Source organism: Labrys okinawensis, from assembly GCF_002982075.1.
Taxonomy (GTDB): domain Bacteria; phylum Pseudomonadota; class Alphaproteobacteria; order Rhizobiales; family Labraceae; genus Labrys; species Labrys okinawensis_A.
Map to the genome: position 1 here is coordinate 1 of NZ_PUEJ01000010.1, position 56344 is coordinate 56344.

The 56344-nt window shown below is 62.8% G+C and carries 53 protein-coding genes (1 of these 53 cut by a window edge); 17 read left to right on the forward strand and 36 right to left on the reverse strand.

From position 1 onward, the window contains the following. Positions 1-317: transposase (locus C5L14_RS23335; RefSeq protein WP_146127008.1), on the forward strand; the 317-nt coding region annotated here is incomplete at its 5' end. Between the two features lie 25 nt (positions 318-342). Here C5L14_RS23335 and C5L14_RS23340 read toward each other — a convergent pair. The 6 genes from C5L14_RS23340 to C5L14_RS23365 form a co-directional block, all read right to left on the reverse strand. Further along, positions 343-777, reverse strand: a complete 435-nt coding sequence (locus tag C5L14_RS23340) for a lysozyme inhibitor LprI family protein (RefSeq protein WP_181161306.1) — start codon at positions 775-777, stop codon at positions 343-345. 167 nt (positions 778-944) lie between these two features. Then, positions 945-1763: a carbohydrate ABC transporter permease gene (locus tag C5L14_RS23345; protein ID WP_105864695.1), complete on the reverse strand. Its 819-nt coding sequence runs from the start codon at positions 1761-1763 to the stop codon at positions 945-947. A 10-nt stretch (positions 1764-1773) separates the two neighbouring features. Continuing rightward, positions 1774-2670 carry a carbohydrate ABC transporter permease gene (locus C5L14_RS23350; RefSeq protein ID WP_428832652.1) on the reverse strand — a complete coding sequence of 299 codons (897 nt, stop codon included), beginning with the start codon at positions 2668-2670 and terminating at the stop codon, positions 1774-1776. A 17-nt stretch (positions 2671-2687) separates the two neighbouring features. Continuing rightward, on the reverse strand, positions 2688-4022 hold the full coding sequence (locus C5L14_RS23355; RefSeq protein WP_105864492.1) for an ABC transporter substrate-binding protein: 1335 nt from the start codon (positions 4020-4022) through the stop codon (positions 2688-2690). A 56-nt stretch (positions 4023-4078) separates the two neighbouring features. Further along, positions 4079-4738, reverse strand: coding sequence for a GntR family transcriptional regulator (locus C5L14_RS23360; protein WP_105864493.1), 660 nt, complete (start codon positions 4736-4738; stop codon positions 4079-4081). Between the two features lie 115 nt (positions 4739-4853). Then, a complete protein-coding gene (locus tag C5L14_RS23365) occupies positions 4854-5741 on the reverse strand; it encodes a dihydrodipicolinate synthase family protein (protein WP_105864494.1) in 888 nt (295 codons plus the stop codon). A gap of 215 nt (positions 5742-5956) precedes the next feature. Between C5L14_RS23365 and C5L14_RS23370 the strand changes: the two genes are divergently transcribed. After that, positions 5957-6448, forward strand: a complete 492-nt coding sequence (locus C5L14_RS23370; RefSeq protein WP_105864696.1) for an MEKHLA domain-containing protein — start codon at positions 5957-5959, stop codon at positions 6446-6448. 4 nt (positions 6449-6452) lie between these two features. On the opposite strand, the gene C5L14_RS23375 is transcribed toward C5L14_RS23370, so the two are convergent. Both C5L14_RS23375 and C5L14_RS23380 read right to left on the reverse strand, forming a co-directional pair. Further along, entirely contained in the window at positions 6453-6932 is a 480-nt protein-coding gene (locus tag C5L14_RS23375; protein ID WP_105864495.1) for a DUF2938 domain-containing protein, read from the reverse strand. A 67-nt stretch (positions 6933-6999) separates the two neighbouring features. Next, entirely contained in the window at positions 7000-7530 is a 531-nt protein-coding gene (locus tag C5L14_RS23380; protein ID WP_105864496.1) for a regulatory protein RecX, read from the reverse strand. A 132-nt stretch (positions 7531-7662) separates the two neighbouring features. Between C5L14_RS23380 and C5L14_RS23385 the strand changes: the two genes are divergently transcribed. Further along, positions 7663-8319, forward strand: a complete 657-nt coding sequence (locus C5L14_RS23385; RefSeq protein WP_105864497.1) for an HAD family hydrolase — start codon at positions 7663-7665, stop codon at positions 8317-8319. A gap of 115 nt (positions 8320-8434) precedes the next feature. Here the strand turns inward: C5L14_RS23385 and arfB are convergent, their stop codons facing one another. After that, positions 8435-8860 carry an alternative ribosome rescue aminoacyl-tRNA hydrolase ArfB gene (gene arfB / locus C5L14_RS23390; RefSeq protein WP_105864697.1) on the reverse strand — a complete coding sequence of 142 codons (426 nt, stop codon included), beginning with the start codon at positions 8858-8860 and terminating at the stop codon, positions 8435-8437. 144 nt (positions 8861-9004) lie between these two features. Between arfB and uvrA the strand changes: the two genes are divergently transcribed. Both uvrA and C5L14_RS23400 read left to right on the forward strand, forming a co-directional pair. Then, the gene (gene uvrA / locus C5L14_RS23395) at positions 9005-11929 is read left to right on the forward strand and encodes an excinuclease ABC subunit UvrA (RefSeq protein WP_105864498.1); all 2925 of its coding nucleotides are present in this window, start codon (positions 9005-9007) and stop codon (positions 11927-11929) included. Between the two features lie 271 nt (positions 11930-12200). Next, positions 12201-13001, forward strand: a complete 801-nt coding sequence (locus C5L14_RS23400; RefSeq protein ID WP_210203286.1) for an extracellular solute-binding protein — start codon at positions 12201-12203, stop codon at positions 12999-13001. Here C5L14_RS23400 and C5L14_RS30095 read toward each other — a convergent pair. Beyond that, entirely contained in the window at positions 12921-14003 is a 1083-nt protein-coding gene (locus tag C5L14_RS30095) for a hypothetical protein (protein ID WP_146127009.1), read from the reverse strand. The genes C5L14_RS23400 and C5L14_RS30095 overlap by 81 nt on opposite strands. A gap of 647 nt (positions 14004-14650) precedes the next feature. Here C5L14_RS30095 and C5L14_RS23415 point away from each other — a divergent pair. From C5L14_RS23415 to C5L14_RS23425, 3 genes are all read left to right on the forward strand, one after another. Continuing rightward, positions 14651-14806, forward strand: coding sequence for a DUF1127 domain-containing protein (locus tag C5L14_RS23415; protein WP_082979542.1), 156 nt, complete (start codon positions 14651-14653; stop codon positions 14804-14806). 274 nt (positions 14807-15080) lie between these two features. Then, positions 15081-16493: a methylenetetrahydrofolate--tRNA-(uracil(54)-C(5))-methyltransferase (FADH(2)-oxidizing) TrmFO gene (gene trmFO, locus C5L14_RS23420; protein WP_105864502.1), complete on the forward strand. Its 1413-nt coding sequence runs from the start codon at positions 15081-15083 to the stop codon at positions 16491-16493. 172 nt (positions 16494-16665) lie between these two features. Continuing rightward, complete coding sequence (locus C5L14_RS23425) at positions 16666-17127, forward strand: tetratricopeptide repeat protein (protein WP_105864503.1); 462 nt, start codon at positions 16666-16668, stop codon at positions 17125-17127. A gap of 202 nt (positions 17128-17329) precedes the next feature. Here C5L14_RS23425 and C5L14_RS23430 read toward each other — a convergent pair whose 3' ends face one another. The 5 genes from C5L14_RS23430 to yajC all read right to left on the reverse strand — a co-directional run bounded on the left by C5L14_RS23430 (position 17330) and on the right by yajC (position 21645). After that, positions 17330-18217 carry a phytoene/squalene synthase family protein gene (locus C5L14_RS23430; protein ID WP_245197069.1) on the reverse strand — a complete coding sequence of 296 codons (888 nt, stop codon included), beginning with the start codon at positions 18215-18217 and terminating at the stop codon, positions 17330-17332. Beyond that, a complete protein-coding gene (locus C5L14_RS23435) occupies positions 18214-18594 on the reverse strand; it encodes an Mth938-like domain-containing protein (RefSeq protein ID WP_105864504.1) in 381 nt (126 codons plus the stop codon). Before C5L14_RS23435 ends, C5L14_RS23430 begins: the two co-directional genes overlap by 4 nt. A 6-nt stretch (positions 18595-18600) precedes the next feature. Beyond that, positions 18601-19542 carry a protein translocase subunit SecF gene (secF, locus tag C5L14_RS23440; RefSeq protein WP_245443527.1) on the reverse strand — a complete coding sequence of 314 codons (942 nt, stop codon included), beginning with the start codon at positions 19540-19542 and terminating at the stop codon, positions 18601-18603. Between the two features lie 21 nt (positions 19543-19563). Beyond that, a complete protein-coding gene (gene secD, locus C5L14_RS23445; RefSeq protein ID WP_105864506.1) occupies positions 19564-21162 on the reverse strand; it encodes a protein translocase subunit SecD in 1599 nt (532 codons plus the stop codon). Between the two features lie 132 nt (positions 21163-21294). Continuing rightward, positions 21295-21645, reverse strand: a complete 351-nt coding sequence (gene yajC, locus C5L14_RS23450) for a preprotein translocase subunit YajC (protein WP_105864507.1) — start codon at positions 21643-21645, stop codon at positions 21295-21297. Positions 21646-22028: 383 nt separating this feature from the next. Here yajC and C5L14_RS23455 point away from each other — a divergent pair, with 383 nt between their 5' ends. Continuing rightward, entirely contained in the window at positions 22029-22895 is an 867-nt protein-coding gene (locus C5L14_RS23455) for an ATP-binding protein (RefSeq protein ID WP_105864508.1), read from the forward strand. 92 nt (positions 22896-22987) lie between these two features. On the opposite strand, the gene C5L14_RS23460 is transcribed toward C5L14_RS23455, so the two are convergent. The 14 genes from C5L14_RS23460 to C5L14_RS23525 all read right to left on the reverse strand — a co-directional run bounded on the left by C5L14_RS23460 (position 22988) and on the right by C5L14_RS23525 (position 38180). Next, positions 22988-24784, reverse strand: coding sequence for a peptidoglycan DD-metalloendopeptidase family protein (locus tag C5L14_RS23460; protein ID WP_105864509.1), 1797 nt, complete (start codon positions 24782-24784; stop codon positions 22988-22990). Between the two features lie 318 nt (positions 24785-25102). Further along, entirely contained in the window at positions 25103-26323 is a 1221-nt protein-coding gene (locus C5L14_RS23465; RefSeq protein ID WP_105864510.1) for a cytochrome P450, read from the reverse strand. 289 nt (positions 26324-26612) lie between these two features. Continuing rightward, positions 26613-27299: a protein-L-isoaspartate(D-aspartate) O-methyltransferase gene (locus C5L14_RS23470; RefSeq protein WP_105864511.1), complete on the reverse strand. Its 687-nt coding sequence runs from the start codon at positions 27297-27299 to the stop codon at positions 26613-26615. A gap of 20 nt (positions 27300-27319) precedes the next feature. Beyond that, positions 27320-28078, reverse strand: a complete 759-nt coding sequence (gene surE, locus C5L14_RS23475) for a 5'/3'-nucleotidase SurE (RefSeq protein WP_105864512.1) — start codon at positions 28076-28078, stop codon at positions 27320-27322. 180 nt (positions 28079-28258) lie between these two features. Continuing rightward, positions 28259-29542: a serine--tRNA ligase gene (serS, locus tag C5L14_RS23480; RefSeq protein WP_105864513.1), complete on the reverse strand. Its 1284-nt coding sequence runs from the start codon at positions 29540-29542 to the stop codon at positions 28259-28261. A gap of 38 nt (positions 29543-29580) precedes the next feature. Beyond that, complete coding sequence (gene tatC / locus C5L14_RS23485; RefSeq protein ID WP_105864514.1) at positions 29581-30372, reverse strand: twin-arginine translocase subunit TatC; 792 nt, start codon at positions 30370-30372, stop codon at positions 29581-29583. Between the two features lies 1 nt (position 30373). Beyond that, positions 30374-30835 carry a Sec-independent protein translocase protein TatB gene (gene tatB / locus C5L14_RS23490; protein WP_105864515.1) on the reverse strand — a complete coding sequence of 154 codons (462 nt, stop codon included), beginning with the start codon at positions 30833-30835 and terminating at the stop codon, positions 30374-30376. Between the two features lie 99 nt (positions 30836-30934). Further along, positions 30935-31165 (reverse strand): twin-arginine translocase TatA/TatE family subunit, encoded by a 231-nt coding sequence (locus C5L14_RS23495; protein WP_105864516.1) that lies wholly within the window; start codon positions 31163-31165, stop codon positions 30935-30937. Between the two features lie 123 nt (positions 31166-31288). Further along, positions 31289-31921, reverse strand: a complete 633-nt coding sequence (gene scpB, locus C5L14_RS23500; RefSeq protein WP_105864699.1) for an SMC-Scp complex subunit ScpB — start codon at positions 31919-31921, stop codon at positions 31289-31291. Positions 31922-32090: 169 nt separating this feature from the next. Then, positions 32091-32888: a segregation and condensation protein A gene (locus tag C5L14_RS23505; RefSeq protein WP_105864517.1), complete on the reverse strand. Its 798-nt coding sequence runs from the start codon at positions 32886-32888 to the stop codon at positions 32091-32093. After that, positions 32889-33911: a beta-N-acetylhexosaminidase gene (gene nagZ / locus C5L14_RS23510; protein ID WP_105864518.1), complete on the reverse strand. Its 1023-nt coding sequence runs from the start codon at positions 33909-33911 to the stop codon at positions 32889-32891. A 160-nt stretch (positions 33912-34071) separates the two neighbouring features. Continuing rightward, positions 34072-35760, reverse strand: coding sequence for an SPOR domain-containing protein (locus C5L14_RS23515; protein ID WP_105864519.1), 1689 nt, complete (start codon positions 35758-35760; stop codon positions 34072-34074). Positions 35761-35826: 66 nt separating this feature from the next. Further along, entirely contained in the window at positions 35827-36954 is a 1128-nt protein-coding gene (locus tag C5L14_RS23520) for a DALR anticodon-binding domain-containing protein (protein ID WP_105864520.1), read from the reverse strand. A gap of 5 nt (positions 36955-36959) precedes the next feature. Next, complete coding sequence (locus C5L14_RS23525) at positions 36960-38180, reverse strand: deoxyguanosinetriphosphate triphosphohydrolase (protein ID WP_105864521.1); 1221 nt, start codon at positions 38178-38180, stop codon at positions 36960-36962. Between the two features lie 139 nt (positions 38181-38319). Between C5L14_RS23525 and erpA the strand changes: the two genes are divergently transcribed. After that, positions 38320-38649 (forward strand): iron-sulfur cluster insertion protein ErpA, encoded by a 330-nt coding sequence (gene erpA, locus C5L14_RS23530; protein WP_105864701.1) that lies wholly within the window; start codon positions 38320-38322, stop codon positions 38647-38649. A 4-nt stretch (positions 38650-38653) separates the two neighbouring features. Continuing rightward, positions 38654-39436: an exodeoxyribonuclease III gene (gene xth / locus C5L14_RS23535; RefSeq protein ID WP_105864700.1), complete on the forward strand. Its 783-nt coding sequence runs from the start codon at positions 38654-38656 to the stop codon at positions 39434-39436. 103 nt (positions 39437-39539) lie between these two features. On the opposite strand, the gene C5L14_RS23540 is transcribed toward xth, so the two are convergent. Continuing rightward, positions 39540-40283, reverse strand: a complete 744-nt coding sequence (locus C5L14_RS23540) for a FecR family protein (RefSeq protein WP_105864522.1) — start codon at positions 40281-40283, stop codon at positions 39540-39542. 303 nt (positions 40284-40586) lie between these two features. On the opposite strand from C5L14_RS23540, the gene C5L14_RS23545 reads away from it, so the two are divergent. Next, positions 40587-42731: a CHASE2 domain-containing protein gene (locus C5L14_RS23545; protein WP_181161307.1), complete on the forward strand. Its 2145-nt coding sequence runs from the start codon at positions 40587-40589 to the stop codon at positions 42729-42731. A 382-nt stretch (positions 42732-43113) separates the two neighbouring features. On the opposite strand, the gene C5L14_RS23550 is transcribed toward C5L14_RS23545, so the two are convergent. Together C5L14_RS23550 and betC are read right to left on the reverse strand one after the other, a co-directional pair. Then, on the reverse strand, positions 43114-44010 hold the full coding sequence (locus tag C5L14_RS23550; protein WP_245197064.1) for a tetratricopeptide repeat protein: 897 nt from the start codon (positions 44008-44010) through the stop codon (positions 43114-43116). A gap of 371 nt (positions 44011-44381) precedes the next feature. Then, complete coding sequence (gene betC, locus C5L14_RS23555) at positions 44382-45902, reverse strand: choline-sulfatase (RefSeq protein ID WP_105864703.1); 1521 nt, start codon at positions 45900-45902, stop codon at positions 44382-44384. Positions 45903-46048: 146 nt separating this feature from the next. Here betC and C5L14_RS23560 point away from each other — a divergent pair, with 146 nt between their 5' ends. Beyond that, entirely contained in the window at positions 46049-46756 is a 708-nt protein-coding gene (locus C5L14_RS23560; RefSeq protein ID WP_105864524.1) for an HAD family hydrolase, read from the forward strand. A 35-nt stretch (positions 46757-46791) separates the two neighbouring features. On the opposite strand, the gene C5L14_RS23565 is transcribed toward C5L14_RS23560, so the two are convergent. From C5L14_RS23565 to C5L14_RS23575, 3 genes are all read right to left on the reverse strand, one after another. Next, positions 46792-47391, reverse strand: a complete 600-nt coding sequence (locus C5L14_RS23565) for a dihydrofolate reductase family protein (protein WP_105864525.1) — start codon at positions 47389-47391, stop codon at positions 46792-46794. A 75-nt stretch (positions 47392-47466) separates the two neighbouring features. Then, positions 47467-49053 carry a gamma-glutamyltransferase gene (ggt, locus tag C5L14_RS23570; protein ID WP_105864526.1) on the reverse strand — a complete coding sequence of 529 codons (1587 nt, stop codon included), beginning with the start codon at positions 49051-49053 and terminating at the stop codon, positions 47467-47469. Then, positions 49050-49793 carry a FadR/GntR family transcriptional regulator gene (locus tag C5L14_RS23575; RefSeq protein WP_105864527.1) on the reverse strand — a complete coding sequence of 248 codons (744 nt, stop codon included), beginning with the start codon at positions 49791-49793 and terminating at the stop codon, positions 49050-49052. The genes ggt and C5L14_RS23575 overlap by 4 nt, the downstream gene beginning before the upstream one ends. Before the next feature lie 163 nt (positions 49794-49956). Between C5L14_RS23575 and C5L14_RS23580 the strand changes: the two genes are divergently transcribed. The 3 genes from C5L14_RS23580 to C5L14_RS23590 are packed head-to-tail and all read left to right on the forward strand — an operon-like array spanning position 49957 to position 52343. Next, complete coding sequence (locus tag C5L14_RS23580; RefSeq protein ID WP_105864528.1) at positions 49957-50793, forward strand: ABC transporter substrate-binding protein; 837 nt, start codon at positions 49957-49959, stop codon at positions 50791-50793. Positions 50794-50802: 9 nt separating this feature from the next. Continuing rightward, positions 50803-51570, forward strand: coding sequence for an amino acid ABC transporter permease (locus C5L14_RS23585; protein ID WP_105864529.1), 768 nt, complete (start codon positions 50803-50805; stop codon positions 51568-51570). Further along, the gene (locus C5L14_RS23590; protein ID WP_105864530.1) at positions 51567-52343 is read left to right on the forward strand and encodes an amino acid ABC transporter ATP-binding protein; all 777 of its coding nucleotides are present in this window, start codon (positions 51567-51569) and stop codon (positions 52341-52343) included. Before C5L14_RS23585 ends, C5L14_RS23590 begins: the two co-directional genes overlap by 4 nt. 45 nt (positions 52344-52388) lie before the next feature. Here the strand turns inward: C5L14_RS23590 and C5L14_RS23595 are convergent, their stop codons facing one another. Then, positions 52389-55160: a valine--tRNA ligase gene (locus tag C5L14_RS23595; RefSeq protein ID WP_105864531.1), complete on the reverse strand. Its 2772-nt coding sequence runs from the start codon at positions 55158-55160 to the stop codon at positions 52389-52391. A 519-nt stretch (positions 55161-55679) separates the two neighbouring features. On the opposite strand from C5L14_RS23595, the gene C5L14_RS23600 reads away from it, so the two are divergent. Beyond that, positions 55680-56344, forward strand: the beginning of a protein-coding gene (locus C5L14_RS23600; protein WP_105864532.1) for a glucan biosynthesis protein. 865 nt of this gene lie beyond the right edge of the window; 665 of the gene's 1530 nt are visible here — the first part of the coding sequence; it begins with the start codon at positions 55680-55682; its stop codon lies off the right edge, out of view.

Genomic DNA, 56344 nt, shown 5'->3' on the forward strand with positions numbered 1-56344 from the left:
GCACCTATGTGGAAACCCAACTGGTTCCAACCTTGAAGCCGGGCGACATCGTCGTCATGGACAATCTTGGCTCCCACAAGGGAAAGCAGGTACGCCAAGCCATCCGAGAGGCAGGAGCAAAGCTGCTATTTCTGCCCAAATACTCCCCCGATTTGAACCCAATCGAGCAGTTCTTCGCCAAACTCAAACACTGGCTGCGCCAAGCCGCCGCTCGTTCTCTCGATGAGCTCACGCACGCCATCCAGCACATCTTGCAGCAGACCAAACCCAGCGAATGCGCGAATTTCTTTGCTAACGCAGGATATGATCGAACCTAATTTCATAATGCTCTAGGGGATCGACTTATCGCCCGTAGCTCTGGAGCCAGAGCGTGCGTCGCGCCAGTTCCTCCAAGCGACAACTCCTGTCATCGATCATGGCAGCCTGACCGCCCTCGCCATCCTCGCCGCTATCACACGCATTCCACCGTGATTTCAGCCATTCACGCTGCGACTGGCGCAGTGTCTCCCGGCTGGCTTCATCCTGAAGGCGCCTCAGTACGGCTTGATAGTTGGTATTCAATTTCTTGTCGACGCGCTCGAATTCGTCATCGATGCAGTCCGTGATCTTGGCGGTGACACCTTCGGTCCGGCCTGCGCAATCGTCATATTGCCGGGAATAGACCTTTCCATTGATCTCGTCATGGCTCGGTTTGAAGGCCTCGTAGGCGGGTGCGGCCAGGGCCGGCATCGAAGCGAGGCCGAGAAACAACAGGGAAAATGCAGCGAGTCGTGACATGGTGATCCTATTCTTCACGATTACCGACGGATGACACCGCATTCCGTCGCGCGCGGATATATGTTGTGGAACACCGTCTCGCATGCATGAAGGCAGGCAACGCTGACATATTCCCGCGCTTGGGGCGTCGCTGAGCAAAAACGTCGCCGCCGGTCGGTATGATCCCCCTACTTCACCGCTCCGGCCGTAAGCCCCGCCACGATCTGACGCTGGGCGAACAGGGTCAGCAGCAGCACGGGCAACGTCACCACGAGCGCCGCGGCGGCGAGCGGCCCCCAGCTCACCTGTTCGAAGGACAGCATGTTGTAGACGGCCACCGGCAGCGTGCGCGTCTCGCGGCTGGCCAGCACGATGCCGAAGACGAAATTGTTCCAGGAGAAGATCACCGCCAGGATGAGGGACACCACGATACCCGGCTTGGCGATCGGCAGCGCCACTTTGAGGAAGATCTGCCATCGCGAGGCGCCGTCGATCATGGCGGCCTCCTCCAGTTCCAGCGGCGTGGTCTCGAAATAGCCGATCATGATCCAGATCACGATCGGGATCGTCACCACCAGATGGATGATGATCTGCGGCCACAGCGTACCGAGCAGGCCGAGCGACTGGAACAACAGGAACATCGGGATCAGGAAGGAAAGGCCTGGCGTCATGCGGGCGATCATGATCACCATTGCCGCCTTGTCCGCCTTGATGCGAGCGATGCCATAGCCAGCCGGCACGCCGACGATCAGCGCCAGCGCCGTGGCCGCGCCGGTTACGATCACGCTGTTCCAGAAATAGCGCAGGAAATCATTGGTGGCGAAGATCTCGGTATAGTTCGACCAGGCGAACTGCTCGGGGATCAGGATCGGCGGATAGGCGCCATTGTCGATCTCGTATTTCAGCGAGAGCGACAGCATCCAGATGAAGAACAGCAGCGCCGGCGACACCACGACAAAGCCGAGAAAGAGCGTGCCGGCGAGACGCAGGAGGCGTCGAAATTTCATCATCCTGGCCTCATGTATTCCATTTCGCGCGCTGGCGCAGATGCAGCAGCACCAGCGACATCACGATGATGATGATGAAGAACACCACGGCGATCGCCGAGCCGTAGCCGATGTCGTAATAGGAGAAGGCCACGTTGTAGAGGTAGAGGTTGATGGTCTCCGAAGCCGTGCCCGGACCTCCCTGCGTCATGGCGTAGATGATGTCGAAGCTCTTGAGGGCGTCGATCGAGCGGATGATCACCGCGATCATCATGAAGGGCAGGATCATCGGCAGGGTGATGTAGCGGAACTTCTGCCAGGCATTGGCGCCGTCGATCTCGGCACCCTCGAAGGGTTCGCGCGGCATCGAGGCGAGCCCACCAAGCACGATGAGCATGATGAGCGGCGTCCACTGCCAGGTCTCAACCAGCACCAGGGACGGGATCACGGTGCCCTGCTCGAAGATCCAGGCCTGCGCCGGAATGCCGACCAGCGACAGCAGATAGTTCAGGACGCCGAGCTGGGGATGGAACATCATGGTCCAGACCAGGGCGACGGCGACGGGCGTGGCCATCATCGGCATCACGAAGATGCCGCGCAGCACGCCGCGCAGCGGCATTTTCGAATCGAACACCAGAGCGGCCAGCGTTCCCAGGATCAGCGGCGCCACCACCGAGAGCACAGTGTAGGTGAGCGTGTGCCACATCGACTCCCAGAACCGGGTATCGCCGACCAGGCGGATATAGTTCTCCAGCCCGACGAAGCGCGGCGCCGATCCGACCTGCCAGGCGTTGGCACTCATGCCGACGGTAAACAGCCACGGGAAGACGATCACCGCCGCCACGAGTATGAGCGCCGGCAGGATGAAGGGCCAATAGCCCGGCCGCAGGGGGCCGGACGCATTGGCGTTCGTCTGGACAGACGCCATGGCGGGGCTTTGGACGCTCATTGCGCCTCGCTGCGGGCGAGCACGGGCTTGAAGGCTTCCGTCGCCTTCTTCATTTCGGCCGCCGGATCGGCACCGCCGAGCAGATTGGTCAGCCCGACGCCGATGATGTCGCGGAATTCCGTCACCGGAATGATCACGGGAAGCCCGAGCTGGCTGATCGGCGCCGATTGCGCGACGCAGTCGACCCAGCTGCCGGGCATGGTGACGCCTTCGCGCACCTTGGCGTCACCGAGGATCGAATTGCGGAACGGTACGCCGGCTCCAGCCTGCAGCAGGCGCGCGCCCATCTCCTTGGAAATCGCCCACTGGCAATAGAGATAGGCGGCTTCCTTCTTGGCCGAGGCCTCGGTTACGCCGATGCCGTCACCGAAAGTGGCGGAGGCCTGTGCAGCCGGCCCCTTGGGCATTACGCCATAGCCGACCTTGCCGACCACGCGGGACTTCTGCGGATTTTCCAGCGGCGGGGCAAAGCCGACGCCATCGAGCCACATGCCGACCTTGCCCTGCAGGAAGGCGGACTGGCATTCGGCCCAGTTGAAACCGGTGACGCCGCGCGGAGCCGACTTGGTCATCAGGCGCTGGTAGAGCGCGGCAGCCTCGATCGCCTCGGCGGAATCGGTCTGCAGCGAACCGTCCGCGCCGACGGGGCTCTTGCCATGGCCGAGCAGGAAGCTGGTCCACACCGGCACATTGGCGTTCTTGGCACCGCGCGCTACGAAGCCGGAAATGTTGTTGTCGGCATCTGTAATGGTTTCGGCCGCCTTGACCATCTCCTCGAAGGTCTTGGGATATTCCAGCCCCTTGGCGGCGAACAGATCCCTGTTCCAATAGACGATCCAGTAGTCGACCGAGAAAGGCAGCGCCCCGAAGCGGCCATTCTTGTCCTTGGCGAAAGCGAGGCCCGCGGCGGCGAAATCGCTCTCGACCAGGGAAGGATCCGTCAGTTCCGGATTTTTGAGGAACGGGCCGAGATCGGCCAGCCAGCCGGCCTTCTCGAACTGGCGCTTCTGCACGTGATAGCTGACATGGATGACGTCGAAGCTCGGCTTGCCGGAGGTCAGCTCGATCACCGCCTTCTGGCGTTGCTGCTGTTCGGGCGTCTGCTCGGCATTGACCTTGATGCCGGTCAGCTCTTCGAATTCCTTCTGATATTTCTGCAGCGTATCGCCGCGCGGGCTCTTGATCAGGTTCACCTCGAGCGTGGTGCCGGCATATTTCTTCCAGTCGACAGCTGCGAAGGCAGGCCGAAGGCCGGCAAGGCCAGCGGCACCGAATGCGGCTGAACCGGCCAGAAATTGGCGGCGCGACGGCTTCAACAAATCAAAACTCATAGGTTTCTCCTCCCAAAGCTTCTTATGGATCGTCTGTCTCGCAGATCGTCCCGGCGCTAGACCTTCAGCGCCAGGGCGCGCGCGTTGTTGATGTGTTCGGCAATGGCATCCACCGCCTTTTGCGGCTCGCGGCTCTCGATCGCAGCGAGAATGGTCAGATGCTCGCGCATGACCGGCACCACCCGGCCGTCGATCCGGAAGCGCTCCTGATTGATCAGGCGCATCTTGATGGAATTGACCCGGTAGGCCTTGGCGATGATCTCGTTGCCGACCGCATCGATGATGGTGTCATGCAGGTTCCAGTCGATCGCCTGGGCCTGCTCGACGATCTCGGGTGCGAGCTCTTCGGCCAGCCCCCGGGCGAGCATGTCCTCATGCTCGCGGCGCAGTTTCGCGACCACGGCATCCGATGCCGAAACGGTGAACAGCGCGATCGCCTCCTTTTCCAGAAAGAGACGGAACTGGAAGGCATCGCGGATGAGATTGAGATCGATATGGGCGATCTGGATGCCGCGCTGCGGGATGGTGGAAAGCAGGCCTTCGGCCTCCAGGCGCGGCACGAGTTCGCGTATGGCGCCGAGCGGCAACCCCGTCAGCGCCACCAGTTCGCGCTGCGACACGAACTGGCCGGGACGGACATCGCGCGCCAGGAGATGGCGAGTGAAACTGGCATAGGCCTTTTCCCGCAGTCGCAGCGGCTCGCCTCCCTCGTCCATCCGCCCCTCCCTGATCCGCAGCAGCGCGCGTCGGTGACCGCACGCTTGCCTGCTCCGCCTCTTCGGTTCGACGCTTTTTGCGATTCCTGCCGATTCCGGCAAACCGCAAAACGCTTCAGGCCGCCTTCGTCTGCCCGATACGATCCAACAGCCCGGCCAGTGTCCTGGCGTCATTATCCGCCAGCGCGACCAGCGGCGCCCTCGTGGCGGACCATGCCGCATCGCCGGTGCGATGGGCAACCATTGCCTTGACCGCCGGGATCACCGGATAGCGAACGAGCTGGTCGACAAAGGCGGTCAGCCCGCTGTCGTCCCGCCCCTCCTGCACCATGGGGAGCATGCGTTCGGGGCAGATGTTCGCCATGCCGGAAATCGCCCCCTGCCCGCCCAGACGCACACCGGCAGCCAGACCTCGCTCGTCGCCGATCAGGATGGCAAGATCGCGGTGGGCAGCCAGTAGGGATTGGGTGAATGCCCAATTGCCCGAGGAATCCTTGACGCCGGCCACCACCGCCGGAAAGGCCTGCTTCAGCCGTGCGATCAGATCGACCGAGAGCTCCACCGCGGTGACCGAGGGAATGTTGTAGAGATAAATGCCCCTGGCCTGGGGCCCGATAGTCTCGAACACAGCCGCGAACCAGGCGAACAAACCGTCGTCCTGCAGTCCCTTGAAATAGGAAGGGGGCGCAAGCAGCACGCCGCGGCACCCGGCATCCAGGGCCTGTTTCGCCTGTAATCCGGCATCGGCGATGGCGTTGGCCATCACGCCGATGACGATCTGCCTGGCCTCTACGCCCTCAGCCAGGAAAGCGGCAAGCAAAGCCTGGCGTTCGCTGGCGGCGATCGAAGCGCCCTCCCCGGTGGTGCCGAACAGCGTGACGCTGCTGCAGCCATGGGCAAGGCACCAGCGCGCGTGGGCGACGGCACGGACCGCATCAATCTGTCCCCAGGAGTCGAACGGCGTCGTCAATGCCGCCGAAAGACCAAAACGTTCCTCTGCCATCCCAATAATTCCACCGAAATCTCAATATGCAATCTTCGATAACAGACTGACATGTCAGTCGCAAGACAGGCACTGTGTTTGTCCGAACAATATTTCTGCTCACAGGCTTGACCCGGGAGATTGCGCCAATGGAAATAAGGGCATTGCTCACTTCACGGCTTCGGCTCGGCGCAGCTGCAAGCCGGACCGACAAAGCGCCCCACTCCTGGCCGATCATGATTTCATCCGAAAGGCTCGCCGCCGGCTGGCCCAACCTCGCACGCAATGCCGATTTCGCCGCCTTGCTCGATCGCAGCCTTCATCGCCTTACGGGCCAAGGCCTTCTTCCGGATCGCTTCGAAAACCAGGCTGCCGCCGATTGGCTCTATGCCGAGGCACCCTTCTGCCTCCTGGCTCACGACACCAGGGCGGATCCCATATTCATCTATGGAAACAAGGCTGTACAGGCATGTTTTGAATATGATTGGGAGGAATTGACGCAACTTCCATCCCGCCTGTCAGCGGAATTTCCAGATCGGAGCGAACGCCAGCGCTTGCTCGACACCGTGAAGAAGCAGGGCTTCATTTCCGACTATCGGGGCATTCGTGTCGCCAAATCCGGCCGCCGCTTCCTGATCGAGAACGCCATCGTCTGGGAAATATTCGACGACGCAGGCAACCGCCATGGCCAGGCTGCGACATTCTCATCCTGGCGCAATGTGAGCTGATGCTTCAGCGAATGAGCAGCGCCGTTCCCCACAGTCCGAGCGCAAACACGGTGTGCGCCATCAGGTTGAGCAGGCGCGCCTTGTTGGGATTAGGCGTCTTGGAGGCGGCCCAACCGATGCCGAGCCCTGGCTGCAGCAGGAACCAGCCGGCGCCGACCGTGACGATGCCCCAGATCCAGGCGGGAAGGAAGGTCGGGTTCGCCAGCCAGGAACTGCCCATGAAAACGACCAGGATGATGCCGTAGAGAATGCCCACGACATAATGGCCGATCCAGCCCAGCGCCAATTCATGATCATAGGGCGACGCCTTGGCGATATCGTCATGGAAGACGCGGCCATACTGCAGGTGCCAGAACCAGCGGCCGACCGGAGCCCAGTTCGGCAGGTTCTGACCGAAGAATTTGTGCAGCACGAGCGCCCACAGATCCATCAGGACCGTTGCACCGATACCGATCGCGACGCCGCGCCAGAGAAGCTCGAACATACCGAATCCGCAAAGCCCACCGTGAATTCATCATACAAAACACCGGGCGACTGGCCGGCGCAAGCTCTCAGGCCTCGAGAAGAGCGCGGATTTCGTCGGGATCGCCGGTGATGATACGGCGGGACAGCGAAATGCTGAAACCGCCGCGGGCCAGCACGGCAATCTCCTTCTCGATCTCGAAAGCCCTTTCCTCACGGCGCCAGGGACCGATCCGCCGGCGCTGCGCCAGGCGGGCAGCCGCCCTTTCTTCCGCGTCATGCCGGTCCTCGCCCGCGAAAACTTGTGCCATCAGGGTGCGATCGATCCCCTTCGCCGCCAAGGCTGCGCCGATGCGGCGTGCGGAAAGCCCCCGACTGCGGCCGGCATGAAGGCGAGCCTCCACGAAACTGGTATCGTCGACGAAGCCATATTGCCGGCAATAGTCGATCGTGCGTTCGATCATTTCGGCGACATCCACGTCCGGCCCGAGCCTGCGGCGCGCCCGCCGCTGCAAGACCTGGCGAAGATTGGCGACGCTGGTCGACCGCTGACCGAGATAATGGAGCGCGGACTTGCGCATCCAGCTTTCTTCGCGGCTCAGCGACGGGATGACGGACATGGCGGCCTCGAATCGTTGGAAAGAACTTGCCGGAACTCATGGCCGCGCGCCATCATCACCAAGCTCGGACCTGGCTTGACAAGAATCGCGGCACGCCGGCCTCTGCACGTCTTCTCGGATCAGGCGGTTCCCATGTCCTTCTCTCTGGTGATTTTCGATTGCGACGGCGTTCTCGTCGATAGCGAGATTCTGTCGGCGGAAGTCGAAGCCGAAGCCCTGTCGGCCCTCGGCGTAGAAGTCACCGCCCATGACGTGATGCAGCGTTTCCTGGGCCTGACCCAGGAGGCCTTGGAGGAGCGCTTCGAGCAGGATTTTGGCGTCAGGCTGCCGCCGGACCATGCCGAGACCACGCGTCGCATGCTTCGGGCGGCCTATGTAGCCCGTCTGGAACCCATTCCAGGCGTGCGCGACGTGCTTCAAAGCCTGCCGATGCCCTATTGCGTCGCCTCCAACAGCCCCCCTGCCAAGCTCGGCCTCGGCCTCAGCATCACCAACCTGTTCGAACTGGTCTACCCCAACATCTTCAGCGCGCAGCTGGTAGCGCAGGGAAAACCGGCGCCGGATCTGTTTCTTCATGCGGCAAAGGTTCTCGGGGCAGAACCCGCGGATACCGTGGTGGTCGAGGACAGCGTGGTCGGCATCAAGGCAGCCAAGGCCGCCGGTATGACGGCGATCGGCTTCGTCGGCGGGCTGCATCATATGCCGCCCAGCGAAAAAACCCTGGTCGCGGCAGGCGCCGATCACATCGCGCACACGATGGACGAGGTGAAGGCACTGATCCTGGCGTGAGATCGGCGGCTGTTGTCATTGCCGGTCTTCGTCCCGGCAATCCAGCGTCACAATCTCGACAAGGGGCGGCTGCTGGATGCTCGTGGCGAGCCCTCACATGACAAAAGCCCCGATCTCAATCCATCGAAATCTTGCCGCCGCGCAGCGATTTGACGTTGGAGCGACGCGATTTCGACTCGAGCCGCCGCGCCTTGGCGGCCTTGGAAGGCTTGGTTGCCTTGCGGGGGGGCGGGGGCGGCGTGGCGGCCTCGCGCAGCAGCGCAACAAGTCTCTCGCGGGCATCTTCGCGATTGCGCTCCTGGGTGCGGAAACGCTGGGCGAGGATGACGACAATCCCCTCCTGCGTCAGCTTGCGCCCGGCGAGCTTCTGAGCGCGGATGGCGACATCGTTCGGCAGCGAGGGCGAAGTGCGGATGTCGAAACGCAATTGCACCGCCGTCGACAGCTTGTTGACGTTCTGTCCGCCGGGACCGGAGGAGCGAACGAAGTCCTCGATGATTTCGCGCTCGTCGATGGACAAACTGGGGGTAATTTCAATCATGAGGCCTGCATAGCGCATGACTTTGGGCCATGCCGCTAAATTCTGCGGATAAGTTCACGAATTGTTCTTGTATTTTCAGAACCCCTCCTTCAATTTGCGAGCCAAAGCGCCTATCTCAGCCCGAAAGCCCACAGGATCGTCCGTATGTCTGGCCGCCCCACCTCCGGCAGCGCTGTTCCATCGCCTGCCGATCGCCGCTTCATTACCGTACGCGGCGCTCGCGAGCACAATCTCAAAAATGTCGATCTCGAAATCCCGCGCGATAAGCTGGTGGTGTTCACCGGCCTTTCCGGCTCGGGCAAGTCATCGCTCGCCTTCGACACCATCTATGCGGAGGGGCAGCGGCGCTATGTCGAGAGCCTGTCGGCCTATGCGCGCCAATTCCTCGAAATGATGCAGAAGCCGGACGTCGACCAGATCGACGGCCTGTCGCCCGCCATCTCGATCGAGCAGAAGACCACCTCGCGCAATCCGCGCTCGACGGTGGCAACGGTCACCGAGATCTATGACTATATGCGCCTGCTCTGGGCCCGCATCGGCATCCCCTATTCGCCGGCGACGGGACTGCCGATCGAAAGCCAGACGGTCAGCCAGATGGTGGACCGCGTCATGGCCATGCCGGAGGGCACCCGCCTGTTCCTGCTCGCCCCTGTCGTACGCGGGCGCAAGGGCGAATACCGCAAGGAACTCGCCGACTTCCTCAAGCGCGGCTTCCAGCGCGTCAAGATCGACGGCACCTTCTATGAGATCGCCGACGCTCCTGCCCTCGACAAGAAGCTCAAGCATGATCTCGACGTGGTGGTCGACCGTATCGTGGTGCGCGCCGACATCGCCAGCCGCCTGGCCGACTCCTTCGAGACGGCCCTCGAACTTGCCGACGGCATTGCCGTGGTCGAACTGGCCGACCAGAAGGAGGCCGACGGCTCGCCCAGGCGCGTGATGTTCAGCCAGAAATTTGCCTGCCCCGTTTCGGGCTTCACCATTCCGGAGATCGAGCCGCGGCTGTTTTCCTTCAACAATCCCTTCGGCGCCTGTCCGTCCTGCGATGGTATCGGCACCGAGATGACAGTCGATCCCGTCCTGGTGGTACCCGACGAAACGCTGTCGCTGCGCAAGGGCGCACTGGCGCCCTGGGCGAAATCGACCAGCCCCTATTACAGCCAGACGGTCGACGCGCTCGCCAAGCATTACAAATTCGGCGTGACCACGCCCTGGAAGGACCTGCCGGAAAAGGTACAGCAGGTGTTCCTCTACGGCTCGGGCGAGGAACAGATCGTATTTTCCTTCGATGACGGCCTGCGCTCCTACGAGACCCGCAAGGCCTTCGAGGGGGTGGTGACCAATCTGGAGCGGCGCTGGAAGGAGACCGATTCCGAGCAGGCCCGCGAGGATATTTCGCGCTTCATGGCGAACACGCCCTGCAAGGCCTGCGCCGGTTTCCGCCTCAAGCCGGAGTCGCTGGCGGTCAAGATCACGCACAAGCATATCGGCGAGATCTCGGCAATGTCGGTGCGCCAGGCCCAGCACTGGTTCGAAGCGCTGCCCGCCGAACTCAGCGCCAAGCAGAACGAGATCGCCGTCCGCATCCTCAAGGAGATTCGCGAGCGCCTGCGCTTCCTGGTCGATGTCGGCCTGGATTACCTGACGTTGGCCCGCAATTCCGGAACCCTGTCGGGCGGCGAGAGCCAGCGCATCCGCCTCGCCTCTCAGATCGGATCCGGTCTCAGCGGCGTGCTCTATGTGTTGGACGAACCCTCCATCGGCCTGCATCAGCGCGACAATGAACGCCTGCTCGAAACGCTGCGGCGCCTGCGCGAGCTCGGCAACACCGTGATCGTCGTCGAGCATGACGAAGACGCCATCCTGCAGGCCGATCATGTCGTCGATGTCGGCCCCGGCGCCGGCGTGCATGGCGGGCGCATCGTGGCCCAGGGCACGCCTTCGGAGGTGATGGCCAATCCGGCGTCCCTTACCGGCAAATATCTGACCGGTGAACTCTCCGTCCCCATGCCGGCCGAACGCCGCCGGCGCCAGAAAGGCAAGGCTCTGAAGCTCACGGGCGCCCGCGGCAACAATCTCAAGGATGTCTCGGTCGAGATCCCGCTCGGCCTGTTCACCTGCGTCACCGGCGTATCGGGCGGCGGCAAGTCGACCCTGCTGATCGATACCATCTACAAGGCCGTTGCCCGCAAGCTGAACGGCGCGCTGGAGCACCCCGCACCCTATGACAAGCTCGACGGCCTGGAACTGATCGACAAGGTCATCGATATCGACCAGTCGCCGATCGGCCGCACGCCGCGCTCGAATCCGGCGACCTATACCGGTGCCTTCACGCCCATCCGGGAATGGTTCGCCGGCCTGCCCGAAGCAAAGGCGCGCGGCTATCTGCCGGGACGTTTCTCCTTCAACGTCAAGGGCGGGCGCTGCGAGGCCTGCCAGGGCGACGGCGTCATCAAGATCGAGATGCACTTCCTGCCCGACGTCTATGTCACCTGCGACGTCTGCAAGGGCAAGCGCTACGACCGCGAGACGCTGGACGTGCGCTTCAAGAACAAGTCGATCGCCGACGTGCTCGACATGACCGTCGACGAAGGAGCCGAATTCTTCAAAGCCGTGCCGACCATCCGCAACACCATGGAAACGCTGGCGCGGGTAGGCCTGGGCTATGTCAAGGTCGGCCAGCAGGCGACCACCCTGTCGGGCGGCGAGGCCCAGCGCGTGAAGCTCTCCAAGGAATTGTCGCGTCGTTCCACCGGGCGAACGCTCTACATCCTCGACGAGCCGACCACCGGGCTGCATTTCCACGACGTCGCCAAGCTCCTGGAAGTGCTGCATGAGCTGGTCGAACAGGGCAACACCGTGGTGGTGATCGAGCATAATCTCGAAGTCATCAAGACGGCCGACTGGGTCATCGACATGGGGCCGGAAGGCGGCGACGGTGGTGGCGAGGTGGTTGCCGAAGGCACGCCGGAGGCGATCGTCCGTGAACCGCGCTCCCATACCGGTCGCTTCCTGCGCGAGGTGATGGAGCGTCGCCCCCAAGGGCGCCGGGGCGAAGCCGCGGAATAGCTTGCCTGGAAGGCGGGCCCCTCACCCGTGAGCCTTGGCGGCAGCGCGGGCTTGGAGGGTCGATCTCCAGATCGACCCTCTTGAACATGCCGGGCGAGGAAACTCTGCCAGGAGTGCCGCCAACGATACCGGGCTGCCGGCTGCGCGCCGCCTTCCGTTGCCAATCTCCCCTCGCAGCAAAACCATTGCCAAGCGGGCGTTTTGACGGCTAACGCTATAGCTACCTATATATAACGAGTCGGCACAGCCGTTCCGTTTCCGGGAGATGCACATGCTCAGGGTCCTGCTCACCTCTTGCCTGCTCTTCGGCGCCGCCGCCGCCCGGGCTGACGAGGTGGTGCTCTATGGCGCCGGCAGCCTGCGTGCGGTGTTGAGCGACATCGTGCAGGATTTCAGCCGGAAGAGCGGCATCAAGGTGCGCACCGACTTCGGTCCTTCGGGCCTGATGCGGGAAAAGATCGAGCAGGGCGACAAAGTCGACATCCTGGCCTCGGCGGACATGGCCAGTCCCGTCAAATTGCAGAAGGATGGCTTGGCGAGTGCCGTCGTCATGTTCACCCGCAACCGGCTTTGCGCCTTCGCCCTCCCGGAAGCCAGGCTCTCCGGCGCCAATTTTGCCGAACGCCTGCTCGATCCAGCCGTGAAGCTCGGCACGTCGACGCCCAAGGCCGACCCCGGCGGCGACTACACCTGGGCGATGTTCCAGCTGATCGACAAGCGAAACCCGGGTGCCTTCGTCAAGCTGGAAGCCAAGGCCAAGAAAATCGTCGGGGGCTCGGCCGCCCCCATTCAAGCCGGGGAAGATCCGATTGCCGACGCTTTCAAGTCCGGCCAGATCAATGTGATGATGGGCTATTGCAGCGGCGCGGCTCAGCGCAAGGCAGCCACACCCAAGCTGGATGTCGTCGAGGTTCCTGAAGCCTATGAGACCGGCCCCGAATATGGCCTGGCTCTGGCGCGCACCGACAATGCCGCTGCGGTGGCGCTGATGCTAGCGATTCTCTCGCCGCAAGGTCAGGCCACTTTCGGCAGATACGGTTTCGCGCCAGTCGGCCTGCCGACTCGCCCCTGAACGAAGCGACACAACCGACGTCGGCATCCGCTGCCCTGCACTGTCTATCGGCTTGCGTGATGGGCGAGCGCCCTGGGCGACGTATGTCTCGGCGGGTTCCATCGGAAATCGCGTGCGGACATTCCCGGCCGCTCCCCGCCACAGATGGCGCCAATGAACCAGGATGGCACGCAGGCGCCCCGTCACCGGTCTGCGCAGGGGCGCTGCCGCCAGCAGGATAAGGGCCCCTAGCAACAGGCTCGTACGCCCCTTCGTGACGCGCCCCGACCGGCCGATGGCGGAGAATGGTGTGGCCCGCAGCCAGGGTATGCGAAACAGCGCGAGAATGGCGTGAATATCGTCCTCATAAAGACGCCCGTCGGCAAAGCCGTTGGCGCTCTTGTTGCCGCCGACCGGCTCGGTATGCCGAACCGGGAATTCGTCGATCACGGCAAAATCGCGCGGGTCTTCCGCCACAAGGTTGCACCAGATGAGGTCGATGCCGCTTTCATATCCCAGGGCATAAAGCGGCGCGATCCGTTCGAGAATGTCGTGCCGGAAGACCGGGCACATCATCTCCACGAAATTGACATAGCGCAGAGCATATCGCTTCCGCTGCAGCAGGCAGGCATAGGTGAAATGGCTATCCCAGGTCAGCGCCGGCTGCGCGATCTTGAGATTGTACTCATCGCAGCGTGAAAAAATCCCGTTGATGCAAGCGGGAGACGCCTCGATATCGTCGTCGAAAAAACATATATATTTATACCGAGCCAAAAAATCAGCGTGCTCGCGCAAGAAACCAGCATAACCTGCGACTTTGCTGCCCCCGCGATATTCGAGATAGACACCGTCCTCGCGAATTGCGGGCAAGTTGGTGTCGTAGCTGCTGAGGAAGACGTCGTAATTTCTTTCCACGCCGGCGGCCAACCACTGGGCATGAAGACTCTTCGGCCCGATCCGCGCGACCAGCAGATATTTTCGGTCGCTTTTCTCCGGGCCATCTCCTGAACCGTTCGTCGTCATTGCTCCAGTCTCCCGCTAACCTTCCAAGGGTTCGGTGCACTTCGGCGTCACGTAAGCTCAGGACCCAACAAAAATAAATAAATGACTTCGAAACAAATGGGCTATGCAATATTTATCAGGATTTACGAAATTTTATATTTGAATATATCTTTAATGTACGCGCCGTAAAACGCACCATAGATTTTTCATTATTCCTACTTTGTGGGCTCCCTATAGCATATCAGCACCTCAGGAAGCCAAGTCCAACTTTGGTGTATAGCGGTACTACTGGTGGGTAAGGCCTGCTAAGTCTCAACAGGCATTCCTGGGGGCAGATCAGCGCTGCTCCCTGCCAATTATGCCTAGCGGTATGATCATGTTTGTCTGGTGGTATTAGGCCGATACCACCACTTGTTTTTCAGGCGCCCAATCCCGAAATCTCGTATGGGGCCAGGGCCTCAAGAGATATGCACAGCACGCATCACGGTAATTTCAAGGAAGCCGTTCTTGACGGTTTTCTGACAAAGGCGGCAATGCGGCATGCAAAAACCGCATGATTGTTGTGCAATGCAACATCTACCTCGTTCGGCCAAAACCGGGCATATAGAGAATGTGAACGGTGTTGAGGAATTCGCTTCAACGCAGGTTCACAGAAGAGGAACCTTATCATGTTGTTCGCAGCTTTGATCGAACGTGTCCGCATCTGGCGCCGTGAGCGCGAGACGCTGGCCGAGCTCAGGCGCTTGAACGGACGCGATTTGGCCGACATCGGTATCAACCCTGCCGACGTTCGCGCAATCGCGCGTCAGGCCGCCCGCGCCTAATCTTGCAGGTAATGACCAATGGGCTGCATGGCTCATTGGTGCAATTTCGACGATCCGCCCGCGTGTCCATCTTTTGCAGTGGAAAGTCGTATCGCTTTTGCCAGCTGGTGGCATTCCGGCCGGCGATCGGGCTACGTTGATATCGTGCCTAAGCGAAAAGTCGTAGGTGCCGTCTCGCAGGACCGAGGCCGAGCGCCAGATAGCCGCCCTTCCAGGGCGGCTTTTTATTGTGCCGGAGCTTCAATCGCGAAGCCCGATGGTCTAAAAGCCGGTCATGACCATCAGCCCCATTCATATCATCGGCGGCGGCCTCGCCGGTTCCGAAGCCGCTTGGCAGACCGCCCAGGCGGGTGTCCCCGTCATCCTCCATGAGATGCGCCCCGTGCAGCCGACCGAAGTCCACAAGACCACGGACTTCGCCGAGCTCGTCTGCTCCAATTCCTTTCGCTCGGACGACGCCGAGACCAATGCCGTGGGCCTGCTCCATGAGGAAATGCGCCGGCTGGACTCGGTGATCATGGCCTGCGCAGACATCCATAAAGTCCCGGCCGGCGGTGCCCTGGCAGTGGACCGGGACGGCTTTTCGGCCGCGGTGACGCAACGGCTGACGGCTCATCCCTTGATCGAGATCCGGCGCGAACATGTCGACGGCCTGCCGCCGGCTGATTGGGACAATGTCATCGTCGCGACCGGTCCCCTCACCTCCAAGCCGCTTGCCGATGCCATTGCTGCCCTCACCGGCGAAACTTCGCTCGCATTCTTCGATGCGATCGCACCGATCGTGCATCGCGAATCCATCAACATGGACATCGCCTGGTATCAGTCGCGCTACGACAAGCCGGGCCCTGGCGGTACGGGTGCCGACTATATCAACTGCCCCCTCAGCAAGGAGGAGTACGAAGCCTTTCTCGACGCCGTTCTTGCCGGCGACAAGACAAGCTTCAAGGAGTTCGAGGGCACGCCCTATTTCGATGGCTGCCTGCCGATCGAAGTCATGGCCGAGCGCGGCCGCGAAACCCTGCGCTTCGGACCGCTGAAGCCGGTCGGCCTCACCAACCCCCGCAATCCCGACGTCAAGCCTCACGCCATCGTGCAGTTGCGCCAGGACAATGCGCTCGGCACGCTCTACAACATGGTCGGGTTCCAGACGAAGCTGAAATATGCCGAACAGGTGCGTGTCTTCCGCCTGATTCCCGGGCTCGAAAATGCCGAATTCGCTCGTCTGGGCGGCCTGCATCGCAACACCTATCTGAATTCGCCGGTGCTGCTGGATTCGACGCTGCGCCTGAAAACGCAGCCGCGCCTGCGTTTTGCCGGCCAGATCACCGGATGCGAAGGCTATATCGAAAGTGCGAGCGTCGGCCTGATGACGGGCCGCTTCGCCGCGGCTGAACGCCTTGGCCGGCCCGTTACGATACCGCCAGCCACGACGGCTCTCGGCGCCCTGCTCAACCACATCACCGGCGGCCATCTCGTCAGCGAGGACGCAGGACCACGCTCCTTCCAGCCGATGAACGTCAATTTCGGCCTGTTCCCGCCTTTGGAACTCGCCCCCAAGGGGGAAGGCGGAAAGCGGCTGCGCGGCAGCGAAAAGGCCCTCGCCAAGAAAAAGGCAATGAGCGCCAGGGCCCTGGAAGCCCTGGAAGGCTGGAAGAAGGCGTCCGCCGGCGAGCATCTTCCGGCCTGAGCATCGCAGGTTGCCGAGGCGCTTGCCGTCCTGGACCAGGAAGCAGGATGGGCAGCGCCTCGATAAGGATGTAGCCTGCTTCCGGCTCCTGCCCGCCCCATATCATGGCAGGAACCGGAGATCCGATCGACGTTTCTAATCCCGCCTCGTCCTCTACGAACAGGATCCTGCCATGCCCCGCCTCCATGGCCTTGCGTCCGCCTTGGCCCTGCTTCTCGCCACCGGCCCGGCCTCGGCTGCCGACACCTCGTCCGACGCCCCTGCTGCTGCGGCGACGCCCGACCTCGCCTCCATCCGGGCCCAGATCAAGGTGGAGGACTACAAAGCCGCCATAGCGGCCCTCCAACCCCTGGCCGACCAGGGCTCGAAAGATCCCGACGTCTACAATCTGCTCGGCTTCAGCCTGCGCAAGAGCGGCGACCGCAAGACCGCGCAAACCTTCTACGAGAAGGCGCTCGTCATCGATCCCAACCACAAGGGCGCCCTGGAATATCAGGGCGAGCTCTTCATCGAAAACGGCGATCTTCCCAAGGCCCAGCAAAATCTTGCGGCCCTGGTCAAGCTTTGCCCCCAGGGCTGCGAAGAGCGCGAAGACCTCGAGAAGGCGCTGGCACAGGCCGCCAAGCCGAAATAGTCAGTCCCGCCTGACCCGTTCGGGCCAGCGCCGATGCAATTCCCTTAAGCGCCTTCGAGTTTGCTCGAGCTTTGTCATTGCCGGGCTTGACCCGGCAATTCAGCCTGGGTCTCCGCGTTGCGCGGGGCAGCTTCCGAAGAGTCGGGTCAAGCCCCGCTATGACCATTCGGAACGCTTCCTTCCTACATGAGCTGCATTGGGTCTAACGCAGCTTGCGCGAGAAACGCCACAGATGCCATTGGCTGCGCCACTGCGGCAAGTCGGCTTCGTGGCGAAACCGGTCGAAACCAGGGCGAGCCATACGCCTGAGCAAAGGGTCGACCAGCCCGAGGCCGATATAGGCGGGCGCCACCGTGACGGGCGCGGCTGGCAGCAATTGCTCGGCCGTATCCAGATGATGCCGCGCCACCCCGGCGAGCTCGGCGAACATCGCACGCATCTCTTCGGTATTGCGCCCGTTCAGCAGGTCCTCGCGAGCCATTCCGTGCTTGAGCACGAGATCGGCCGGCACGAAAATCTGCCCCCGCGCCGCATGCCGGGCGGCCTGTTTCATCAGGGAGGCGATACCATAGGCCACACCGGCATGCCCGGCGAGATCGGCACTGCCGGGATCCCCGCCATCGGCAAGGATGAGGCTGGCCAGTCGAAACAGGCTGGAATAGGCCTCGCCGCAATAGCCCTCCAGATCGCCGATGCTCTGCAGCAGATCGTCATAGAGATCATGCGTATGGGCATCGATCAGGGTTGCGAGCGCGGAAACAGGCAAATGGTAGCGGTCCACGGCCGCGAGCAATTCGGAGGCAACGGGATGCCCCGATACATGTCCCCTCGCCTGCCCCTCCAGCAGGTCCCGCCACCATTGCAGGCGGACCTCGCCCGGCAGGGGCTCCGACACCATGTCCCGTATGCGCTCGATTTCGCTGTTGAAGGCGTAGAGCGCATTGAGGCCGCGCCGATGCTCGGCCGGCGCAAACAGATTGGCAAGCCAGCGATTGCGATCATGTTCGCGTAGCAGGCTCGCGCAATAGGCTTCGTTGCTCATGCTGACATTGGTATTGGCCAGGGAATTGGCCGGTCGATCGGCGCTCATGGCACGGCGATCAAGGCAGCAGCGACGCGCCGATCCTCGGCGAGCAAGACGTTCCAGGTGCGTGTGGCCGCGCCCGTCGGCATCGCGTCGACGACGATCTTCAGATCGCGAAAACGCCAGCGCAGCGCCTCGGGGAAAAAAACAACATCGGGGCCGGTGCCGACAAGCAGGATCTCGATGGCATCGGCTTCCGCGAAGACCGGCTCGAAGGCCTGGACCGAGAACTCGGCCGCGCTCGTCACCGGCCAGGCATGCATGCCCGAAGGCAAGCAAAGAAGCGAGCCGCGATGCGACATTTCCGCAAAGCGGAAACCGCCGGTGCCATAGGCATCGATCGGCGCCACACGCGGCAGGAAGCGCCGTTCGCCTCCGGTCATGGCAGCTTACTCCGGCTTGTCGCCTCCGGCCGTCTCATGGCTGCCCGGACGCAGGCCCAGATAGATCAGGACGGGCGAGGCAATGAAGATCGAGGTGTAGGTACCGACCAGCACCACACCGAACAGCATGGTGGCAGTGAAGCTGTGAATGGCGTGGCCCCCGAACAGAAGCAGGGCGAGCAGCGCCAATGCCACGGTGACATGGGTGATCACCGAGCGCGACAGCGTGGCGTTGATCGATTCGTCCAAGAGCTCATCCATCGGCTTCTTCTTGTACTTGCGCAGGAGCTCGCGGATACGGTCGTAGATCACCACCGTGTCGTTGAGCGAATAGCCGAGGATGGTCAGCAGCGCGGCGACGCTGGTGAGGTCGAAATCGATCTGCGTCAGCGACATGAAGCCGATGGTCAGCACGATATCGTGCACGTTGGCGATCATGGCGCCGACGGCGAATTGCCAGTCGAAGCGGAACCACAGATAGATCAGAATGCCCAGAATGGCGACGAAGATGCCAACTGTGCCGACCGTCACCAGTTCCTGCGAGACGCTCGGACCGATGATCTGGATCTGGTCGTCCTTGCCGGAAATATAGTCGGGCGCAAGGGTCTGCTTGACCTTCTCGGCTACCGCATTCTGCTCCGCGTCGCCGCCCGGCTGCAGGGCGATGCGCATGAGCACCTGCCCCTTATCGCCGAAACTCTGGATCTGGACCTCGCCCAGCCCGAGCGGGGCCAGCTTGTCGCGAATGGCCTGCACATCGGCCTGCCCCGATTGAGCCGTGACGCCAAGGGCGATGCCGCCCTTGAAATCGATGCCGTAATTCAGGCCATGGGTAAAGAAGAGCACCAGAGCCAGGATCGACAGCACAGCCGAAATCGGAAAGCTGATACGCCGAAACCGAATGAAGCCGAAGCTGGTGTTGTCGGGAACAATGCGAAGATGGCGCACCGCGCTCACTCCATCAATCTATCAAATCGGGATGGAACGAGGCTTGACCCCGCGATACCACCAGGAAACCAACAGGCGCGTGACCGTGAAGGCAGTGAACACCGTGGTGATGATGCCGATTCCCAGCGTCACCGCGAAGCCCTTCACGGCGCCGGTGCCGACGAAATACAGCACGGCAGCGGCAATGAAGGTGGTGATGTTGGAATCGAGAATGGTCGCCAAAGCTCGGGCAAAGCCGGCATCGAGCGACATCAGCACGGTTCGTCCGGCCCGAACCTCCTCCCGTATGCGCTCATAGATCAGCACGTTGGAATCAACCGCGATGCCGACCGTCAGCACGATGCCGGCGATACCCGGCAAGGTCAGTGTCGCACCGAGCAGGGATAGAATGCCGAAGATCATGCCGACATTGAGGGCCACGGCGATCGAGGCGATAATGCCGAACAGGCCATAGCTGGCAATCATGAAGCCGACGACCAAAAGAGAGCCGACCAGGGCCGCCATCTCGCCGGCACGAATGGCCGCCTGCCCGAGGCCCGGGCCGACCGTCTGCTCCTGAATCACCGTCATCGGCGCGGGCAAGGCGCCCGACCGCAGCAGCAGCGCCAGATCCTGCGCCTGCTGCGTCGTGAAGCTGCCGGAGATTTGGCCCGAACCGCCAGTGATCGGTTCGCGAATGACGGGCGCCGACAACACCTTGCCATCGAGCACGATGGCGAAAGGCTTGTTGACATTCTCCGTCGTGACACGGCCGAACTGGCGAGCGCCATTGGTGTTGAAGCGGAAGGAGACCACGGGCTCACGCGTATTCTGGTCGAAGCTCGCCTGGGCGTCGGTCAGTTCGTCGCCGGCGACCATCACCTGGTCTTCGATCAGATAATTCTGGCCTCCGTCCGCCGACGGCAGAACCGTGGAGCCCACGGGCGGCCGCGTGCGCATAGCCTGGTCCACAGGCATGCTCAGATCGACCAGGCGAAACTCGAGCTTGGCCGTCTGGCCCAACAGATTCTTGAAGCGATCAGGATCTTCCAGCCCTGGCAACTGCACCACGATGCGATCTTCGCCCTGGCGCTGAATGATCGGCTCGACCACACCGGTCTGGTTGACGCGATTACCGACGATCTCCACCGAACGCTGGACGATGCGGGTCATGCGGTCACGCAGGCCTTCATCGGTCAGTGCCACGCTGACCTGCCCCGGCGTCGAGGATGTGATGGTCGCGGTGCGGTTGCCGGTGCCGAACAGATTGCCGTCGGCGGGGTTGCCCAGCACCTGCAGCAGCTGAACGGCCTTTTCGGTGTCGGCCGGATTGGGCAGCGTCACCAGGATGCCGCGCCCCTGCAGGGCGGCCTGGCTGCGGATCTTGTTGTCGTTCAGGATCTGGCGCGCCTGCGAGCGCAGGCTGGCGACCTGTTCCTTGATCACCGCATTCCTGTCGATCTCGAGCAGGAAGTAGGAACCGCCCTGAAGATCGAGCCCGAGCGTCAGCGTCTTGTGCGGCAGCCAGGACGGCATCGCCTTGACCCAACTGGCCGGCATCAGATTGGGTGCGGCGAGCCATAGACCGATCAGCAAGGTGAGAAGAACCGAAGCCGTCTTGGCGGGAGAAAAGTGCAGCATAGCGGAGCAATTCCGAGCCTTGACAGGCCATTCTCAGGACAGTCGGGAGATGAAGAACCGCGCCGACCCTATCCTGAGTCTCTTATCGTGTCTTGTGATCGAAACCAAAGAAGGGCGTTACCCCTGCAGGCCTCAGGCAGCTTCGGTCTTCTTCACCGGCTCGGTCTTGGAGCGGACGGTGACCACCATCTCGCGGATGACCTTCACGCGGACTCCTTCGGCGATTTCGGCCTCGATCTCGGACTCGCCTTCGACCGCCTTGGTGACCTTGCCGATCATCCCGCCCGACATCACGATGGTATCGCCACGACGGATTGCCTTTAGCAGAGCGGCCTGTTCCTTCGCCTTGCGCTGCTGAGGGCGGATCAGCAGGAAATAGAAGATCACGAACATCGCGATCGGCAGCAGCAGCGTGCCGCCGAGACTGGAGAACAGGTCGCCGCCGCCCTGGGCTGCCTGGGCAAAGGCTGGTGTCGTGAACATGGGATCGCCTCTCAAGAGAAGCGGCCGGGACAGCCCAGCCGCGAATTCGCGCGGAATATAGTGAACCAGCCACCGAAAGCAAACAGAACGCCACTTTCGCCTAGCACATGACGAAAAATTCATGGCTAACGATGTGGGAAACCGTCCGTTCGGCTATCACGGCCTTTCGTCACGGACCAAGCGCCGGCGGGGAATCGCGCTCCCTGCGTCAAGGGAGCAGCCGGCTGGTCACGCCCCTGCCACGATCGGCGTCCGCCGGCGCCAGCCGTTTTGCGGCCGGTATCAAGCCTCGTCTGAGGGCGGGCGCGGCATGGCGCCGCTTTTCAGCGCCCCGCCGGCGCGTTAGAGACGAAGAGCCCCGAAATTCATTTCATCTGGTTGCCATGACAAACGTTTCATCCAGCGAATTGCCGCAATTGCTCGCCCGCATCGCCGAAGCGCTGGAGCGGCTGGCGCCGCCCGCCGCCATCAAGGCCGACTTCGATGCCGCCGAGGCCTTCATCTGGCAGGCCAGCGAAAAATATCTGCAACCCGTGCCGAAGGTGAACAGGGTTGCCATGCCGCTGCTCAAGGGCATCGACCTGGTGCGCGATCTCCTGGTCGACAATACCGAGCGCTTCGCCCGCGGGCTGCCTGCCAACAACGCCTTGCTCTGGGGGGCCCGCGGCATGGGCAAGTCGTCGCTGGTGAAGGCATCCCATGCCGACATCAACGCCAAGGTCGGCGGCATCCTGAAGCTGATCGAGATCCATCGCGAGGACATCGACAGCCTGCCCGAACTGATGAACCTCACCCGTCGGGCTCCCTATCGCTTCATCGTGTTCTGCGATGATCTCTCCTTCGACAGCGACGACACCTCCTACAAATCACTCAAGGCGGCGCTGGAGGGGGGCGTCGAAGGGCGTCCGGACAATCTCATCTTCTACGCAACCTCGAACCGTCGTCACCTGATGCCCCGCGATATGATCGACAATGAGCGATCGACGGCGATCAATCCCGGCGAGGCGGTGGAAGAGAAAGTGTCGCTCTCCGATCGTTTCGGCCTGTGGCTCGGCTTCCATCGCTGCAGCCAGGACGATTACCTCGACATGGTCTATGGCTATGCCGATCATTTTGGCCTCGATCTCGATCGCGACACCATGCGGGCCGAGGCCCTCGAATGGGCGACGACCCGCGGCGCCCGCTCCGGCCGTACGGCCTGGCAATATGTGCAGGATCTCGCAGGTCGACTGGGCAAGACCCTGAACTGAACGGCTTCCTTCGGCGTAATGAAAAGTGGCCCGACATCACTGCCGGGCCACTCGAGCTGCTTCGGGGTCTCGCGGAGAAGCAGATTTCGTTATCAGGTGCCGGAAAGATAGCGGGTCGGATCGACCGGCGCTGCACCTTTGCGGACTTCGAACAGCACCTGCGGCGAGGTCACGTTGCCGGTCTGGCCCGCTGTCGCGATCGTCTGGCCTCGCCGGACGGTTTCGCCCTTCTTGACGTCGAGCTGCTTGGCATGGCCATAAGCCGTGACATAGCCGTTGGCATGGCGGATGAGGATCAGATTGCCATAGCCTTTCAGTTCGTTGCCGGCATAGGCGACGACGCCATCCTCGGCAGCCTTCACCTCGGTTCCTTCCGGCACGGAAATATTGATGCCGTCGCTGTTGCGGCCGAAGCTCTGGATGATGCGCCCCTTCACCGGCCAGCGGAACTCCGGGCTGCCCGGAGTGGCGGCATTGGCGTCCTTCGGCAGTTCCGCGGCAGGAGCAGCCGGTAGCTGCGCGCTTGCGGCGGGCGGGATCGTTCCGGTCGCGACCGGCGCAGGCTGGCTGGCTTCGGCAGGCTTGACCGGCTTGGCGGCTGCCACCTGAGCGGGCTTGCTGACCGGCACCTTCTGCTTGGCTGCCGCCAGCTTCTCGGCCTTGAGCTTGCTCGCTTTGACCGCATCGGCCGGCTTGGCAGCCGCCACCTGGGCAGGCTTGGCCTTGACCTCGGCCGGAGCAACCCTCGCCGTCTGAACCGGCTTGACGGCAACCGGCTTGACGGTCGCGGTTTTGACGGTCTGCCCATGCGGCGCGGCTACCTGCATAGCCTCGGCGGCAATCGACTTCTGCGTCTTGGTGGTCTTCACCGGAGCCGGGGCGGCTGCACGTGCTGTTTGCACCGGCTTGGGCGCTGCCACAGGCCGCGGCTGCACGGCCGCGGCGACCGGCACGTCACGAGGCGGACGGTTGTCAACGACAGCTTCGGCCGCCGGTGCCGGCGCAGCGGCGTGGGCGGTTCCGCGTACGACCAGTTTCTGGCCGATTTTGACGCTCATCCATTCATCGATACCGTTCTCCTTGGCCAGACGCGGACGCGTCGTGCCATAGGCCTTGGCGATCGACGTCAGCGTCTCGCCCGGCTTGACGACGTGAACGCCGGAGGCAGCAGCGACAGGAGCCGGCTTCGGCTTGGCGCCCGCTGCCGGCGTGGTGGCGACAGGGCGAACCTTGACCTCGCCAACGCTACCGCGCGACGTTTCAGGCGCATCGCCGGGATAAGGCTGGTCGGTATTCGCGGCCACCGTCGTCACCGCGGCATTGCCATTCTGGGCCGCATTGTAGACGGGAATGATGACTTGCTGTCCCGGTGTCAGCGAACGGGAAGTCAGGCCATTGACCTTCATGATCGCATCGGAGGGCACGCCGTAGCGGTTGGAGAGCGTGTTGACGGTCTCTCCTGCGGCAGCGGTGACCGGCGTTCCGCCCGTGGCGGTCCAGCCACCGGCCTTGAAGCCACCAATCTGCGGCGCTGGCGTCGAGATCGCGCCGGTCACGATCGGCTGCTCGCCGCGCGCCAGGCGATATTGCGTGGAGGGCGTGCTGCGTTGCGCCACGGCGCCGACCGGCGGCAGAGGCTGCGAGGCAACCACACCCGCCGCGGGCACGGTGTTGACGGCGTAGCCGGAGTTGTCATAGCGCGGCCTCGCCTTGGAAGGCTGGGGCTGGGCGTAGGCCAACTGGTTGTCGCTCGAGGTGAACGGATTGGAGAAGGGATTCTCGGCGAACCTCGATGTGTCGCTGCAGCTTGCTGCGAGGCCTGCCACCAGGGCGATCACGGCGACGCGCGACAAGTGGCGCGAACGGATCAATTCGATCGGAAAACGCATAGGACGCTCACACCCACGCTTGAGAAGAAGATGGGGTGATTAAGCCTCTATTGGGGTAAACAACGCCTTAAGAGCCGGACTCAATTTGGACAGAATTTGGAAAAGGGGCCCGATTGCACGGGGGCGTACAGGCTGCCCTGCGCGCGCCTCATCTCATTGAGATCGCTTTACTTTTCAGCCTAGAACTTCACGCTCCAACCTGTGTCCCGGCAGGAGTTCACAATCGAGGGACAGGATCGCTCCCGCCTCAGGCGTTAAAGCTACGCCGCGCCGGCATGCGCAGGGAATCGGCATCACCGGCGCGACTCACGAAGGGCGTCAGAGTGTCCATTCCAGACGGAGATTCTCGGCGCTGCGAATGCCGCCATGGCCCTCGACCTTCAGCTTGCCGACGAGCCTGGCCTGCGGAACACGACTGACGAGCGCCGCCAACCCTTCTTCCAGTTCGGCTTTTGCCAGGGCCTCGCCCAGACAGCGATGGGCGCCGCCGCCGAAAACATAATGCCAGCGCGTGTGATCGGTCCGCCTTATGTCGAATCGGTCGGGCTCGCCGAACACATCGGGATCGCGCAGAGCCGACATGGTGGAGAGCATCAGCAGCGACCCCGGCGCCAATGTGTGGCCGCCGATCTCGATGTCCTCCAGCACCAGCCGAGGCAGCGACGCCACCGAGGGCTCGAATCGCAGAGCTTCGGAAACCGCACCGGGAATGAGGCTGGGGTCGTCGCACACAGCCTGCCACTGTTCGCGATGCTCGAGCAGAAGCGCGGTCTGGATCGCCATCGAGGCCCGCGTGGTATCGCTGCCGCCCAGCACCACGATGATGATCTGCATGATCGCCTCGAGGGGCGTCATCTCGGGATTCTCATCAATGGCGGCGATATAGTCGGACAGGAAATCACCGCGAGGGTTCTGACGGCGTTCCGCGACCAGCTCATACATGTAGTCCGTCATCTGACGGCAGGCATCCTCGAGCTCAGGAATGTCCTTTTCTGTCCAGGACGTGCCCAGGCTGCGGGCAATGATATAGATCCAGCGCGCGAATTTCGGAATGTCGGCCTCGGGCATCCCGAGAATGGCGGCGACAGTATGGGCCGGAATGATTGCGGAATAGTCCTCGAACAGGTCCATCCCGCCAGCCTCGTAATGCCGATCGATCAGTTTCTCCGCCATGGCCCGCACTTTGGGGCGGACCTCGGCGACCATCTTGAAGGCGAAGGTTCGCGCCATCGGCCCGCGACGCCTCTTATGAGCGGCCCCATTCGAAAGCAGCATGCATTTGTCATAGAAGTCGAAGAGCGGCCCGGAGGTGACCCCTCTCAGCTGCAGGAGTTCCGTTTCGATCTGGCGCGTGCGCTCGTCGGTGGTGAGGCTGACGACATCCTTGGCGCGCAAGATAAAAAGCGGGCCGTCGTCCCGTCGGATGAAAGGCGTCTCCGGTCGAAATTTGCGGAACAGGGCATGCGTGTCCTGGTCCAGTTCGGCAATGCTGAATGTTGGAATATCTGAATAGAATTGTTGTGCTGCCTGTTCGGTCATCTCAAATCCCCCAACCGACGTGCTGTTAGACCGATCGGCCAGGAGCGATCTTAAAATCAGACCTGGGCTGCCAATCCCGCGCCGTCGGAAACGCCGCATACTGCACGGGATGGCGGTATCCCGCCATCCCTCCGCGACCTGAATTTGCTGCGATCCACCAGGGCCGATACTTCGCCGTCGCACCGACAACCCGGCGACCGAAGTCTAGTCGGCACGAAAGACTGAACTGTCTTGCAATAATTGCGTCGACGGGACGAAAAACCGGGCCGGCCTTAGATTCGGCAGAGGCTCAAAGCCGGTCGGCCACACCCAGAATCATGGATGCGGCGCGGATATCCATCAGGGGCGTATGATGGAAGCCGTCGGCGTCGCGCACGATCATGGTCAATTGCTGCTCTTCGCCCGGCGGGCCGATAGGCGCTATCATGCGCCCTCCCAGGGCCAATTGATCCAGTAGCTCTTCGGGGATCTCGCTCATCGCCGCCGTGGTGACGATACGATCGAAGGGTGCCTGCTGTCGCCAGCCGGAACTGCCATCGGCCACCATCATGGTGACGTTGAGAATGGTGACGGCCCTCAGCCTCTCCTCGGCCTCGGTGACTAGGGTGCGCCAGCGGTCGAGCGTGAGGACACGCTTGGCGAGGCGTCCGAGCACCGCCGTCAGATAGCCCGAGCCCGTGCCGATCTCCAGCACGCGGTGCAGCGGTTCGACATCCAGGCGTTCGGCGATGGTGGCTGCGAGCACTGGAGGGGTGATGGTCTGGCCGCACTGGATGGGAAGACTGAGATCGCGCCAGGCGAACTCGGCGAACTCCGGCAGCACGAAGACCGGGCGCGGCAAGGTGGAAACGGCATTCAGCACCTTCTGGTCCGTCAACCCGTGACGGCGCAGGCGCAGGATGAAGGCCATCATCTCCTGCGCATGTTCGTCGTCGGGATTCACAAAGGGCTCATAGTCCGTCATGTTGTCCGTCATGATGTCGGTCTTGGCACCGTTTAAAAGGCATCCGAAAGGCGTTTCAAAGCCGGCACGTCCGTCAGGTTGAGATGAAGGGGCGTGACGGAAATGCGCTTGTTGAAGAGAGCGTCCAGATCCGTACCTTCGAGCCGGGGCGGCGTTTCACGGCGCGGAGCCAGCCAGTAATAGGGGCCGCCGCGAAAATCCTGTCGCTCGACCACGTCCACCAGGGCGGCGTCGCGCTGTCCCTGCGTGGTCACGGCAATTCCTGCGACTTCGTCGGGCTCGCAATTGGGAAAATTGACGTTGAACAAGGTTCCCTTGGCGAAACCATGGGCCAGGAGCTTGCGGATCACGCCGGGTGCATGCTGTTCGGCACAATCCCAACGCATGCCGTCCCTCCCCCCGATGCCATAGGCCTGGCTGAGCGCGATCGAGGGAATCCCGAGAACGGTACCTTCCATGGCAGCAGCCACCGTGCCGGAATAGGTGACGTCTTCGGCGATGTTCTGGCCGCGATTGACGCCGGACAGCACCAGATCCGGCTGCTTGCCCTTGAGCAGATGCTGCACGCCCATCAGCACGCAATCGGTCGGCGTCCCGCTGACCGCATAGCGCTGTTCCTCGATCTGGCGCAGGCGCAACGGCGTGCTGAGCGAAAGGGAATGGGAAACGCCGGACTGGTCGGTTTCGGGCGCTACGACGATCACGTCGTCACTCAGGCTGCGTGCGATCTTCTCAAGCGAAACCAGGCCGGGCGCGTGGATGCCATCATCGTTGGTAATCAGAACTCGCATCCGCCGTCCGTCCTTGCTCGCTGAGTCCACGCCAGTGTGCCACAGGAAAAGGAGCTCCGGCGAGAGTTTGTCTTACACAATCCCCTGCCGCTGCAAAAATCCTTGCAGAAACAAATGATTGCTGCGCCCTTCCTGATTCTGGAATCAGGAAGGGCGCGGCAAGATAAGCAGAGGCGGGGCTTATTGTCTTTCGATCCGGCGCAGGCCGCCCATATAGGGAACCAGAACGTCCGGAACGGTGATGGAACCGTCCTCATTCTGATAATTTTCCATCACGGCCACGAGCGCACGGCCGACCGCCACGCCCGATCCGTTCAGCGTATGCACGAAACGAGGGGCGCCTCCGGATTTCGGGCGGGTGCGCGCGTTCATGCGGCGCGCCTGGAAGTCGCCACAGACCGAGCAGGAGGAGATTTCGCGGAACAGCCCCTGTCCCGGCAGCCAGACCTCGATGTCATAGGTCTTCTGCGAGGCAAAGCCCATGTCGCCGGTGCACAGCGTCATCACCCGGTAATGCAGATCCAGCCCCTTCAGTACGGCTTCGGCACAGGCGAGCATGCGTTCGTGCTCGGCCCGGCTCTGTTCGGGCGTGGTGATCGAGACGAGTTCGACCTTCTGGAACTGGTGCTGACGGATCATGCCCCGAGTATCGCGCCCCGCCGCGCCGGCTTCGGCCCGAAAGCAGTGGGTCAGCGCGGTGTAGCGCAGCGGCAGCTCCTCCTCGGCGGTGATGGCGTCGCGCACGAGATTGGTCAGCGAGACCTCGGCCGTCGGAATCAGCCAGAAGTCGCCGGGCTGTACGCGGAACTGATCCTCGGCGAATTTCGGCAGTTGGGCGGTGCCGATCATGGCATCGTCGCGCACCAGCAAGGGCGCAGCGACCTCCGTATAGCCGTGCTCGCCGGTATGCTTGTCGATGAAATACTGACCGATCGCCCGCTCGAGCCGGGCCAGGCTCTTCTGCAACACCACGAAGCGGGAGCCGGAGAGCTTGGCGGCAATCTCGAAATCCATCAGGCCGAGCGCCTCACCCAGTTCGAAATGCTCCTTGGGGGCGAAGGTATAGGCTCGCGCCACGCCATGGCGGTGGTGTTCGACATTGCCGTGTTCGTCGGCGCCGGTGGGAACCTCGTCGAGCGGCAGGTTCGGAATCGAGATGAGCTGGTCGTAGAGAGCCTTGTCGGCGAGTCGCAACGCTTCCTCGTCAGCCGGCATCGAGGCCTTGAGAGCATTGACCTCGGCCATAAGCGCCTGTGCCCTGGCTTCGTCCTTGGCCTGCTTGGCAGCGCCGATCTCCTTGGAGGCGGCGTTACGGCGCTCCTGGGAAGCTTGCAGCCTGGCGACGAGCGCACGGCGGCTCTCGTCGAGCTCGAGTATGGTGGCGGCCAGCGGCTCGAGCCCTCTGCGAACTCGGCCTTGGTCGAAGAGACCCGAGTTCTCGCGGATCCACTTCACATCATACATCAGATCAACTCCAGAACGGACGTCAGGACACCGACGGGCTATTCCGAAGTCTGAGCATCGCTTTCCGCGCGCTTCTTCTCAACCCACCGGACCGAATAGATCGAGAGTTCGTAAAGGAGCACGCCCGGCACGGCAAGCGCGATCATGCTCCAGGGGTCGGGCGGCGCCAGAACGGCGGAGATCGCCGTGACGATGACGATGGCATAACGCCGTTTTTCCTTGAGGAAGGTGGAATCGACCACCCCGATCCGCCCCAGTAGCGTCAACACCACCGGCAGCTGGAACACCAGCCCGAAGGCGAAGATCAGGTTCATCAGCAAGGAAAGATAGCCATCCACCGTCGCCAGCAATTCGATGGTAGCGATCCCACTGCCGCCGATCTGCTGCATGCTCAGCGCGAAATGCATCACCGCCGGCATGGCCAGGAAATAGACCAGCAACCCGCCGAGGAAGAAGAACAGAGGCGTGGCGATCAGATAGGGCACGAAGATGTTTCGCTCGTGCCGATAGAGACCGGGCGCGATGAACCGGTAGATCTGGATGGCGAAGAAGGGAAAGCCGATGAAGGCGGCGGTGAAAAAGGCCACGCGGATCTGGGTGAACAGGAAATCCAGCGGGTGAGTATAGATCAACTTCACCTGGCCGGCGGGATAGCTCGACGCAGCCCATTCGTAGGGCCAGAGGAGAAAATTGTAGATCGTTTTAGAAATCGCGAAAGCGCCGATGAACAGGACGATGAACGCAATGCCGGATTTCATCAGGCGCGAGCGCAACTCGATGAGGTGGTCGAGAAGCGGCGCCTTGGAGGCGTCGATGTCGTCTTCGGTCATCTTAGGATTTGAACACTGCGAGGGGCGCGAAGGCGGAGGGGATTTCGACCCCGACGAGTTTGGCCGCCAAGGAGGAAGGGTTGGGGCCGGCAATGGAAGGCTCGAGCACCGCGGCGCCCCCTGCTCCGCTCTCCACAATCGGTGCGATTGCGGCCGGGCTGAGCGGAGGTTCCGAATCGAACACGGACGATCTCAGGGCGTTACGTGCCAGCCCTGCCGGACTGCTGATGCTGCTCAAGGTCGCCGCGGATTGGCGCAGCGTGTCGAATTCCTTTTTGACGTCCTCGAGATTGGCTTCCTTGAGCGCCTCGTTGAACTGCCCCTGAAACTCGCCGGCCATGCGGCGCAGCTTGTTCACGCCCCGACCGAGAGAACGCATCGTGCTGGGCAGTTCCTTGGGGCCGATGACGACGACAGCCACCGCCCCCACGATCAGGATATGGCTCCAGCTGATATCAAACATGCAACGCTCGGTCTGGCGAAACGAAATGCTCCGCGTTCATACGCGGAGCCAGGAAGACTCAGTCTTCAGGGTAAGATCACCGGCGCGAACCGCACCGGCTCACCCCGCCTTGGTCTGCTCTGCAGGATTGACGGTGGTACCGGCCTGGGTGTCGATCGTCTTCACGGGCTGCTGGGCAGCCGCCGGTTCGTCGTCCGCAATGCCCTTCTTGAAGGATTTGATGCCCTTGGCAACGTCACCCATCAAGTCGGAAATCTTGCCGCGTCCACCAAACAGGACGAGTACGACGACAGCCAGAATGATCCAGTGCGTAATACCCCATGTACCCATGATACCCTCCAACGCGGCAAAGCCGATTGCAACAACACTACAACGGCGCCGCACGCGACCCGATGATCCCACCGGAATCTAGGCGGGCTTCACGGCAAAAACAAGAAGGTTCGGTGTTGTTACTCAACCTTCATGTTCGGGTTCCGGTTCGGGAAATGCAAAGGAAAGGTCGGCGGACTCCAAGGGCTCCTCATCCGGCGTCAGGGCACTGTCGTCATTGGGCATCGGCACGCTGAAGCCGGGCGGCAGGCGGCCGTCGAGCAGGCCTGCCCCCTTGAGTTCATCGAGTCCAGGCAAATCCCCGACCCCATCCAGGCCGAAATGCTCCAGAAATGCCGGTGTGGTGCCATAAGTCACCGGACGTCCCGGCGCGCGCCGCCGCCCGCGCAGACGCACCCAGCCGGTTTCCAAAAGCACGTCCAGCGTGCCCTTGGAGATCGAAACCGAACGGATGTCCTCGATCTCGGCGCGTGTCACAGGCTGGTGATAGGCGATGATCGCCAGGGTTTCCATCGCTGCCCGCGACAATTTGCGCGTCTCATAGGCATCGCGCGACAGGATCCAGGCCAGGTCGTCGGCGGTGCGGAAAGCCCAGCGCCCGCCCAACCTGACCAGATTGACACCGCGCGTGGCATAGTCCGCCTGCAAGGCGCCGATAGCGGCGCCGATATCAGCCCCCTCGGGCAGCCGTGATGCCAGCGTCGCCTCGTCCAGCGGTTCCGTCGCCGCGAACAGCAATGCCTCGATCAGGCGCATATGCTGCTGCAGCTCGGTCTGGGTCGCGACTTCCGGTTGGAACGATGCAATTTCGCCCAATGCCTAATCCTTCCCTATGCAGGCCGCGCCCAAAAAGTGGCACCGGCCGCATGGCCTGCCAAAACCCATCCACGATCCAGCGGATTCTTCCCGATCGAGCCGCGGCCGATCAGGAGGACTCCGCCTGGCCGGCATCCCCGCGCGACCGCAGATAGATCGGCGAGAAGGGAGTTGCCTGGCGCAAATCGAGCTTGCCTTCCTTCACCAGCTCGAGGCTCGCCGAGAAGCTAGAGGCCCGAACCGTCGCCCGTGTCGAGGGCTCGGCCAGATAGTCCACCAGAAATTCGTCGAGACTGAGCCAGTCCGCTGCCGGCCCGATCAGCGATTCCAGCAATTCACGCGCTTCGGCCAGCGTCCAGACATTGCGCTCGGGCAACCTGACATAGCCGACCATGGCGCGCTGGCGCTGCTGGGCATAAGCCGTGAGCAGATCATGCAGCGTCGCCTCGAAGCGCCCGTGATTGTTGAGCCTGATACCCTCGGGCATGCCCCGCTTGAATACGTCGCGCCCCAGGACGGCCCGCTCCTGCAGCTGGGCGGCGGCATTGCGCATGGCTTCCAGGCGCTGCAGGCGGAAAGCAAGGGCAGCGGCGAGCTCGGCCGCCGGCGGTTCTTCGCCCTTGGGCGATTCCGGCAGCAGCAGGCGCGACTTGAGATAGGCCAGCCACGCGGCCATCACCAGATAGTCGGCCGCCAGTTCGAGCCTGAGACGGCGAGCCTCCTCGACAAAGGCGAGATATTGCTCGGCGAGGGCGAGGATGGAGATGCGCGTGAGATCGACCTTTTGACGCCGCGCCAGTTCCAGCAGCAGATCGAGGGGACCTTCGAAGCCATCGACGTCCACGACGAGCGTGGGGTCGCTGACCGCCTTGTCCACCCTCACCTCCTCCTCGAATTCGTCGCTCATTCAGACCATGTCTCCGTCGGCGAGCGCGGCCGCCAGCCGTTGGCGCGCCTCGTCGATATCGAGCGGCTCCGGCAGATGCCGGATGCGGGCCAAGGCGGCGTCGGCGCGCCGACGTGCCTTGCCTGCCAGACTCGGAGCGGCACGGGCCACCCCCATCATCTCATCCATCTTGCCGTTGCAATGCAGGCCGAGATCGCACCCCGCGGCAAAGGCCGCCGCGGCCCGTTGCTCCAATGTTCCCTCGAGAGCCTGCATGGAAAGATCGTCGCTCATCAGGAGACCATCATAGCCGATTGCGTTCCTGATCACATGGCGGATCACCTTTTTGGACGTCGTAGCTGGGGATGACGGGTCCAAGGCCTGGTAAACCACATGTGCGGTCATCGCAGCGGGCATGTCGGCAAGCATGCGGAAGGGCAGGAAGTCGAGTGATTCGAGCTCGGCCCGGCTCGCGGATACGATCGGCAGCGAGAGATGGCTGTCCACGCCGGCGCGGCCATGGCCGGGCATATGCTTCATCACGGGCAGCACGCCGCCGGCGATCATGCCCTCGGCCGCGGCCCTGCCGAGCGTGCCCACCGTGGCCGCGTCGAGGCCATAGGCCCGGTCACCGATAACGTCATGAGCGCCAGGTACGGGAATATCGAGTACGGGCAGGCAATCGACATTGATGCCGACCTCCAGGAGGTCATGCGCGATCAGCCGCGCAGCCAGCCGGGTGATCTCGCGGCGCGTCACCGGATCGTTGGCATGGATCTGGCCATAGCGCCGTGCCGCCGGATATTTCTGCCAATGGGGAGCCGTCAGACGCTGGACCCGTCCGCCCTCCTGATCCACCAGGACGGGCGCATCGCGTCCCACCGTCTCACGCAGCGAATCCGTCAGGGTCCGTACCTCGTCCGGCGTGCCGACATTGCGCCGGAACAGGATAAAACCCCATGGATCCGCGTCACGGTAGAAGGCGCGCTCGTCGGGGGTGAGCGACAGGCCGGAACAGCCCAGGATCAACGCCGATTGGGGCATGACAGTCTCTTCGGTTTTCGGAAAAATGTGTGAAGGACGGCCAGGCCCAACTGGATCGGGGCGATCGGAACCCGGCTCCGATCGCCCCGATCCAGTTGGGCCTGGTCGAAATCTCTGGAGGGCTGAGCCCCGGCGCGGCCGGGCTCGAACCGGCCGGCAATCAATTGCGGGCGATCACGCAATCCCCGCCCGCAGCCTTGAGCTTGCCGCAGAAGGCCGTCGCCTCGGCGGGGGTCGACCAGCCGCCGACACGTACCCGGTAATAGGTGCCGCGGTCAGGCAGATCGACCTTGCGGATCGAGGGCTTCATACCACCCAGCACCCCGGCGAAGCGGCGCTGCAGCGACTGGAAGGCGTTCTGGGCATCAGCCGGCGAGCGTTGCGAGGAAACCTGGACGACATAGCTGCCATTGGCGACCGTCGCTGGTGCGGGCGCTGCTCCGGCGGCAGGCTCGGCCGACGCCACCTGCGCCGGCTTCGGCGCCGGCGGCATATGGCGGGGACGTACCGGCGGCACTGCAGGCGGCGCCACCTGGGTCTGGGTCGGCTCGACGACCGTGGTGGCACCGTCCTCCTCGCCCGGCAGGGCCTGCGCCGACGCCTGCTCGTCCGGCGATGCGGCGGCGGAGTCGGCGGGCACGGTTGCGACCGGGGCAGCGGAGGCCGGAGGCGAAGCCTGGCCCGCCTCGCCCTGGACGAGCGGCGCGGCCTCAGGGGCAACAACCGGAGCCGGCGGTGCCGCTTCAGAAGAGGGCTGGCCGGAAGGAGGCGTCGGAGCCAAGGCCGAGACATCCACGGAACGGGTCTGCGGGGCGCGCGGCTCGGCATTGGTGATCGGCGCTTCGCCCGTCACCACCGAACTGTCCGGCATGATCTTGATGGTCTTTACCCGCCGCGGCTCGTCGGGCGCCTGGGCAATCTGGGTTTCCGACGCATTGCTGGCGGTCTGGTCGGGCGCGGCAGTGCCCTCGGGGTTGGGGAGCACGATGTTGCTGGTCGTCACCGGACGCGTCGCATCGGCATCGGGTGCGGCCGGAGCCGCCGCCCCCTCCGGACGGGTCGGCACCACTGCGACGGGCTGCTCCTCGTGACGAACGAGACGTTCATCGGCCACGGAAGCGGTCTGGCTGCTGCGGTTGAAAATCTCATGAGTCGGCTGGCTTGCGACGGTGGCCGTCTCGGCTGGCTTGATCTTGACCGGATCGGTGCTTGCCTTGATCAGCGGCGGCTCGCTGCCGATTCCCGGGATGTCGCTGCCGACGAAGCCACCTTTCTTCCAGACATAGGCCATACCGCCGCCAATGCTGGCGACGAGAACGAGAGCGGCAAGGCTGACGGCGCTGCCGCGAGACTTGCGCCGGGGTACCCGGGCCTCGGCGCGAGGAGCCAGATATTCGTCATCGGCCGCCGGCGCGTAGCGATCCTCCTCACCCTCGGGATAGGCCTCCACATAGGGATTGCCGTCGCGATCGACCCAGACACCGCGCTGCTCGTCATAAACCCATTCGGGGCCCTGCTCCTCGCGCTCGTCATCGAAGACATAGGACTTCGACTGGCGCGTGGCGACATCCTGGTAGTCGCCGTAATAATCGTCCTGATAGGCGTGCACCTGCTCCGCCTGGGCGTGTTTCGACACGGTTTCCGGATGACCATCACGAAGCTCGTGCCCATTGCGATCATAGCGATCCGTCATGCCCGCCTCCCGCGAACGCAAAACGCCGGCCGCAGCATAGGCCTTTGTGTCACGCCTTTCAGCATAAACATCGCGATCGCCGCCTGCGGTTGCCAGATCGGCCAGCCATTGATCGCTGCTGCTGGCTGCGACACGGCGATGTTCGGTTTCAATCATGACTCGTTCCTGACCAGGCTGGTCGATCACCGGGGCGATCTATGGCCAAAAGCGGCCGATCTCGTTTCAGCGCATCTCGTCCGGCGCAGAACTGCCGAGCAAGCCGAGTCCAGACTTAAGAACCGTCTCGACCCCGCGCACCAACGCCAAGCGGGCGCCTGTTAACAATCGATCATCATCCCTAATGAAGCGTAAATGTGGAGCCCCGAGACTGCGATAATATTGCCGGTGCAACTCACCGGCGAGGCCACACAGATACTGGAGCAGCCTGTAGGGTTCGCCCCGCCTGGCGCCGAGATCGATTTGACTTGGATATAAGACGAGCAGCCGCAGAATCAACCGAGCACCCTCATCCTCGAAAGCGCGAACATCCCAACGCCCCGCGTCGAGATCGCCATGCCCGCGCCCTTCGCCCTGCTGGCGCAGAGCACAGCAGCGAGCATGGGCATAATGCAAGTCAAAGACAGGGTTGGCATGGCTCCGATCGAGCAGGAGATCGAGGTCGAGCAGGAGAGGAGCGCCGGCAGGCTGCATCAGCATGCCCAGTCGAGCCGCATCGTCACTGATGACGCCGGCGATCGTCGAGAGATCGAGATCATCAGGGGGGAGGCCGGCCAGTATGGCGGAATCTCGTCCCTGGAAGCGCAGATTAGATCCGAGCCGGACAACGACATCGGCTTCCTCCGAACCTGCGCAAAAGCGCCTGTCCGCGCGAAAACCAAGATGGTCCAGCATATTGGCCAAGGCGGTCCCGACCGCTTCGCGGCGTGCCTCCGGCAACGCCCCGGTGCTCTGCGGGTCTATGGCGCGAAAGCCGATCGTAATGTCGCGTGACCGTCCGCGCTCGCTGGCGCCGTAGCTCCCATCGGCCTTCAGCACGGCGGCAAGCATCGCCGCCCAGGCGCCTGGAGCCAGGTTCAGGTTCAGGAAGCCGGGCCCGGCAATTTCGACGCCGGCGATGCCCTCGAAGTCCTCCAGTATTCCGGCAATGAGGCCAGCCAGGGTCTGGGAGGCCATTCCCGCCGGCCGGGCCAGCATGAGGGCGGCGTTGCAGGTGAAATCTCCCCGCCCTTCCTGATCCGACATCCCGATGCCGATCGGGGTGGGAGCGAGATCAGCCGGCAGGCGGCCCGCAGCCTGAAGCGAGGCGATAGCGTCCTGCACGCCACGCCTGAGCCATTCGATCGGATCCATGGCGGTCAGCGCAGATCCGGCGCTGAGCCGAACAGGCGCCGATGCTCGTTGATAGCGAAAGTATCCGTCATGCCGGCGATATAATCGGCGACCCGGCGCGCACGCTTGTCCTCCCGCGCACCCTCCAGCCCCTCACACCATTCGGCCGGCATCTGGCCGATATCGGCGAACAGGCGATCGAACAGGCGGGTGACCATTTCTGCGGCATGCATGCGCACGCGCATCACCCGTTCGTGCCGGTACATGTTGGGATAGAGAAAGCCCTTGATGCCCTTGTCGGCCAGCGCGACGGCTGGCGAAAAGGTAATGAGCATCTTGCCGGCAGCCCGCACATCCTCACTCGATCGATAGAGTCCGGAAGTGAAGGCGGCCCTGCCCATCCCGATCACATCTTCCACCAAACGGGTGATTACGCGGCGCATCAATTCGTGCGTGGTGCGGCTGCGGTCGAGCCCGGGGTGCTGTTCGCCAATCTCGGCGAGCAATTCTCCCGCCAGCGGTACCTGCTGCATATCCGAAAGCTCGAACAGACCGGCACGCAATCCGTCATCGATATCATGGGCGTTATAGGCAATGTCGTCGGCGATGGCGGCGGCCTGCGCTTCGGCACTGGCGAAACTCTCGAGCTCGAGATTCTGCTGGGCCTGATATTCCAGGATGGCGACGGGAATGCCGCGCTCGCGATAGCGCGCGACAGGACTGCCATCCGCCTGCAGCAGCGGCCCGTTATGCTTCACCAGCCCTTCCAGCGTTTCCCAGGCAAGGTTGAGCCCGTCGAACTCGGCATAGCGTCGCTCGAGGCGGGTGACGATACGCAGCGACTGGGCGTTGTGGTCAAACCCGCCATAGGCGCGCATCGCTTCGTCCAGCGCATCTTCGCCGGTATGGCCGAACGGCGTGTGGCCGAGATCATGCGCCAGTGCCAGGGCCTCGGCCAGGTCTTCGTCGAGCGCCAGCGAGCGGGCGATCGAACGGGCGATCTGGGCAACTTCGATCGTGTGGGTCAGCCGGGTGCGGTAATGGTCGCCCTCATGCGCGACGAAAACCTGCGTCTTGTGCTTGAGGCGGCGGAAGGCAGTGGAGTGAATGATGCGATCGCGGTCGCGCTGGAAATCGGTTCGCGTCGGCGACTGCGGTTCGGCGAACAACCGCCCGCGCGATTGGGGCGCCACGGCCCACGGACCGCGAGGCCGGATCACGCAATCGGGTATCTCGAGTTCGGCCATCGCGCCTCACGCCTTGCTCGCGCCTGCATAGAGGTTGCCACGTGCCAAGGCAAAGCTTCTTTGCGACGTGATCGGCATTGAACCTTTGGTCCTTCGCACATATTTTCGGTTCAGGATGCAGACAAGTTTGCAGGATGTCATGACCAGTCCCGTTTCCGTGAGCGACCGCGCTGCGCGCCGGATCGCCAAGATCCTCGAAAATGAACCATCCGGCTCGATGCTGCGCATCAGCGTGGAGGGCGGCGGCTGCTCCGGCTTCCAGTACAAGTTCGTGTTCGACACCGAACGCCATGAGGACGATCTGGCGATCGCCAAGGAAGGCGCCACGGTGCTGATCGACGAGATGTCGCAGCAATATATGGAAGGCGCCGAGCTCGATTATGTCGAGGATCTGATCGGGTCCGCTTTCAAGATCAACAACCCGCAGGCCACCGCCGCTTGCGGCTGCGGCACCAGCTTCTCGGTGTGACATGGTGCGCATTGCCAGCTGGAACGTGAATTCCATCCGCCAGAGGCTTCCCCATCTCACGGGCTGGCTGAAGGACGCCCAACCGGACGTCGTCTGCCTCCAGGAAATCAAATGCGTGGACGAGGCATTTCCCGCAGCCGAGATCGAGGCGCTGGGCTACAACGTTGCCGTCCATGGCCAGAAAACCTTCAATGGCGTGGCCATACTCTCCAAGCACCCCTTCGACGAGGTGAAAACGCGGCTGCCGGGCAACGATGATGATGAACAGGCCCGCTATATCGAGGCCGTGATCTCCACCGCGTCGGGAGCACTGCGGGTCGCATCGATCTATCTGCCGAACGGCAATCCGGTCGGCACCGAGAAATACCCCTACAAGCTCGGCTGGATGGAGCGCCTCAGGCTGCATATCAGCCGCCTGCTCGCGCTGGAGGAGCCCTTCGTGATGGCGGGCGACTACAACATCATTCCGCAGGCGGCCGACGCCAAGAACCCGGCGGAATGGGTAAACGACGCCCTCTTCCTGCTGCAGAGCCGCTCCAAGTTCCGCGAATTGCTGGCGCTCGGGCTGACAGATGCGTTCCGGGCCTGCGAGGATGCAGCCGGACACTACACCTTCTGGGACTATCAGGGCGGCGGCTGGCAGCGGGACAATGGCATCCGCATCGACCATCTGCTGCTGTCGCCGCAGGCAGCCTCGCGCCTTCAAGGCTGCGCCATCGACAAGGCGATGCGTGGACAGGAAAAGGCTTCCGACCACGTGCCGATTCGCTGCGACCTCGCTCTCTAGAGGAAAGCACCTTCAGGCCTGAACGCGCTCTCCCCTAACTCTTTTTTGACGCGCCTTGGCTATTTTCGGTGACTATATCTCGCAAACGCTATCGGGCGTGTCGTCAGCCTCGCTGCTGCGGCGGGTTGAAGGTGGGGAAATTGAAGCCCGGCCGCCGCTGGCCACGGTTCTTGCCGCCACCGCCGCCATAGCGGCCGCAGAGTTGCGCCCCCGCCCCGGCCTCGGCGCAACGGGGTGAGAACACCACCGGCGGCCCGCCACGGCGCGACTTGCTGCCGGGGAAGATGGTGATCGTGTCTCCCCGCCGTTTCAGAAGCGGGCAACGCCGCCGGCGCTCTTCTTCGACCGAAAGCCCTCTCTGACGCGGACAAACCTCGATAACGCCTTCCCAAATGGTAAACCGTTCATAACTATCGCTGATTTCAGCGGTGAAATTGGTCCCTCTCACGCCGATTCCGGCGAGCGGCGTCCGGATCCAATAAGCCTTCTTGGCGGAGACGCCGGTGGCAAAGCGAAACACTCCCTTCGACAGGCCGATCACCACGTCACGGGCCTGGCCACCCGAATAGACGAAGCGGTCGAGCTTGGCGGACGACGAAGAGCCGAGCGCCAGGCGCGTCTGGTCGAGAAACCTGATTTCGAGCGTGCCGGAAGGCCCGGTGCGTACCGTCTCGTCGCGATAGACAGCGACATCGACCCCGAGGTCGCCCGACACCGTGCCGATCGCGGCCGGCGTAACGCCGACGGCGTTGCCAACGGTCTCGGCTGCCACAGCGGGTGCAAGGGCCCACCCGCAGGCGACAATCAGTCCGAAGAGGCGGAAAGTCAGAAAGCGCGGTCGTGGCATGCCGATAGTCCGCCCTGTATACGGTCACTGAGTTGTTGTTGGCGAAAACCGGCCTCCGACCGTCGGCGCTCCAAGCGAGCGAGCCGAAGGGGTGACAGCGATGCCGAGACCATCATGACGCATTCGTTTCCATGATCAAGAGGCGAGACTTTTGCGGCCCACAACCTGTCGTGGCGGCTGCCGCAAGGGAAAAGCCGATAATTCACTGGCCGAGCGGGGCGAATTCCTCCAGTAGTACTTTCTGTGCCGGAGTATGAGCGTGACATCGACATGCGGCTGAAGCGCTTTTTTGGATATCCGTTGGTGGTGGCTCTGCCGCTGCTGATCTTCGGCCTGTTGACTTTGCTTGGCCCGGCTCCCCTGCCCCGGCTGCAGGACATCGTGTTCGACACGTATCAACGCTGGCACGCCAAGGGACGCGACCCCGATTCGCCTGTGCGCATCGTGGCCATCGATGAGAAATCGCTGTCCGAGATCGGCCAATTCCCCTGGCCACGCAGCGTGATCGCGACGCTCACGCAAAAGCTGGCCGACGCTGGCGCCGTCGTCGTCGCCTTCGACGTATTGTTCAGCGAGGCTGACCAGACTTCGCCTGGACTGCTGGTCAAAAAACTACCCACCAGCGCCGAACGGGAAGCGCTGGAAAAAGCCATGACCGCCTCCACCGCCTCCTATGATGTCATGTTTGCGCAGACCATGGCGAACATACCCGTCGTACTCGGTCTTTTGGGAACCGACGTCGGCGAGCCGGCCAAGATCAAAAGCGGATACGGTCAGGTGGGGGACGATCCCGTCAATTTCCTGCCCTCCTTCCCGGCCGCCAAAAATCCTCTCCCCGTCCTTTACGAGGCGGCGCGCGGAGCCGGCGCCATCAACTGGTTTCCGGACGGTGACAGCGTCATCCGCAAGGTGCCGACTTTCGTCGCCATCGGCGGCAAGGTGGTCCCCTCCCTCTCGCTCGAGACCATTCGCGTCGCCATGGGTGCCGACACCATCATGGTGCGCGCTTCCAATGCGAGCGGCCAACCTGCCTTTGGCGCCCAAAGCGGCATCAACACGATCCGAATCGGCGATGGCGACAGAAGCATTTTCATCGACACCGACAGCAATGGCGAGGTCCGCCTGGTTGCGCGCCAATCGGAGCCGTCATCCTGGATTTCGGCTGCCTCGATCCTCGACGGCAGCTTCAATCCGCAGGACATCAAGGATCACATCGTCTTTGTCGGCGCCGTCGCCATCGGGCTGCGCGATCAACGCAGCACTTCGGTGGAAGAGGCGATCCCCGGCGTCGAGGTGCATGCCCAGATCGTCGAACAAGTGCTTGCAGGCGCCAATCTGGTACGCCCCGACTGGATGCGGGGCCTGGAGGCCTTCCTCATCCTCGCCCTGGGCAGCCTGCTGGCCTGGATCTTGAGGCGCACCCGCAACATGCCGCTGGTTTCGACGGTGGCGGGCCTCTCCATCCCGATCATGATCGCCTGCTGGAGCTGGATCCTCTATGTGCGGCAAGGCGTGCTGTTCGATGCGGTCATGCCGAGCGTGGGTATTCTCTCGGTCTTTCTTGCCGCCACGGTCTATCACTACCAGGAGGCCGAGCATCGGCGGGCCGAGGTGCGCTCGATGTTCGGCCGCTTCGTGACACCGGCGGTGGTGGAACGGCTGGTCGAGGCTCCGGATCGCATCGTGCTCGGTGGCGAGATCCGCGAACTCACCATCATGTTCTCCGACGTGCGCAACTTCACCGGCATCGCCGAGACCCAGTCGCCGGAGGGCGTGGTGTCGCTGATCCGTCGCATCCATACGCCGGCGACGGAGGCCGTTCTTCGCCACAGCGGCACCATCGACAAGTTCATCGGCGACGGCATGATGGCGTTCTGGAATGCCCCCCTCGACATGCCGAACCATGCAACGCTCGCCTGCAAGGCCGCGCTGGATATCGCCGTCATGGCACGTGAGTTTCGCGATCCGCCGATCCAGATGGGTATCGGATTGCATACGGGCGAGGCCTGCGTCGGCAATCTCGGTTCGGAGCAGCGGCTCGAATATTCGGCTCTCGGCGATGCGGTCAATCTCGCCTCGCGCCTGGAGGCCCTCACCAAGCTCTATGGCGTTGAGATTCTCGTCACCGAGGCCACAAGCCAGGCGGCGACCGGCATGCCATTCCTGGAACTGGATCGTGCCATGGTGCGAGGCCGGCAAGGTGCCATCGGCCTCTTCGCTCTTCACACCGGCACGGCGGATGCTGACTTCTTCCGCCTGCAGGCCGCCCAAGCGGAAATCCTGCCCCCCTATCGAGCCGGCGATTTCGTGCAGGCCCTGGCCCTACTGGAAAAGAACAAGGCGGCCTATCAAAATGGCTATCAGCGATTGTTCGAATATTATTCAAAACAATTCAATAGATTGATGGGGGATCCTAAATTTGTCTGGCAAGGTGTGACGCAGCTTTGACAAGTGCACGCTTGTCGTTGCGAGACGCTCACCATGGCAAGGAATAAGTGCAACGGCTCGACTGCAGAGACAGAAAACAACGGCAATGCTCAAGAGAATCTGAAACTCGATGAGCCTGTTTCGACGGGCGACGCGCCGCCTCGGAACGCGCAACCTGACCACGCTATTGAGAGACCGCTGCAACACGCGATCATGGCGCGACGACAGGAACGCCGGACCGCTGAAGAAAAAGAGAGAGGCGCTGACGTCTGTTGCTGCAACAAATCACTGCTGATACGACGGCGCCGCCGGCCCGCCCGTTCCCCGAACGGCGTGCGGGATAGACAGAATGTCAGCGTCTGGCCGCCCTCAATCCCGTTCGAATGAAACAGCGACCGTCGAACTATGAATGATCCTTGAGGAACTGCGCCAGATAAGTCAGGCACATCTCGCGCTCGTCCGGGGTCGCCTTGGCGAAGGCATCGTCATAGAGGTCGATGATCCACTGGTCGCGCTCGCCGTTGGCGCCGTCACGCGCCAAGGTCAGATACATCAGGCCGCGCGCGCCCTGGCGCGGCATGTCGTTGCCCGACAGCAGGAGATGGCCGAGCACGGCCTGTGCCTGGCGATGGCCCTTGTCGGCGGCCAGACGCAGCCAGCGGCCGGCCGTGATGGCATCGCGCTTTTGCACGGCATTGCCGTCGAGATAGATGCGGCCGAGATTGTACTGCGCATCGCTGTCGCCGAAATAGGTGGCGGCATACTGGAACAGTTCGGTCGCGTGCCTGGGATTGGGCTTCACCTCGTTGGGAATGCCGGAAACGTAATAGGAGCCGAGCGCAACGATCGCGCTGGAGACGAAGCGGGCCTGGGCGGTATCCGGGCTGTCCTCGCCATGGGCGTCGACGATGGCCTGATAGTAGTCGAACGCCTTCTTGTCGTCGCGGGGAACGCCGTCCCCTTCCGAATACATGCGCGCAAGCTTCCACTGGGCCAGGGCATGGCCCTTGCTGGCAGCGAATTCCAGCGCCTGGGACGCACCGGCGAGATCGCCGGCCTTATAGGCCCTGGTGCCATTGCGGAAGGCCTGCATCGGGGAAGGGTCGTCCGCCGGCGTCTTGGTGCCGTCGAAAGCCTGTGCTGCCACGCAGCCCAGGGACAGGAAGAGGCCAAGGCCGCTCGCACGCAGAAGACAGCGCATCCTGGCAAGCGATTTGCCATGGCGCACCGGGACCCGATCGAGGGATCCGCCTGCCTGCCGGTCGGCCAAGAGAGAAATCTGGTTCATAGTGAAGGACATAGCCGACACTTCTGCCGATTCTTTGACCGATTCACGGCGGCTCTTCTGCCAAAGCCGCAAAGTTGATGGCTTTTTCGCGACGGCACCGTTCGGCCGGCGGAATCCCCCGGGCACGTGGACACGACCACGGGCCAATCCGGCGCTATCCATTGCGTGTTCGCGAAAAGCTCTATCCAAGTTCGACCGCCACTCAAGCAACTCAACTACGTCCGGCACGCTGGAGAACTTGACGCTCCAAAATGCAGGCTGAATTCAGCGGTTACTTTGTGGCAGGAACGCGGCCAAGTCGACGGCCCAAAGCCGTCAACGCAAGACTTCGAATCCGTGTTGCTCTATTGCCACACTGGACAGCGAAGCATTAACCATAGCATTTACGGCCGTACGCGAGGATAACGTGCCATCGCTTCCAGGTCGTCAAGGTCTATGGTGTTGCGCATATACTGTTTGGACGCGTCCTTGAAAGGTTGAAAGTCCCAAGAAGTCGCTTTTCCCGAGTTCAAGGCATCGTCAACCACGCGCCTGCGACGTTGGCTGGCGCGAACATCGGCATCAATAGCAGCAAGGTCCCAGCGCGTTTCTACGTCCTTACGGAAACCCGCGACGATTTCGGCATGGGCCGGATCAGCCGCAAGATTCGTCAGTTCGGCAGGGTCGGCAGTCAGATCATAGAGCTGATCGGGATCGGCAGGCGAATGCACGAATTTGAGGTTGCCGCGACGGAGCATCATCAAAGGCGCGATGGCCCCCTCGGCGAGATACTCGCCGCGAACCTCGTCATGTCCGCCTTCCCCGAGACAATGCGGCACCAGGCTGGCTCCGTCGATGCCGTTTAGCTCCGCAGCCGCTCCGGGCTCGGCCATATCCACCAGCGTCGGCAGGATGTCGACCAGCGATACGCTGGCCTCGACCCGGTGCGGGCGATAGAGTTGGGGCGCGGTGATGATCAACGGCACGCGGGCCGAGCCCTCGAACCAGCTCATCTTGTACCAGAGGCCACGCTCGCCCAGCATTTCGCCGTGGTCGCCGGTGAACAGAATGATCGTGTCCTTGTCGAGGCCCGTCGCTTCCAGGGCCTTGAGCAGCTTGCCGACATTGGCGTCGACATAGGAGATCGCGCCGAAATAGGCATGCCGGGCATTGCGGATGTGCTGGTCGGTGATCTCCGCCTTGTCCATGTCGCAGACATGGCGCAGGCGCCGGGAGTGCGGATCGAGCTCCTCGACTGGCACTACGTGGCCCGGCAGGGGAATATCCTCATTGCGATAGAGATCCCAATAGTCCTGCGTGATCGCATAGGGATCGTGCGGATGGGTCAGCGAGGCCACCATGCAGAAGGGGCGCTTGTCGGGGCTGCGCACATGTTCATAGAGCGCCCGCTCGGCCGCGAATACCACCTCGTCGTCGAAATCGAGCTGGTTGGTGCGCACGCACAGGCCAGCATCGGTCACCGAAGACATATTATGATACCAGCTCGGGCGCTCCTGCGGATGGTCCCAATCCGGCGTCCAGCCATAGTCCGCCGGATAGATGTCGGTGGTCAGCCGCTCCTCGAAACCGTGCAACTGATCCGGCCCGCAGAAATGCATCTTGCCCGACAGCACGGTGCGATAGCCCGCGCGCCGGAGATAATGCGCCCAGGTCGGAATGTCGGCGCGGAATTCGGCGGCATTGTCGTAGACGCCCGAACGGGACGGCAATTGCCCGCTCATGAACACGGCCCGCGAGGGCGAGCACAGAGGCGAGTTGCAATAGGCGCTGTCGAAGACCACGCCGCGCTCGGCCAGGGCCGTGATGTTGGGCGCCTTGACGAGATCGAAGCCGTGCACCGGCAGGAAAGCCGGGGCGAGCTGATCCACCATGATGATGAGAATATTGGGCTTGGACTGGGACATGACGAGCCTGACGCTGGGCTGGATTCGCAAAGGGGAATAGCAATTGTCGGAACACATCGCGAGAAGGCCTTGCTCGCATCCGACACGGGCTGGCCTCAATGGTGCATTTGGGCTTATACGGACGGCCCTATTTTCGGGAGATCGTCATGTCCCCTGCCCGCCTCACCACCCTTGCCTTCGACGCCGACGACACGCTCTGGCAGAACGAGCAGTATTTCAGGACGGCCGAGGAGGAATTGGCAAGCCTGCTCGCCGATTATGCCGATAAAGAAACCCTGCAGGCGCATCTTCTGGAGGTCGGCAAACGCAATGTCGTGAGCCATGGCTTCGGCATGAAGACCTTCACCTTCTCGATGATCGACACCGCCATCGAGATCAGCAACGGCCAGGTGCCGGCGCCGGTGATCGGGCGCATCCTGGCACTCGGCAAGGAAATTCTCAACCATCCGGTCGAGTTGCTGCCGGGCGTCGCCGACACGCTGGAAAGCCTGGCGGGCAGCTACCGGCTCATCCTCATCACCAAGGGCGACCTGTTCCACCAGGAAAACAAGATCACCCAGTCCGGGCTGCGCGGATTGTTCGAGGCGGTTGAGATCGTCAGCGAGAAGAGCGCCGATACCTATGCGCGGGCCTTCGCCCGGCATGGCGAGGGCCCCGAGGCCTCCATGATGATCGGCAACTCGCTGAAGTCCGACGTGATTCCGGCTCTCCGGGTCGGCAGCTGGGGTGTCTATGTCCCCCACCCGCTGACCTGGGCCTTCGAACACGCGGAAGCGCCGCTGCACGAGCCCCGCTTTCGCGAGATCGAGGTCCTGACGCAGACCGTCGACCTGATCCGGGCGATTGAGGAATAGGAATGCAGCGGGCCGCCCCCGACGGGCCTGCGACCTCACGCCGGCCTAAAAATCCGCGCCACCGAGCCCCCCGGAAAAGTGGTCGAGCTGATGGGCTTGAGGCGCCTTGGCAAGGTGATGTCGGAAAAGATCGACAAGCCCTTGCCGAGAGCCACCGGATGCACCAGCAGGAAGTATTGATCGACCAGTTCCCGGGTGATGAGGCTGCGCGCCAAGGCGGCACCACCATGGGCGATGATCGGCTTGTCGTCGCGGGCCTTCATCCTGGCGATCTCGTCGGCCAGATCGCCGCCGGCCACATAGGCTTCGCCCCAACTTTCCGCGCCCGGCTGCAGCGGTTCAGTTTGGCTGCTTTCGGCGGTGGCCGCCTTCAGGATTGCCGGCCCCTGTTTTGAGAAGACCGCCTTGGGAATCTGGTTCATCGGCGGCGCGAACACGGTGGTGGAGGTCGGCCAATAAGAGGCCATGACCCGGAAGGTATGGCTGCCCATGACGTGCAGGCTGGCATTCCAGACATTTTCCAACTTCCAGGCCATGGCCTCCTGGTCGCCATCGAATATCCAGCCAACTTCGCCGTCGGGGCCGCAGACGAAACCATCGAGCGACATGGTCATCGCCAGGATCAATTCTCTCATTGCGTTCTCCTCGTGCCTATCCGCCCCAAGGACGTATGAGATCGACCGGTCCCGACACCGCAGGGAGTCGGGGGCTCAATAACCGATGGCAAGCCCGTCCTTTCTCGGATCGGAGCCGCCGGTCAGAGTTCCCCTGTCCCAATCGACAAGAACCATCTGTCCGCCGCCAAGCGCCTCCTCGGCAGGGCCGACCTTGTGGCCGCGAGCCTCCAGCGCGCGGAGCGTGGCCGCGGGAACACCGCGCTCGGCGATAAGTTCGCCCTTCTGGTAGAAAACCCGCGGCAGATCGATCGCGGCCTGCGGATCCATGCCGTAATCGAGCAGATTACTCAGCACATGGACATTGCCGAAAGGCTGGTAATCGCCTCCCATCACCCCAAACGGCGCGACCACGCGGCCATTGCGGGTCGCCATGCCGGGCATGATGGTATGAAGGGGGCACTTGCGCGGCGCGATGCAGTTCGGATGACGGCGGTCGATGCGAAATCCCTTGCCCCGGTTCTGCAGGACGATGCCCGATTTCGGGCCGACCAGGCCGCTGCCGAAGGAATGATAGGTCGAATTGATGAAGCTGACCGCATTCCGATCGCGGTCCACCACCGAGAGATAGACGGTATCCGATGGTTCCATCACCGCCGCCGGCAGTTCCGCGTTGGCGATGGCCGGATCGATCCTGCCCCTCAACCCGTTGGCATAGGACGAGGACAGCAGGGCGTCGACGGGAACCTCGACATGATCGGGATCGGCAATCAACTCGTCCCGGATCCCATAGGCAAGGCGCCCGGCCTCGACCTCCAGATGCAGCCGCTCCGCCCCCAGCGGGTCGAGCCCGGCGAGATCGAAACCAGACAGCAGGTTGAGCATCACCAGGGCCGTCAGCCCCTGGTTGCTCGGCGGCATCTGCCAGACATCGGTGCCGCGATAGCTGGTCCTGACAGGCTCTACGTACTCGCCGCCGGCGGCAGCGAAGTCGTCGAGGGTGTGCAGTCCTCCTATCTTGCGCAGATGGGCTACCAGATCCTCGGCAAGTTCACCCTCGTAGAAAGCCGCCCGCCCGTTGGCGGCGATGAGGCGTAGGCTCCTGGCGAGTTCCGGCTGGCGATGGACGTCGCCCGCCCTGGGAACGGCGCCGCCGGGCAGAAAGATGCGGGCAGCCGTGGCATCTTGCGCCAACAGGTCCTTCGCTTCGTGCCAATCGGCCTCGACCCGGTCATGGATCACATACCCCGCCTCGGCATAGTGGATGGCGGGGGCCAGCACGCGCTCGAGCGGTGTGCAGCCGTGATCGGCCGAAAGGCGGCACCAGGCATCGATTGCGCCGGGAATGGTGACGGCATGCGGACTGTCGGCCGGTATTTCCGTAAAGCCCTGCTCCTCATACCAGTCGATGGTAGCCGCTCCTGGCGCCCGGCCGGCACCATTATAGGCGAGCACCGAGCCTTCTCCGCCGGGCACATAGAGGCAGAAACAGTCGCCGCCAATTCCCGTCGACTGCGGCTCGACCACCGCCAGGACAGCGGAGGCGCAGATTGCCGCGTCGATGGCATTGCCGCCCTCCCGCAACAGGGTCAGGGCGGCCGCGCTGGCCAGGGGGTGGGAAGTTGCGACCATGACGTCCATGGCGCGGACGGGCGAACGGCCCGGAAGCTGAAAATCCCTCATGGTACATCTTCCTGAAACGGGTTGGGCAGAAGATCGATCGGCGCGTCGTCCCCATCGACGGTCCCCGCATCGGCGTCCTCGAGCAGCAAGGCATGCTGGACCGAGCGCAGGTGCCGTCGCATGGCGGCCTCGGCCGCCGGCGGATCATGCCGGGCAATGGCATCGACGATCTGGCGATGATGGAGCGTGAGATCCTCGAAGCGCTCGGCTGTGGTGGGATCGTTGCGCAGACGTCGCCAGGCGCCCTCCTCCCGCACGGCGTTCAGGCTGTCGAACACGGCGAGGGCAAGGGCATTGTGCGTCGCTTCGGCAATGGCCCTATGCAGGCGCACATCCCAGATGTCCCAGGTGGCGGCATCGCGGGCGGAGGCGCTCTTGTCGAGGAGATAGCGCAGATTGTCGATATCCATGCGACTTGCCCGCATGGCCGCGACCCGGGCATAGGTCGGCTCCGTCCACAGGCAGAGGTCCATGAGTTCGGCCGGGCTGGTGCTGGCGGTGATCAGCGACATGCCCAATTCCCGTTCGGGCGGGCGAGTGCCGACGAAAGTGCCCTTGCCGACATGCCGCCACAGGCGCCCTTCGGCTTCCAGCTGCGCCAGTCCGAGCCGGAGCGCGCGGCGGCTCAACCCAAGCCGCAGCATGAGATCGCGTTCAGGCGGCAGGCGACTTCCGGGAGGATAGGCGCCTCCATTCAACAGGCTGCGAAGGCTCTGGGTGGCTTGCTGTTTGCTATTCATTGCGTAACCAATTTAAGTATTGGTTCCATAGATTAGTATTGATTTTCTGGGATTGTCCATACGATTCTTCTTGCTGGCATGCCAATGTTATGTCCCAATATTGGTATCAATTAAAAAATTGGTCCCAAACAGGGGCCGGAAACAAGCCATCCGGAGCAACACCATGCGCGCATTCCGTGCCGTACTGCCTCGCCTTCGCCCTGACTTTGCTTTCCTGTCGGCCAGCCTTTTGGCGGTGAGCATAACCACCACGGCCTGGGCACAGCCTGTCCAGCCGCCCGCTGCCATTGCCGAAGCCAAAAAGATGGTGATCTGCGCCGATATCGGATCGCCGCCGCTTTCCTTCTACAAGGACGACGGTTCGTTGGCCGGTGCCGAGATCGAGCTCGGCAATGCCATCGCCAAGCAACTGGGCGTCAGCGCGGAATGGAAGCAGGTACAGTTCGACGGCATCATCCCCGCTTTGATCGCCAAGCAGTGCGACGTGATCATGTCCGAGCTTTACGACAAGCCCAAGCGCCGCGAGGTCGTCGATTTCGTCGACTATCTCGCCTCCAGCCAATCCCTCGTGGTGTTGAAAGGCAATGCGAGCCATATCTCAGGGCTCGCAGACCTTTCCGGCAAGAAGGTTGCTGTGGAGAACGGCACAACGATCCAGTCCCTGGTCGACGACGAGAACAAGAAGCTCGCCGGCGAAGGCAAGGCGCAGGCCCAGGTCGTGGTGTTTCCCAAGGACACCGATGCCTTTCAGGCCCTGCGTATCGGCCAGGTCGATGCCTATGGCACCACGATCAAGACGGCCGGCTATTATTTCAAGCAGGCACCGGATCTCTTTGAAATGGGCGGCGAACCCTTCGCCCAGGCGATCATCGGCGCTGCCTTCCGCAAGGATGACACCGAGCTGCAGAAGGCCTTCGCCGCGGCGCTCGATGCCGTCCGCAAGGACGGAACCTACAAGAAGATCCTGGAGAGCTGGGGCATCGAACGCGACGCCTTGTGAGGTCTTGCCATGAACTTCAACTGGGCCTTCTTTTTCCACTATTTGCTCGAACCCTCCAGCATCTATCTGCACGGTCTCTGGCTGACGCTCAGCATCAGCATCGTCGCGCAGATCGTCGGCACGAGCCTTGGTCTGTTCGTGGCCCTGGGGCGGCTGTCATCCTGGCGGATCCTGCAGGCGTTCGCCGCTTTTTACGTCTGGGTGATGCGTGGCACGCCGCTGCTGGTGCAGATCGTGTTCATCTACACCGCCCTCGCCGCCGCCGGCATTCTGCGCTTTCATGACATCGATTTCGGCTTCATGATGCTGCCGGGCAATGTCCAGGCGGGCATCATCGCCCTCAGCCTCAACGAAGCCGCCTATATGGGCGAGATCATCCGCGCCGGCATCACTTCGATCGATCGAGGGCAGACCGAAGCGGCCAAGTCGCTCGGCATGACGCCCGCCAAGCTCCTGCGGCGCATCATCCTGCCCCAGGCGGCGCGGATCATCATTCCTCCGCTCGGCAACAACTTCAACGGCATGCTGAAGAGCACCACGCTGCTCAGCGTGATCGGCGTGCCCGAACTCCTGCTGGCAACCCAGATGGTGACGTCGGCGACCTTCCGCGTCTTCGAACTCTATTCCGTGGTCGCGCTCTACTATCTCTCGCTCACCACCCTCTGGGGTTTTCTCCAGCGCATTATCGAGGCCCGCTTCAGCACGCCTTTTGCCGAGACGCGCAGCAAGGCGCCGCGCCGGCGGTTTCTCACCAGCCTGTTCGGAGCCAGTTCATGAGCACCGCGCAGACCCAATGGACCGTCGAAGCCACAGGCGTCGAGAAATGGTTCGGCTCGATGCAGGTGCTCAAGGGCGTTTCGCTCAACGTCCGGCGTGGCGAGGTCGTCGTCATCGTCGGCGCTTCCGGGTCGGGCAAGACCACCTTCGTGCGCTGCATCAACCATCTGGAGAAGATCCAGAACGGCCGCATCCGCGTGAACGGCCATCTCATCGGCTATCGTGAGAAGAAGGGCCGCCTCGTCGAGGACAGCGAACGCAACATCGCCCGCCAGCGCCGTGACATCGGCATGGTCTTCCAGCGCTTCAACCTGTTCCCGCATCTGAGCGCGCTCGGCAACATCATCGAAGCCCCGACGCAGGTGCTGGGCATCGACCCGGCGACGGCCCGTCGCGAAGCCATGGCACTGCTGGCGCGCGTCGGCCTCGAGCAGAAGGCGGACTCCTATCCGGCCCAGCTCTCGGGCGGCCAGCAGCAGCGCGTGGCCATCGCGCGGGCGCTGGCGATGAAGCCGACATTGATGCTGTTCGACGAACCGACCAGCGCGCTCGATCCCGAAATGGTCGGCGAAGTGCTGGAGGTGATGAAGGAACTCGCCCGCGACGGCATGACCATGATCGTCGTCACCCATGAAATGGGCTTTGCCCGCGAGGTCGCCGACCGTGTGGTGATGATGGATGATGGCCTCGTCGTCGAGGAGGCGGCGCCCGAGATTTTCTTTACGGCGCCGCGCTCCGAGCGCTCGAAGGCGTTCCTAGCGCGCGTGTCGTGATCGGCCTTATTGATGTGCCGGTCTGAAGACCGGCACACATTTTCATTACAGGCCGGCCAGGGCATCCTGCAGCTTGGCACGGCGGGCTGTGGCTTCTTCGAGGCGCTCGCGGTTTTCCTCGATCACCTCTTCCTTCGCACGGGCGATGAAATCGGGATTGCTGAGCTTGGCATTGATCTTGGCGATCTCGCCGTCGATCTTGTCGGTTTCCTTCTTCAGGCGTGCCTTCTCGGCCTCGATGTCGACCACGCCCTCCAGCGCCAGGGCCGCCACCGCTCCGCGGGCGATGATCTGCACCGAGCCCTTCGGGGCTGACGGCGCGAAGCTGATCTCGCTGATACGGGCCAGGCGCTTGAGCGTCTCGCCATGGGCAGCGACCCGTGTCTCGATGGCAGGAGAGGCGTTCACCATGACCAGCGGCACCTGCGCGCCGCCGGGCACACCGACTTCGGTACGGATCGAGCGGATCTCGGTGACGAGGTCGACCAGCCAGCCGATCTCCTCGTCCGCCGCCGCATCGAGCAGACCGCCAAGATCCGGCCAGGCGGTCAGCGCCGCCATCTGAGCCCGCGGGATTGATCCCGCCGTTACCGACCAGAGCTCCTCGGTCATGAAGGGCATGAAGGGATGCAGCAGGAGCGTGGACTGATCGAGGATAAAGGCGACCATGGCGCGCGTTTCGGCCCGCGCCGCCTCGTCCTCGCCCTCGATGATCGGCTTGGCGAGCTCGACATACCAGTCGCACACCACGTTCCAGATGAAGCGATAGACCGCGTTGGCGGCATCGTTGAAACGATAGGCCTCGATGGCGCGCTGGATTTCGCCGGTGGCCTTCTCGGCCTCGCCGGCGATCCAGCGGTTGAGGGCGATCTTCGCCGATTTCGGGTCGAAGTTGGGATCGCGCACGCAGCCCTTCATCTCGGCAAAACGCGTGGCGTTCCACAGCTTGGTGCCGAAATTGCGATAGCCCTTGACCCGGTCGATCGACAGCTTGATGTCGCGCCCGGGAGCCGCCATCGCCGCCAGGAAGAAGCGCAGGGCGTCGGCGCCATAGCGCTCGATGCCGTTCGGATAGGCTTTCCGCGTCTCCGAGGTGACATGGGCGACATCGGCCTTGTTGGCCAGGGCCGAGGTGCGCTTGGCGATGAGGGCTTCGAGCTCGATGCCGTCGATGATATCCAGGGGGTCCATCACGTTCCCCTTTGATTTCGACATTTTGGCGCCCTTCTCGTCACGGACGAGAGCGTGCAGATAGACATCCTTGAAGGGCACGTCGTTCTGAGTGAACAGGCCCGTCATCATCATGCGGGCGACCCAGAAGAAGATGATGTCGAAGCCCGTCACCACCACGGAGGTCGGGTAATATCTGGCGAGTTCCGCCGTCTTGTCCGGCCAGCCGAAGGTCGAATAGGGCCATAGGGCCGAGGAGAACCAGGTGTCGAGAACATCCTCGTCGCGGGTGATCGCAGCGCCTGCGCCCCATTTTTCATCGGCCTTGGCGCGCGCTTCCTTCTCGTCGCGGGCGATGACGTAGCCGCCATCCGGGCCATACCAGGCCGGAATCTGGTGTCCCCACCACAGCTGGCGCGACACGCACCAGGGCTGGATGTTCTCCAGCCAGTCGAAAAAGGTCTTCTCCCAGTTCTGCGGCACGAAGCGCGTCTGGCCGCGACGCACGGCCGCCAGGGCCTCCTCGGCGAGCGGACGGACGTTCAGATACCACTGGTCGGTGAGCCAGGGCTCGATCGGCACCCCCGAACGATCGCCATGCGGCACCTGGTGCTTATGCTTCTCGATCTCGACCAGGCGGCCTTCCGCCTCCATGTCCGCGACGATGCGCTTGCGCGCCTCGAAGCGCTCCAAACCGCGATAGGCCTCGGGTGCGTTGTCGTTGATCCGGGCCTCGGCCGTGAGGATATTGATCACCTCGAGGCTGTGCCGCCTGCCGACTTCGAAATCGTTGAAGTCGTGCGCCGGCGTGATCTTCACCGCGCCGGTGCCCTTCTCGGGATCGGAATATTCGTCGGCGACGATCGGAATCAGCCGGCCGACCAGCGGCAGCCGCACTTTCTTGCCGACCAGATGGGTATAGCGTTCATCCGAAGGATGCACCGCCACGGCGGTATCGCCGAGCATGGTTTCCGGGCGCGTGGTGGCGACGGTGATCGTCTCTCCGGTTTCCTTGCCCGCCTCGTCGACCACCGGATAGGCGAAGTGCCACAGACTGCCATTCACCTCGATCTGCTCGACTTCGATGTCGGAGATCGCGGTCAGGAGCTTGGGGTCCCAGCTGACCAGGCGCTTGTCCTTGTAGATCAGGCCCGCCTCGTTCAGGCGCACGAAGATCTCGATCACCGCCTTGGAGAGGCCCTCGTCCATGGTGAAGCGTTCGCGCGACCAGTCGCAGGAAGCGCCAAGGCGTTTGAGCTGGTTGACGATAGTGCCGCCCGATTCCGCCTTCCAGGCCCAGACATGTTCGAGGAACTTCTCGCGTCCGATCTCGCGCCGGTGAATCTGGCGTTCCTGGAGCTGGCGTTCGACCACCATCTGGGTTGCGATGCCTGCATGGTCCGTGCCGGGCTGCCAGAGCACATCCTTGCCGCGCATGCGCTCGAAGCGGCAGAGGATATCCTGCAGCGTGTTGTTAAGTGCGTGGCCCATATGGAGCGAGCCGGTGACGTTCGGCGGCGGAATCACGATCGAGTAAGGTGCGGCGCCGGCCCGATCGGGGCGGCCCGCGCGGAAGGCCTGCGCCTCTTCCCAGGCCGCGGACACGCGCGGCTCGACGCTGGCGGGGTCAAAGGTGGTCTCGATCATGATCTTCTTTCAAGGCAAGTCAGATGGCGTGGGCGGCAGGCACAGGCGCCGGCGGCTCCGTGATTCGGCCTGCCGGCATGCCCACGCGTGAACAGCCCACGCAATTCACGGCCGGTAGTGGCAGAAACGGGCCCTCAAAGTCAACGAAACAAGCGCCATCGCTGCTGAACTTGGCCGCTTTGCGGGATTTCCCGGCCCCCCAAGGCGATCTCGATCACACCCTCCCCTCTTCCCGGCCCGGCATCGAGCTTCACGTGCGGGAAAGGACCGGCCCGCGCAAGAAAATGGAAAGTTTCTCCTTCTACATCATGAAGTCGTCACGATTCTTCGGTTGAAGCCGACAGCTCGGGCGTGGGGATGATCGGGGCACGATGTCGCGAATACACCCGCCAGTTGTTGCCGGCGACCGTATCACCTATGGTGCCCCGATGAAGACCCGACGCTTCCTCCCGAGGGACGTGGTGCCGTTCCTTGCCCAGCCACACCTATTGCGCCTGCCGAAAGCGCGTTAAGAAGACCATGAACAGACGCGACTTCTTGAAATTTGCCTCCATAGCCGCCGGTGTGCTGGCCTCCCCGCAGGGAGCCCGGGCAGCGATCGACGCCCCCGGCCTGAAGGAAGGCGAGGTCTTCTCCCGCGACAAACTCCTGGAATATGCAAGGAACCTGGCCAAGGCCCCCTATCAGGCTCCGGACGCCACATTGCCGTCCTCCCTGCAGAATCTGGACTACGAGCAATATGTCTCGATCCGGTTCCGGCCCGACCGGGGCATTTGGAGCCAGGATCACCGCGGTTTCGTGATCGAGCCCCTGCATCGCGGCTTCATCTATGCCACGCCCGTCGATCTGTTCACCGTCGAGGACGGCCGTGTCCTCATCGTGCCTTATGAGCCGGCGATGTTCGATTTCGGCAAGATCGCCGCGCCGCCGCCCGATTCAAAACTCGGCTTTTCCGGCTTTCGTCTGAAGGCGCCGATCGACATGCCCGATCGGCTCGACGATTTCGCCATCTTCCAGGGCGCCAGCTATTTCCGCGCCATCGCCAAGAACCAGGTCTATGGTGCAGCGGCGCGCGGTCTGGCGATCAATACGGGCGAAGCCAGCGGCGAGGAGTTCCCCGCCTTCCGCGCCTTCTGGATCGAGCGTCCACCGCAGAACGCCGAGAATCTGGTGGTGCACGCCCT

What these genes read in the sequence shown, in the direction of transcription:
- C5L14_RS23380 (WP_105864496.1), bottom strand. Translation starts at nt 7,530, where the DNA reads ATGTCCGTCATCCCGTCGCTGAGCCGCGAAGAAAGCTGGATGCGCAAG.
- C5L14_RS23430 (WP_245197069.1), bottom strand. Translation starts at nt 18,217, where the DNA reads ATGAGCGCCGATCGACCGGCCAATTCCCTGGCCAATACCAATGTCAGC.
- trmFO (WP_105864502.1), top strand. Translation starts at nt 15,081, where the DNA reads ATGACCATCAGCCCCATTCATATCATCGGCGGCGGCCTCGCCGGTTCC.
- C5L14_RS23385 (WP_105864497.1), top strand. Translation starts at nt 7,663, where the DNA reads ATGTCCTTCTCTCTGGTGATTTTCGATTGCGACGGCGTTCTCGTCGAT.
- tatB (WP_105864515.1), bottom strand. Translation starts at nt 30,835, where the DNA reads ATGTTTGATATCAGCTGGAGCCATATCCTGATCGTGGGGGCGGTGGCT.
- scpB (WP_105864699.1), bottom strand. Translation starts at nt 31,921, where the DNA reads ATGCGCCTGATCGAGGCATTGCTGTTCGCGGCGACGGAACCGCTGGAC.
- C5L14_RS23460 (WP_105864509.1), bottom strand. Translation starts at nt 24,784, where the DNA reads ATGCGTTTTCCGATCGAATTGATCCGTTCGCGCCACTTGTCGCGCGTC.
- C5L14_RS23455 (WP_105864508.1), top strand. Translation starts at nt 22,029, where the DNA reads ATGACAAACGTTTCATCCAGCGAATTGCCGCAATTGCTCGCCCGCATC.
- C5L14_RS23495 (WP_105864516.1), bottom strand. Translation starts at nt 31,165, where the DNA reads ATGGGTACATGGGGTATTACGCACTGGATCATTCTGGCTGTCGTCGTA.
- C5L14_RS23425 (WP_105864503.1), top strand. Translation starts at nt 16,666, where the DNA reads ATGCCCCGCCTCCATGGCCTTGCGTCCGCCTTGGCCCTGCTTCTCGCC.
- C5L14_RS23400 (WP_210203286.1), top strand. Translation starts at nt 12,201, where the DNA reads ATGCTCAGGGTCCTGCTCACCTCTTGCCTGCTCTTCGGCGCCGCCGCC.
- C5L14_RS23540 (WP_105864522.1), bottom strand. Translation starts at nt 40,283, where the DNA reads ATGCCACGACCGCGCTTTCTGACTTTCCGCCTCTTCGGACTGATTGTC.
- C5L14_RS23375 (WP_105864495.1), bottom strand. Translation starts at nt 6,932, where the DNA reads ATGTTCGAGCTTCTCTGGCGCGGCGTCGCGATCGGTATCGGTGCAACG.
- uvrA (WP_105864498.1), top strand. Translation starts at nt 9,005, where the DNA reads ATGTCTGGCCGCCCCACCTCCGGCAGCGCTGTTCCATCGCCTGCCGAT.
- betC (WP_105864703.1), bottom strand. Translation starts at nt 45,902, where the DNA reads ATGTCCCAGTCCAAGCCCAATATTCTCATCATCATGGTGGATCAGCTC.
- C5L14_RS23525 (WP_105864521.1), bottom strand. Translation starts at nt 38,180, where the DNA reads ATGGCCGAACTCGAGATACCCGATTGCGTGATCCGGCCTCGCGGTCCG.
- ggt (WP_105864526.1), bottom strand. Translation starts at nt 49,053, where the DNA reads ATGAGGGATTTTCAGCTTCCGGGCCGTTCGCCCGTCCGCGCCATGGAC.
- C5L14_RS23435 (WP_105864504.1), bottom strand. Translation starts at nt 18,594, where the DNA reads ATGACCGGAGGCGAACGGCGCTTCCTGCCGCGTGTGGCGCCGATCGAT.
- nagZ (WP_105864518.1), bottom strand. Translation starts at nt 33,911, where the DNA reads ATGCCCCAATCGGCGTTGATCCTGGGCTGTTCCGGCCTGTCGCTCACC.
- C5L14_RS23590 (WP_105864530.1), top strand. Translation starts at nt 51,567, where the DNA reads ATGAGCACCGCGCAGACCCAATGGACCGTCGAAGCCACAGGCGTCGAG.
- C5L14_RS23350 (WP_428832652.1), bottom strand. Translation starts at nt 2,670, where the DNA reads ATGGCGTCTGTCCAGACGAACGCCAATGCGTCCGGCCCCCTGCGGCCG.
- C5L14_RS23560 (WP_105864524.1), top strand. Translation starts at nt 46,049, where the DNA reads ATGTCCCCTGCCCGCCTCACCACCCTTGCCTTCGACGCCGACGACACG.
- secD (WP_105864506.1), bottom strand. Translation starts at nt 21,162, where the DNA reads ATGCTGCACTTTTCTCCCGCCAAGACGGCTTCGGTTCTTCTCACCTTG.
- C5L14_RS23565 (WP_105864525.1), bottom strand. Translation starts at nt 47,391, where the DNA reads ATGAGAGAATTGATCCTGGCGATGACCATGTCGCTCGATGGTTTCGTC.
- erpA (WP_105864701.1), top strand. Translation starts at nt 38,320, where the DNA reads ATGACCAGTCCCGTTTCCGTGAGCGACCGCGCTGCGCGCCGGATCGCC.
- tatC (WP_105864514.1), bottom strand. Translation starts at nt 30,372, where the DNA reads ATGACCGAAGACGACATCGACGCCTCCAAGGCGCCGCTTCTCGACCAC.
- serS (WP_105864513.1), bottom strand. Translation starts at nt 29,542, where the DNA reads ATGTATGATGTGAAGTGGATCCGCGAGAACTCGGGTCTCTTCGACCAA.
- C5L14_RS30095 (WP_146127009.1), bottom strand. Translation starts at nt 14,003, where the DNA reads ATGACGACGAACGGTTCAGGAGATGGCCCGGAGAAAAGCGACCGAAAA.
- C5L14_RS23465 (WP_105864510.1), bottom strand. Translation starts at nt 26,323, where the DNA reads ATGACCGAACAGGCAGCACAACAATTCTATTCAGATATTCCAACATTC.
- yajC (WP_105864507.1), bottom strand. Translation starts at nt 21,645, where the DNA reads ATGTTCACGACACCAGCCTTTGCCCAGGCAGCCCAGGGCGGCGGCGAC.
- C5L14_RS23370 (WP_105864696.1), top strand. Translation starts at nt 5,957, where the DNA reads ATGATTTCATCCGAAAGGCTCGCCGCCGGCTGGCCCAACCTCGCACGC.
- C5L14_RS23360 (WP_105864493.1), bottom strand. Translation starts at nt 4,738, where the DNA reads ATGGACGAGGGAGGCGAGCCGCTGCGACTGCGGGAAAAGGCCTATGCC.
- C5L14_RS23575 (WP_105864527.1), bottom strand. Translation starts at nt 49,793, where the DNA reads ATGAATAGCAAACAGCAAGCCACCCAGAGCCTTCGCAGCCTGTTGAAT.
- surE (WP_105864512.1), bottom strand. Translation starts at nt 28,078, where the DNA reads ATGCGAGTTCTGATTACCAACGATGATGGCATCCACGCGCCCGGCCTG.
- C5L14_RS23580 (WP_105864528.1), top strand. Translation starts at nt 49,957, where the DNA reads ATGCGCGCATTCCGTGCCGTACTGCCTCGCCTTCGCCCTGACTTTGCT.
- C5L14_RS23520 (WP_105864520.1), bottom strand. Translation starts at nt 36,954, where the DNA reads ATGGATCCGATCGAATGGCTCAGGCGTGGCGTGCAGGACGCTATCGCC.
- C5L14_RS23415 (WP_082979542.1), top strand. Translation starts at nt 14,651, where the DNA reads ATGTTGTTCGCAGCTTTGATCGAACGTGTCCGCATCTGGCGCCGTGAG.
- C5L14_RS23505 (WP_105864517.1), bottom strand. Translation starts at nt 32,888, where the DNA reads ATGAGCGACGAATTCGAGGAGGAGGTGAGGGTGGACAAGGCGGTCAGC.
- C5L14_RS23515 (WP_105864519.1), bottom strand. Translation starts at nt 35,760, where the DNA reads ATGATTGAAACCGAACATCGCCGTGTCGCAGCCAGCAGCAGCGATCAA.
- C5L14_RS23470 (WP_105864511.1), bottom strand. Translation starts at nt 27,299, where the DNA reads ATGACGGACAACATGACGGACTATGAGCCCTTTGTGAATCCCGACGAC.
- C5L14_RS23595 (WP_105864531.1), bottom strand. Translation starts at nt 55,160, where the DNA reads ATGATCGAGACCACCTTTGACCCCGCCAGCGTCGAGCCGCGCGTGTCC.
- C5L14_RS23585 (WP_105864529.1), top strand. Translation starts at nt 50,803, where the DNA reads ATGAACTTCAACTGGGCCTTCTTTTTCCACTATTTGCTCGAACCCTCC.
- C5L14_RS23340 (WP_181161306.1), bottom strand. Translation starts at nt 777, where the DNA reads ATGTCACGACTCGCTGCATTTTCCCTGTTGTTTCTCGGCCTCGCTTCG.
- C5L14_RS23550 (WP_245197064.1), bottom strand. Translation starts at nt 44,010, where the DNA reads ATGTCCTTCACTATGAACCAGATTTCTCTCTTGGCCGACCGGCAGGCA.
- C5L14_RS23345 (WP_105864695.1), bottom strand. Translation starts at nt 1,763, where the DNA reads ATGAAATTTCGACGCCTCCTGCGTCTCGCCGGCACGCTCTTTCTCGGC.
- C5L14_RS23355 (WP_105864492.1), bottom strand. Translation starts at nt 4,022, where the DNA reads ATGAGTTTTGATTTGTTGAAGCCGTCGCGCCGCCAATTTCTGGCCGGT.
- arfB (WP_105864697.1), bottom strand. Translation starts at nt 8,860, where the DNA reads ATGATTGAAATTACCCCCAGTTTGTCCATCGACGAGCGCGAAATCATC.
- C5L14_RS23365 (WP_105864494.1), bottom strand. Translation starts at nt 5,741, where the DNA reads ATGGCAGAGGAACGTTTTGGTCTTTCGGCGGCATTGACGACGCCGTTC.